At 69.0% G+C, this 57,257-nt stretch carries 54 protein-coding genes (2 of these 54 running past the window's edge); 23 read left to right on the top strand and 31 right to left on the bottom strand.

Features of this window, described 5'->3' with window-relative positions:
• From EV648_RS20405 to paaN, 4 genes are all read right to left on the bottom strand, one after another.
• Positions 1–109, bottom strand: partial view of a zinc-dependent alcohol dehydrogenase family protein gene (locus EV648_RS20405; RefSeq protein ID WP_132293855.1) — the 5' end (the start) only. Its footprint begins 923 nt before the window's first position; the window shows 109 of its 1,032 coding nt (coding positions 1–109); the start codon lies at positions 107–109; the stop codon falls past the left edge of the window.
• A 67-nt stretch (positions 110–176) separates the two neighbouring features.
• On the bottom strand, positions 177–695 hold the full coding sequence (locus tag EV648_RS20400) for a flavin reductase family protein (RefSeq protein WP_132293852.1): 519 nt from the start codon (positions 693–695) through the stop codon (positions 177–179).
• A gap of 75 nt (positions 696–770) precedes the next feature.
• Positions 771–2,141, bottom strand: coding sequence for a serine hydrolase (locus EV648_RS20395; RefSeq protein WP_241995402.1), 1,371 nt, complete (start codon positions 2,139–2,141; stop codon positions 771–773).
• Positions 2,142–2,250: 109 nt separating this feature from the next.
• Positions 2,251–3,936 (bottom strand): phenylacetic acid degradation protein PaaN, encoded by a 1,686-nt coding sequence (gene paaN / locus EV648_RS20390; protein ID WP_132293846.1) that lies wholly within the window; start codon positions 3,934–3,936, stop codon positions 2,251–2,253.
• A 125-nt stretch (positions 3,937–4,061) separates the two neighbouring features.
• Here paaN and paaI point away from each other — a divergent pair, with 125 nt between their 5' ends.
• Genes paaI through paaK form a run of 3 tightly spaced genes read left to right on the top strand, consistent with a single transcriptional unit; the run spans position 4,062 to position 7,029 of the window.
• Complete coding sequence (gene paaI, locus EV648_RS20385; RefSeq protein ID WP_132293843.1) at positions 4,062–4,487, top strand: hydroxyphenylacetyl-CoA thioesterase PaaI; 426 nt, start codon at positions 4,062–4,064, stop codon at positions 4,485–4,487.
• Entirely contained in the window at positions 4,484–5,689 is a 1,206-nt protein-coding gene (pcaF, locus tag EV648_RS20380) for a 3-oxoadipyl-CoA thiolase (RefSeq protein WP_132293840.1), read from the top strand. Before paaI ends, pcaF begins: the two co-directional genes overlap by 4 nt.
• A gap of 20 nt (positions 5,690–5,709) precedes the next feature.
• The gene (gene paaK / locus EV648_RS20375; RefSeq protein WP_132293837.1) at positions 5,710–7,029 is read left to right on the top strand and encodes a phenylacetate--CoA ligase PaaK; all 1,320 of its coding nucleotides are present in this window, start codon (positions 5,710–5,712) and stop codon (positions 7,027–7,029) included.
• A gap of 8 nt (positions 7,030–7,037) precedes the next feature.
• Here the strand turns inward: paaK and EV648_RS20370 are convergent, their stop codons facing one another.
• On the bottom strand, positions 7,038–7,658 hold the full coding sequence (locus EV648_RS20370; RefSeq protein ID WP_132293834.1) for a TetR/AcrR family transcriptional regulator: 621 nt from the start codon (positions 7,656–7,658) through the stop codon (positions 7,038–7,040).
• 186 nt (positions 7,659–7,844) lie between these two features.
• Between EV648_RS20370 and EV648_RS20365 the strand changes: the two genes are divergently transcribed.
• The 5 genes from EV648_RS20365 to EV648_RS20345 all read left to right on the top strand — a co-directional run bounded on the left by EV648_RS20365 (position 7,845) and on the right by EV648_RS20345 (position 12,551).
• Positions 7,845–8,648 (top strand): SDR family NAD(P)-dependent oxidoreductase, encoded by an 804-nt coding sequence (locus tag EV648_RS20365; RefSeq protein ID WP_132293831.1) that lies wholly within the window; start codon positions 7,845–7,847, stop codon positions 8,646–8,648.
• A gap of 1 nt (position 8,649) precedes the next feature.
• The gene (locus tag EV648_RS20360) at positions 8,650–9,765 is read left to right on the top strand and encodes a DUF5938 domain-containing protein (RefSeq protein WP_132293827.1); all 1,116 of its coding nucleotides are present in this window, start codon (positions 8,650–8,652) and stop codon (positions 9,763–9,765) included.
• A 66-nt stretch (positions 9,766–9,831) separates the two neighbouring features.
• Entirely contained in the window at positions 9,832–11,364 is a 1,533-nt protein-coding gene (locus EV648_RS20355) for a long-chain fatty acid--CoA ligase (RefSeq protein ID WP_132293824.1), read from the top strand.
• Positions 11,365–11,499: 135 nt separating this feature from the next.
• Positions 11,500–12,042, top strand: coding sequence for a DinB family protein (locus EV648_RS20350; protein WP_132293821.1), 543 nt, complete (start codon positions 11,500–11,502; stop codon positions 12,040–12,042).
• Entirely contained in the window at positions 12,039–12,551 is a 513-nt protein-coding gene (locus EV648_RS20345) for a DinB family protein (RefSeq protein ID WP_132293818.1), read from the top strand. The genes EV648_RS20350 and EV648_RS20345 overlap by 4 nt, the downstream gene beginning before the upstream one ends.
• A 35-nt stretch (positions 12,552–12,586) precedes the next feature.
• On the opposite strand, the gene EV648_RS20340 is transcribed toward EV648_RS20345, so the two are convergent.
• On the bottom strand, positions 12,587–13,231 hold the full coding sequence (locus EV648_RS20340; RefSeq protein ID WP_158294028.1) for an NYN domain-containing protein: 645 nt from the start codon (positions 13,229–13,231) through the stop codon (positions 12,587–12,589).
• Between the two features lie 253 nt (positions 13,232–13,484).
• The gene (locus EV648_RS20335; protein WP_132293812.1) at positions 13,485–14,831 is read right to left on the bottom strand and encodes a serine hydrolase; all 1,347 of its coding nucleotides are present in this window, start codon (positions 14,829–14,831) and stop codon (positions 13,485–13,487) included.
• A 95-nt stretch (positions 14,832–14,926) separates the two neighbouring features.
• Here EV648_RS20335 and EV648_RS20330 point away from each other — a divergent pair, with 95 nt between their 5' ends.
• Positions 14,927–18,256, top strand: coding sequence for a BTAD domain-containing putative transcriptional regulator (locus tag EV648_RS20330; protein ID WP_132293809.1), 3,330 nt, complete (start codon positions 14,927–14,929; stop codon positions 18,254–18,256).
• Here EV648_RS20330 and EV648_RS20325 read toward each other — a convergent pair.
• Positions 18,253–18,879, bottom strand: a complete 627-nt coding sequence (locus EV648_RS20325) for a TetR/AcrR family transcriptional regulator (RefSeq protein WP_132293806.1) — start codon at positions 18,877–18,879, stop codon at positions 18,253–18,255. The genes EV648_RS20330 and EV648_RS20325 overlap by 4 nt on opposite strands.
• Before the next feature lie 166 nt (positions 18,880–19,045).
• Between EV648_RS20325 and EV648_RS20320 the strand changes: the two genes are divergently transcribed.
• Positions 19,046–19,258: a lipase family protein gene (locus EV648_RS20320; RefSeq protein WP_132293803.1), complete on the top strand. Its 213-nt coding sequence runs from the start codon at positions 19,046–19,048 to the stop codon at positions 19,256–19,258.
• 41 nt (positions 19,259–19,299) lie between these two features.
• Here the strand turns inward: EV648_RS20320 and EV648_RS20315 are convergent, their stop codons facing one another.
• From EV648_RS20315 to EV648_RS20300, 4 genes are all read right to left on the bottom strand, one after another.
• Positions 19,300–20,118: an ABC transporter permease gene (locus EV648_RS20315; protein ID WP_132293800.1), complete on the bottom strand. Its 819-nt coding sequence runs from the start codon at positions 20,116–20,118 to the stop codon at positions 19,300–19,302.
• Positions 20,115–21,101 carry an ATP-binding cassette domain-containing protein gene (locus EV648_RS20310; RefSeq protein WP_132293797.1) on the bottom strand — a complete coding sequence of 329 codons (987 nt, stop codon included), beginning with the start codon at positions 21,099–21,101 and terminating at the stop codon, positions 20,115–20,117. The genes EV648_RS20315 and EV648_RS20310 overlap by 4 nt, the downstream gene beginning before the upstream one ends.
• A 102-nt stretch (positions 21,102–21,203) precedes the next feature.
• A complete protein-coding gene (locus tag EV648_RS20305; protein WP_132293794.1) occupies positions 21,204–22,547 on the bottom strand; it encodes a nitrate/nitrite transporter in 1,344 nt (447 codons plus the stop codon).
• Entirely contained in the window at positions 22,544–23,320 is a 777-nt protein-coding gene (locus tag EV648_RS20300; protein WP_241995400.1) for a GntR family transcriptional regulator, read from the bottom strand. The genes EV648_RS20305 and EV648_RS20300 overlap by 4 nt, the downstream gene beginning before the upstream one ends.
• 191 nt (positions 23,321–23,511) lie before the next feature.
• Between EV648_RS20300 and EV648_RS20295 the strand changes: the two genes are divergently transcribed.
• Positions 23,512–24,408, top strand: a complete 897-nt coding sequence (locus EV648_RS20295; RefSeq protein ID WP_132293791.1) for an SDR family oxidoreductase — start codon at positions 23,512–23,514, stop codon at positions 24,406–24,408.
• A gap of 200 nt (positions 24,409–24,608) precedes the next feature.
• On the top strand, positions 24,609–26,066 hold the full coding sequence (locus EV648_RS20290) for a S8 family serine peptidase (RefSeq protein WP_132293788.1): 1,458 nt from the start codon (positions 24,609–24,611) through the stop codon (positions 26,064–26,066).
• 75 nt (positions 26,067–26,141) lie between these two features.
• On the opposite strand, the gene EV648_RS20285 is transcribed toward EV648_RS20290, so the two are convergent.
• From EV648_RS20285 to EV648_RS20265, 5 genes are all read right to left on the bottom strand, one after another.
• Positions 26,142–26,975: a DMT family transporter gene (locus EV648_RS20285; RefSeq protein WP_199234710.1), complete on the bottom strand. Its 834-nt coding sequence runs from the start codon at positions 26,973–26,975 to the stop codon at positions 26,142–26,144.
• A 124-nt stretch (positions 26,976–27,099) separates the two neighbouring features.
• Positions 27,100–28,578, bottom strand: coding sequence for a dihydrolipoamide acetyltransferase family protein (locus EV648_RS20280; protein WP_132293785.1), 1,479 nt, complete (start codon positions 28,576–28,578; stop codon positions 27,100–27,102).
• Positions 28,578–29,555 (bottom strand): alpha-ketoacid dehydrogenase subunit beta, encoded by a 978-nt coding sequence (locus tag EV648_RS20275; RefSeq protein WP_132191647.1) that lies wholly within the window; start codon positions 29,553–29,555, stop codon positions 28,578–28,580. The genes EV648_RS20280 and EV648_RS20275 overlap by 1 nt, the downstream gene beginning before the upstream one ends.
• A gap of 1 nt (position 29,556) precedes the next feature.
• Positions 29,557–30,732 carry a pyruvate dehydrogenase (acetyl-transferring) E1 component subunit alpha gene (gene pdhA / locus EV648_RS20270; RefSeq protein WP_132293782.1) on the bottom strand — a complete coding sequence of 392 codons (1,176 nt, stop codon included), beginning with the start codon at positions 30,730–30,732 and terminating at the stop codon, positions 29,557–29,559.
• Between the two features lie 399 nt (positions 30,733–31,131).
• Positions 31,132–31,416 (bottom strand): phytase, encoded by a 285-nt coding sequence (locus tag EV648_RS20265; RefSeq protein WP_241995398.1) that lies wholly within the window; start codon positions 31,414–31,416, stop codon positions 31,132–31,134.
• A 297-nt stretch (positions 31,417–31,713) separates the two neighbouring features.
• Here EV648_RS20265 and EV648_RS20260 point away from each other — a divergent pair, with 297 nt between their 5' ends.
• Together EV648_RS20260 and EV648_RS20255 are read left to right on the top strand one after the other, a co-directional pair.
• A complete protein-coding gene (locus EV648_RS20260; protein ID WP_132293779.1) occupies positions 31,714–32,655 on the top strand; it encodes an EamA family transporter in 942 nt (313 codons plus the stop codon).
• Positions 32,656–33,145: 490 nt separating this feature from the next.
• On the top strand, positions 33,146–33,736 hold the full coding sequence (locus EV648_RS20255) for a hypothetical protein (protein WP_132191651.1): 591 nt from the start codon (positions 33,146–33,148) through the stop codon (positions 33,734–33,736).
• A gap of 199 nt (positions 33,737–33,935) precedes the next feature.
• Here EV648_RS20255 and EV648_RS20250 read toward each other — a convergent pair whose 3' ends face one another.
• The 3 genes from EV648_RS20250 to EV648_RS20240 form a co-directional block, all read right to left on the bottom strand.
• A complete protein-coding gene (locus EV648_RS20250) occupies positions 33,936–34,670 on the bottom strand; it encodes an SDR family NAD(P)-dependent oxidoreductase (protein WP_158294027.1) in 735 nt (244 codons plus the stop codon).
• Positions 34,671–34,769: 99 nt separating this feature from the next.
• A complete protein-coding gene (gene hisC, locus EV648_RS20245; RefSeq protein WP_132293773.1) occupies positions 34,770–35,864 on the bottom strand; it encodes a histidinol-phosphate transaminase in 1,095 nt (364 codons plus the stop codon).
• A 162-nt stretch (positions 35,865–36,026) separates the two neighbouring features.
• Complete coding sequence (locus tag EV648_RS20240; protein WP_132293770.1) at positions 36,027–36,695, bottom strand: GntR family transcriptional regulator; 669 nt, start codon at positions 36,693–36,695, stop codon at positions 36,027–36,029.
• A 218-nt stretch (positions 36,696–36,913) separates the two neighbouring features.
• Between EV648_RS20240 and EV648_RS20235 the strand changes: the two genes are divergently transcribed.
• The 3 genes from EV648_RS20235 (at position 36,914) to EV648_RS20225 (ending at position 40,103) form a co-directional block, all read left to right on the top strand.
• Positions 36,914–38,485 carry a phage tail tip lysozyme gene (locus EV648_RS20235; protein ID WP_241995396.1) on the top strand — a complete coding sequence of 524 codons (1,572 nt, stop codon included), beginning with the start codon at positions 36,914–36,916 and terminating at the stop codon, positions 38,483–38,485.
• A gap of 11 nt (positions 38,486–38,496) precedes the next feature.
• Positions 38,497–39,111: a PEGA domain-containing protein gene (locus EV648_RS20230; protein WP_132293767.1), complete on the top strand. Its 615-nt coding sequence runs from the start codon at positions 38,497–38,499 to the stop codon at positions 39,109–39,111.
• Between the two features lie 119 nt (positions 39,112–39,230).
• On the top strand, positions 39,231–40,103 hold the full coding sequence (locus tag EV648_RS20225; RefSeq protein WP_132293763.1) for a dimethylarginine dimethylaminohydrolase family protein: 873 nt from the start codon (positions 39,231–39,233) through the stop codon (positions 40,101–40,103).
• Between the two features lie 53 nt (positions 40,104–40,156).
• Here EV648_RS20225 and EV648_RS20220 read toward each other — a convergent pair whose 3' ends face one another.
• The 8 genes from EV648_RS20220 to EV648_RS20185 are packed head-to-tail and all read right to left on the bottom strand — an operon-like array spanning position 40,157 to position 49,255.
• Complete coding sequence (locus EV648_RS20220; protein WP_132293760.1) at positions 40,157–42,220, bottom strand: hypothetical protein; 2,064 nt, start codon at positions 42,218–42,220, stop codon at positions 40,157–40,159.
• Positions 42,217–43,443, bottom strand: a complete 1,227-nt coding sequence (locus EV648_RS20215; RefSeq protein WP_132293757.1) for an enolase C-terminal domain-like protein — start codon at positions 43,441–43,443, stop codon at positions 42,217–42,219. Before EV648_RS20215 ends, EV648_RS20220 begins: the two co-directional genes overlap by 4 nt.
• Positions 43,440–44,207, bottom strand: a complete 768-nt coding sequence (locus tag EV648_RS20210) for an SDR family NAD(P)-dependent oxidoreductase (RefSeq protein WP_132293754.1) — start codon at positions 44,205–44,207, stop codon at positions 43,440–43,442. Before EV648_RS20210 ends, EV648_RS20215 begins: the two co-directional genes overlap by 4 nt.
• Positions 44,208–44,217: 10 nt before the next feature.
• Positions 44,218–45,042: a carbohydrate ABC transporter permease gene (locus tag EV648_RS20205; RefSeq protein WP_132293751.1), complete on the bottom strand. Its 825-nt coding sequence runs from the start codon at positions 45,040–45,042 to the stop codon at positions 44,218–44,220.
• A complete protein-coding gene (locus EV648_RS20200) occupies positions 45,039–45,968 on the bottom strand; it encodes a carbohydrate ABC transporter permease (protein WP_241995394.1) in 930 nt (309 codons plus the stop codon). The genes EV648_RS20205 and EV648_RS20200 overlap by 4 nt, the downstream gene beginning before the upstream one ends.
• Positions 45,965–47,266, bottom strand: a complete 1,302-nt coding sequence (locus tag EV648_RS20195) for an ABC transporter substrate-binding protein (protein ID WP_132293748.1) — start codon at positions 47,264–47,266, stop codon at positions 45,965–45,967. The genes EV648_RS20200 and EV648_RS20195 overlap by 4 nt, the downstream gene beginning before the upstream one ends.
• Positions 47,267–47,318: 52 nt before the next feature.
• Positions 47,319–48,023: a FadR/GntR family transcriptional regulator gene (locus EV648_RS20190; RefSeq protein ID WP_132293745.1), complete on the bottom strand. Its 705-nt coding sequence runs from the start codon at positions 48,021–48,023 to the stop codon at positions 47,319–47,321.
• Positions 48,020–49,255, bottom strand: coding sequence for a DUF4185 domain-containing protein (locus tag EV648_RS20185; RefSeq protein ID WP_132293742.1), 1,236 nt, complete (start codon positions 49,253–49,255; stop codon positions 48,020–48,022). The genes EV648_RS20190 and EV648_RS20185 overlap by 4 nt, the downstream gene beginning before the upstream one ends.
• A gap of 123 nt (positions 49,256–49,378) precedes the next feature.
• On the opposite strand from EV648_RS20185, the gene EV648_RS20180 reads away from it, so the two are divergent.
• Both EV648_RS20180 and EV648_RS20175 read left to right on the top strand, forming a co-directional pair.
• On the top strand, positions 49,379–49,765 hold the full coding sequence (locus tag EV648_RS20180) for a phage holin family protein (RefSeq protein WP_132293739.1): 387 nt from the start codon (positions 49,379–49,381) through the stop codon (positions 49,763–49,765).
• A gap of 19 nt (positions 49,766–49,784) precedes the next feature.
• Complete coding sequence (locus tag EV648_RS20175; protein ID WP_132293736.1) at positions 49,785–50,225, top strand: low molecular weight protein-tyrosine-phosphatase; 441 nt, start codon at positions 49,785–49,787, stop codon at positions 50,223–50,225.
• Positions 50,226–50,282: 57 nt separating this feature from the next.
• Here EV648_RS20175 and EV648_RS20170 read toward each other — a convergent pair whose 3' ends face one another.
• Both EV648_RS20170 and EV648_RS20165 read right to left on the bottom strand, forming a co-directional pair.
• Positions 50,283–51,494 carry a pyrophosphate--fructose-6-phosphate 1-phosphotransferase gene (locus tag EV648_RS20170; RefSeq protein ID WP_132293733.1) on the bottom strand — a complete coding sequence of 404 codons (1,212 nt, stop codon included), beginning with the start codon at positions 51,492–51,494 and terminating at the stop codon, positions 50,283–50,285.
• Between the two features lie 78 nt (positions 51,495–51,572).
• Positions 51,573–52,073: an Lrp/AsnC family transcriptional regulator gene (locus EV648_RS20165; RefSeq protein ID WP_132293730.1), complete on the bottom strand. Its 501-nt coding sequence runs from the start codon at positions 52,071–52,073 to the stop codon at positions 51,573–51,575.
• Between the two features lie 75 nt (positions 52,074–52,148).
• Here EV648_RS20165 and EV648_RS20160 point away from each other — a divergent pair, with 75 nt between their 5' ends.
• A complete protein-coding gene (locus tag EV648_RS20160) occupies positions 52,149–53,111 on the top strand; it encodes a DMT family transporter (protein WP_241995393.1) in 963 nt (320 codons plus the stop codon).
• Complete coding sequence (locus EV648_RS20155) at positions 53,108–54,079, top strand: LLM class F420-dependent oxidoreductase (protein WP_132293727.1); 972 nt, start codon at positions 53,108–53,110, stop codon at positions 54,077–54,079. The genes EV648_RS20160 and EV648_RS20155 overlap by 4 nt, the downstream gene beginning before the upstream one ends.
• A 9-nt stretch (positions 54,080–54,088) precedes the next feature.
• Here EV648_RS20155 and EV648_RS20150 read toward each other — a convergent pair whose 3' ends face one another.
• On the bottom strand, positions 54,089–55,087 hold the full coding sequence (locus tag EV648_RS20150; RefSeq protein ID WP_132293724.1) for an acetamidase/formamidase family protein: 999 nt from the start codon (positions 55,085–55,087) through the stop codon (positions 54,089–54,091).
• 139 nt (positions 55,088–55,226) lie between these two features.
• On the opposite strand from EV648_RS20150, the gene EV648_RS20145 reads away from it, so the two are divergent.
• Together EV648_RS20145 and EV648_RS20140 are read left to right on the top strand one after the other, a co-directional pair.
• Positions 55,227–55,919 (top strand): response regulator transcription factor, encoded by a 693-nt coding sequence (locus EV648_RS20145; RefSeq protein ID WP_132191664.1) that lies wholly within the window; start codon positions 55,227–55,229, stop codon positions 55,917–55,919.
• A protein-coding gene (locus tag EV648_RS20140) for a cell wall metabolism sensor histidine kinase WalK (protein WP_241995392.1) crosses the window boundary here: on the top strand, positions 55,916–57,257 show its 5' portion. It continues 437 nt past the right edge of the window; only the first 1,342 of its 1,779 coding nucleotides appear in the window; it begins with the start codon at positions 55,916–55,918; its stop codon lies off the right edge, out of view. Before EV648_RS20145 ends, EV648_RS20140 begins: the two co-directional genes overlap by 4 nt.

Below are 57,257 nucleotides of genomic sequence, written 5' to 3'. Positions count from 1 at the left end.
TGCAGCCCGCGACGATCTTGACGATCGCATCGGTGGGCTTGCTGATCACCGGGTCGGGGACCTCGCTCAGCCGGACGTCGAACGGAGCGTGGATCGTCGTGGCTCGCATGGGCTCACCCTAAGCACGAGGATCTCCGAGCGAACCGGAGGGTCCTCCACACTCAGCCGGCCCGCGGTCAGAGAGCTGTGTAGCGGCCGCGGCGGTGGACGAGGGGCGAAAGCTCCTCGGGAGCCAGTTCCACGTGGGCGATCTCCAACTGGACCTGCAGGGCCCAGCCGACCTGCAGAGGATCCGCGTCAACCAGCCGGCAGCCGGCCCAGGTGCTGACCCCGACGGGCGCCGGACCCCACTCGGTGTCGTCCCACTCGATCATCCGGAACGGACCACCCGGCGCCGGCGCGACGTACCCGAAGGCGTCCGCGAGTTGTTGATGCGGCGCACCGAGCAGGCTGACCACCGCGGTCCTTGCCGCCTGCAACATTTCCCACAGGTCCGAGTCCGGGTCGATCAGCCCGATCACGAAACCGGGATCACCATCGGCCACCAGCATCGACGACACCGTCAGCCCGGCCCGCTTCCCGTCGTACGCGGTGGTCCAGAGGCTGACCGGGGACGGCAGCCGGCCGCGGAGCCGGCGGACCGGGCTGCGCTCCGACTCCGGCGGCAGGAACGGATGCTCACCATGGATGGTCATGCCCCGAACGCTACGCCGCCCCGGGAAATTCGTCCCGGCCCCGTGGGGCGGGGCCGGGACAGGTGCCTCAGGCAATCACTTCTGGACCGTCACCCGTGCCGGCAGGGTGAAGGTGTCGAGCGGGTGGCTGATCAGACCGCTCGAGCCGCGCACCGACTCGACCTTCCCGTCAGCGTCGAAGGTGAACCGGTACGACTCGCCGTACGAGCCGTAGCCGTTGCCGCCCGTGACGCGCAGGGTGTCGCCATCGGCCTCCAGCGTCGTCGGCTCCGCGGCCGGGTCCGGCGAGGTCGGGTCGATCACGTAGAGGCGACCGCCGAGCAGGGCGATGTCGCTCACGCTCCACAGGTTCGCGTAGCGGCCGGTGAAGCGGGCCAGGTCGGCAGCCTCGCCACGATCCTCCGACTCGGCCAGGTCGACCAGCTTGAGCACCGCCTCGGCGAGCTGGGCCGCCGGACCGTCGATCGCGTTCGTCAGCACCGACACCGCGATCCGCCGCTCGCCGTCGACCAGGGACCGGGTGATGTGACCCGGGTAGCCGCCACCGTGCCCGAACACCTCCCGCTTGCCGACCTTCGACAGCTGCAGCCCGAGCCCGTACCGCGGCCCGTCCTCCTCGCCGGTCTTCCACAGCGGGTGCTGCATCTGCCGCTTCGACGCATCCGTCAGCAACCGCCCGTCGGCGGACAGATGCGCAGAGAAGTAGGTGACGAGATCGCGCGCGTTGCCGTAGAAGCCGGTCGCCGCGGCGAGCGCTCGGGTGTCCACGTGCTCGATCGGCACCCGCTCGGTGGAGTAGGCGAAGGAGCTGTACCCGGCGGCGTACTCCGCGCTCCGGTTCGGGTCGAGCTCCGGACCGAGCGCGGTCAGCCCGAGCTTGTCGACGATCTCCTTCTGCACGTAGGCGTTGTACGACGTACCGGTGGCCGCCTCGATGATGAGGCCGAGCAGGCCGTAGCCGATGTTCGAGTATTTGAAGCGGTCGTTCTCCGGGATCACCGCGGAGTCCGGCTGCAACAGTACGTCGAGCAGGTGCCCCCGGTCCGGGAAGCTGGTCGCGAGCTGCCAGAAGTCGGCCTCCGGGCTGTCCCGGGTGACTCCGCCGGCGTGGCTGAGCAGATCCCGCACGGTCCGCTCGCCCACCGGCGTCCCGACGATCTCGGTGACGTGCGTGCCGGCCTTGTCGTCGAGCCGGACCTTGCCCTGCTCGACGAGTTGCAGCACGGCCGTCGCGGTGAACGTCTTGGAGTGCGAGGCGATCCGGAACAGGTGCTGCTCGGTCAGCGCGACCCCCTGCTCGACGTCGGCCAGCCCGTACGCCGAGGAGTAGGCGATCCCGTCATCGGCGAACAATGCGGCCTGGACCCCGGGGATCCGCTGATACCGCTGGTTGAACGCCAGCCAGCTGTCGTAGTACGCGAGAACCTCGGTCAACGTCTGTGCCACGGTTGCTCCCTGCAGGGTTGGCAGAAGAGGCAGTGATCCCTACCTCCCGGACAGACTCCGCTCACCGACGGGCAGCCAGCAACTTCAACCCCGCGAGTCCGCGCGACAGTCACGCAACGTGGCGACGCGACTGGATCACCCGGAAGCGGCTGGCCACGTATGCGCCGTCGGTGTAGGTGGCGTTCGCGGCCGGGTTGGCGCCAGTGCCGTGGAAGTCGCTGAAGGCGGCCGACTGGTTCACGAAGACCTGGCCGGTCAGGTTCTCCGACAGCGCGACACCGACGTCGAGCGCCGCGTCCCGGACCCGCTCCAGGGTCTGCTCGTCGGTCGAGTAGACCCCGGCCGTCATCGCACCACCCTCGTCCACCGTCTGACGGAACAGGTCGATCGACTCCGCTGTACCGGCCGTGCGGACCAGGAACGAGACCGGGCCGAAGCACTCCTGGCCGTAGACCTCCTCGTCCTTGGCGTCGATGGCGACCAGCAGCGGGGTGCGGACCACCGCGTCCTCGTACGCCGGGTGCTTGATCGCACGCGACTCCAGCACCACGTCGCCGTACTCCGGGGCGAGCTCGAGGCGGGTGATCACGCCCGGGTTGACGATGCCGCCGAGCAGTTCGACCGCCCGGGCGTCGTCGCCGAGCAGCTTGCCGATCGAGCTCGCGATCCCGGCGCCGACCTCGTCGAAGGACTTGTGGCCCTCGTCCGTCTCGATCCCGTCCGCCGGGACGAAGAGGTTCTGTGTGGTGGTGCACATCTGGCCGGAGTACAGGGAGAGGGTGAAGGCGAGGTTGTTGCAGAGCGCCTTGAAGGAATCGGTCGAGTCGATGATGACCGCGTTGACGCCGGCCTTCTCGGTGAACACCTCGGCCTGGGTCGCGTTCTGCTCCAGCCACTGGCCGAACTCGCTGCCGCCGGTGAAGTCGATGATCTTCACCTCCGGGCGCAGCGCGAGCGGCTTGGCCAGGCCGTCGCCCGGGCGCTCGGCGGCGAGCGTCACCAGGTTCGGGTCGAAGCCGGCCTCGGCCAGGACCTCGCGGCACACCTCGACGGTCAGGGCCAGCGGCAGTACGGCGAGCGGGTGCGGCTTCACCACGACGGCGTTGCCGGTGACGAGCGAGGCGAACAGGCCGGGCCAGGAGTTCCAGGTCGGGAAGGTGTTGCAGCCGATTACCAGCGCGACCCCACGACCGACGACGGTGAAGTTCTTCTGGAGCCGGATCGAGTCGCCCTTGGCCGGCTTCTCCCAGACCGCGGTGGTGGGGTAGCGGTTCATCTCCTCGGACGCGTAGGCGATCGCCTCGAGCGCCCGGTCGAGCGCGTGCGCGCCACCCGCCTGGAACGCCATCACGAAGGCCTGGCCGCTGGTGTGCTGAACCGCGTTGGCGAGCTCGAAGATGCGCTTGTGCAGCCGGTCCAGGATCTCCAGGGTGACGCCGACGCGGCCATCCACGCCCGCGTTGCGCCAGTCCGTCATACCCTTCCGGGCCGCATCGAGGAGCTCGTCCAGGCCGCTCTCGGTAGTGCGCGGGTACTGCACGTCCAGCGGCACCCCGTACGGCGACTGCTCGGTGGTGACCGTGCCGTTCGCGCCCGGCGTCTCGACCGGGTACGTCGTACCGCGGTGCGCCTCGAAGGCGGCCTTCCCGTCCGCGGCGGCGGTCTCGCCGTACAGGCGCGGGCTCGGGGACTCGGGGTAGGCGGAGTAGTAGCCGCGGCTGCGGATCGCCTCGAGCGCTCCGTCCAGTCGTTCGCGGTGGGTCTCCAGCCAGCCGGCTGCGGTGGTCGACGTCATCGGGCGCGCTCCTGGATCTCGGGGTGTACTCAGCCTAGGGACTTCGGGCGACGTGGGCGATGTTACAGTCTCTGTCCATATCGCGACTACAGTGTCATATCTGGGTCATCACTAGGGTGGGCCTCATGGCTGACGAACTGGCATCGAAGGTGGCTGCCGCCATGTGGGCGGACGACACCGCCAGCGCGGGCCTGGGGATGCGGCTGGTCTCGGTCGGTACCGGTACGGCGGTACTGGAGATGCCGGTTCGCGACGACATGGTGAACGGCCACGGGATGGCCCACGGCGGCTTCGTCTTCACCCTGGCCGACTCCGCGTTCGCCTTCGCCTGCAACTCCCGCAACCAGGTCACCGTCGCCCAGGCCTGCGACATCGTCTTCATCGCTCCCGCCCAGCGCGGCGACCTGCTGGTCGCCGAGGCCCGCGAGCGGACGTCGTACGGGCGGAACGCGATCTACGACGTGACGGTGCGGCGCGGCGACGACGTGATCGCCGAGTTCCGCGGCCGTAGCCGTCAGTTGTCCGGCAGCATCGTCAAGGAGGAGTCATGACCCGCGCGGCTTACCTGGTGGACGGCATCCGCACCCCGATCGGCCGGTACGGCGGCGCGCTCGCCGCGGTCCGCCCGGACGACCTCGCGGCGCACGCCGTCTCGGCTCTGCTGGCGCGGCACGCTTCGCTCGATCCGGCGACCATCGACGACGTGATCCTCGGCTGCGCGAACCAGGCCGGCGAGGACAACCGCAACGTCGCCCGGATGGCCCTGCTGCTGGCCGGGTTGCCGGACAGCGTTCCGGGCACGACGATCAACCGGCTCTGCGGCTCCGGCCTGGACGCGGTGGCCTCGGCCGCTCGCTCGATCATTGCCGGGGACAACGAGATCGTCCTGGCCGGTGGCGTCGAGTCGATGTCGCGGGCACCCTTCGTGATGCCCAAGGCGACTACTGCCTATTCGAGGCAGGCGGAGATCTTCGACACCACCATCGGCTGGCGGTTCGTCAACCCGGTGCTGAAGAAGCAGTACGGGATCGACTCGATGCCGGAGACCGCGGAGAACGTCGCTGCCGACTACAACGTGTCCCGCGAGGACCAGGACCTGTTCGCTCTGCGCAGTCAGCAGCGCGCGGCCAAGGCGATCGCGAACGGTCGGCTCGCCGAGGAGATCGTGCCGGTCTCCGTCCCCGGCAAGCGCGGCGCCGTGACGGTGGTCGACGTCGATGAGCACCCGCGCGAGACCTCGCTCGAGGCCCTGGCCGGCCTGAAGACTCCCTTCCGCGACCCGGGCACCGTCACCGCCGGCAACGCGTCCGGGGTGAACGACGGCGCGGCCGCCTTGCTCGTGATGAGCGGCGAGGCCGTCGAACGCCTCGGCGTCACTCCGCTGGCCCGCATCGTCGGCACCGCGGCCGCCGGAGTGCCTCCGCGCATCATGGGCATCGGCCCGGTCCCGGCGACCCGCAAGGTGCTGGCCCGGACGGGGGTCGACCTGGCCGACGTCGGGGTGATCGAACTGAACGAGGCCTTCGCGGCTCAGTCCCTCGCAGTACTGCGTGAGCTTGGCCTCGCCGACGACGCCGAGCACGTCAATCCGAACGGCGGCGCCATCGCTCTGGGTCACCCCCTGGGCATGTCCGGCGCCCGTCTGGCTCTCACTGCCGCCCTGGAGCTTCGCCACCGCGACGCCGGGTACGCGCTGTCCACCATGTGCATCGGGGTAGGCCAGGGCATCGCGACCCTGCTGGCCCGCCCCTGACCCTTCCCCCGGAGGTCCCCATGACGGATCGATTCCTCGGTGACGCGTGCCCTGACGACCTGCTCGACGCCGGCGAACGGCTGTCGGTCGACGAGCTCAGGGCGCGGCAACTGGCCGGTCTGCAGACCACGGTGCGCGCGGCGTACGAGAACGTGCCGCACTATCGCGCGGCGCTCGACAAGGTGGGTTTCGCGCCCGGCGACCTGCGGGACTTCTCGGACCTGAGCCGGTTGCCGTTCACCACCAAGCAGGACCTGCGCGACAACTACCCCTTCGGCATGTTCGCCGTCCCCCGTGAGCAGGTCGTCCGCGTGCACGCCTCCTCCGGTACGACGGGACGCCCGACGGTGGTCGGCTACACCCGCCGGGACATCGACAACTGGGCCGACCTGATCGCCCGTTCGATCCGCGCCGCCGGTGGTCGCGCGGGCGACGTGTGCCACGTGGCGTACGGGTACGGGCTGTTCACCGGCGGGCTCGGCGCGCACTACGGCGCGGAACGCCTCGGCTGCACGGTGGTTCCGGTGTCGGGCGGGATGACGGAGCGCCAGGTCGACCTGATCCGCGACTTCGGCGCCCGGATCATCATGGTGACGCCGTCCTACTTCCTCTCCATCGTCGACGAGATGGTTGCCCGGGACATGGATCCGCGGGAGACCTCGCTGCGGGTCGGCATCTTCGGCGCCGAGCCGTGGACCGAGCAGATGCGCGCGGAGGTGGAGAGCAAGACGGGGATGCACGCCGTCGACATCTACGGACTGTCCGAGGTCATGGGTCCCGGCGTCGCGCAGGAGTGTGTCGAGACCAAGGACGGCCTGCACATCTGGGAGGACCACTTCTACCCGGAGATCATCGACCCGGTCACCGGCGAGGTGCTGCCGGACGGCGAGGCCGGCGAACTCGTCTTCACCACCCTCACCAAGGAAGCCTTCCCGGTACTGCGCTATCGCACCCGCGACCTGACCCGGTTGCTGCCGGGCACCGCCCGCCCGGGGATGCGCCGGATGGAGAAGATCACCGGCCGCACCGACGACATGATGATCGTCCGCGGTGTGAACGTCTTCCCCACCCAGATCGAGGAACAACTCCTGCTGGTCGAAGGCCTCACCCCGCACTACCTCTGCGTCCTGAGCCGCCCCAACCGCCTCGACGAACTCACCGTCCAGGTCGAAGCCGCCCCCGACCTCCCCACCTCTTCTTACGCCACCGCCGCGTCAGCCCTGTCTCGCCGCGTCAAAAACCGCGTAGGCGTCACCGCCACCGTCGAGGTCCTCCCCCCACACGCCCTCGAACGCTCCCTGGGCAAGGCCAAACGAATCCGCGACGACCGCCGCCGCTAGCCGGGGCTTCAGCGGATCAGGAGTTTGGGGAGGGTTTGTTCTACGCCGGTGCGGAGGTCGGTGAGGGCGTTGGGCTGGTGGGCCAGGTTGCGGAGGAGGGCCTGCTGGAAGAGACCGTCGAAGAGGCCGTACGCCGTTGAGGGGGAGACGGTGATCGGGGTGCCGCTGAGCTCGCCGTAGGTGCTGACGATGCGCCAGATCATCAGTTCGAGGGTCTGGTCGATCTCCAGCACGTCCTCGCGGAAGTTCTCCTCGAAGAGGGCCTGGTTGCGCAGGTCGTACCAGAGGCGGTGCATCGTGCCGTCCTCGTCACAGGTGGTGGCCAGCGCCTGCGCGAAGTCGGTGCGCAGCTGGTCGGCCGACCGGGCCGTCGCCACGATCTGGTCGTAGCGGGTGACGCACTCGGCCTTGTAGAGCTTCACGCAGTACGTGATCAGCTCGACCTTGTCGCGGAAGTAGTAGTGCAGCACGCCGTGCGAGAACTCGGAGTTCTGCGCGATCTCCCGCAGGCTCGTCCGGGCATAGCCGAGCTCGGACAGGGTGCGCAGCGCGGAGGTGGCGAGCTGGGCGCGACGCTCACCGAACTTGTCCACCTGCCGGCGCGAGATCCGGTCCGTCACCTCGGTCACGGTCAGCCTCCAGGGATAGCTCCCGGGCAGTTTAACCCGGCCGGCAGAATTTCTTGACAGTTGTCCAAGAAACTCTTGACGAGTGTCAAGAACTTCGTAACGCTGAGCTCATCGCCCGGTCACCGCACCTCACCGGTGATCGGGCGGTCAGCGTAGGTCCAGCAGCCGGCCGAAAGGGGAGAGTTCATGAGCGGGTACGACCTGACCGGACGAAAAGCCTTGGTGACAGGGGGTGCGCGCGGGCTCGGGGCCGGGATGGCGGAAGCTCTGGCCAAGGCCGGCGCCTCGGTGGTCATCGCCGACATCCAGGAGAACCTCGGCAAGGAGACCGCCGACTCGCTCAAGGACACCGGTGCGACCGCGGCCTTCGTACCCCTCGACGTGACCGACGACGCCGGCTGGGAAGCGGCGATCACCGCGACCATCTCCGAGCTCGGCGGCCTGGACATCCTGGTGAACAACGCCGGCGTCGAACTGTCCGGCCTGGTGGTCGACCTCGACCCGGCCGACGTCCGCAGGATGCTGGAGGTCAACGTCCTCGGTACCGCGCTGGGGCTGAAGCACGCGTTCCGCGCGATGCGGCCGGAGGGACCCGCCGGGACTGGTGGCTCGGTGGTCAACATCTCCAGCGTCGCCGCGACGATCCCCTTCCCCGGTATCTCCGGGTACTCCGCGACCAAGTCCGCGGTGGACCGGCTGACCCGGGTGGCCGCGATGGAGTCCGGCAAGCTCGGCTACGGCGTACGGGTGAACTGTGTGTACCCCGGTCTGGTGCCGACCGAGATGGGCATGCAGCTCGCCGCGGACATGGTCACCCTCGGGCTCTGGCCGTCCGCCGAGGCAGCCGTCGGGGACGTCATCGGGCTGACCCCGCTCGGCCGGCTCGGCGAGGTGTCCGACATCGCCGACGCGGTGGTCTTCCTCGCCTCGGACGCGTCCCGCTTCATCACCGGCGCGGGTCTGCCGGTCGACGGCGGAATGGGGATGTGAGATGAGCAAACCCGTCGTCGTGTACGGCGCCTCCGGGTACACCGGGCGGCTCGTCTGCGAGTACCTGCGCGAGTTCAACGTCCCGTTCATCGCCGCCGGGCGGGACAAGAAGCGGGTCCAGGAGGTGCTCGACCGGGTGCCCGGGATCGACACCGTGGACCACGAGGTGGTCGAGGTCGAGCACGACGTGAGTGCGCTGACCGACCTCTTCCGCGGCGCGAAGGTGGTCAGCAACATGGTCGGGCCGTTCATCAAGTACGGCCCCGAGGTGGTCGAGGCGAGTCTCGCGGCAGGGTGCCACTACCTGGACACCACCGGCGAGCAGGACTGGATCCTGGACGCGCAGGCGAGGTGGGGCGACAAGTTCACCGCCGAAGGGCTGTTGCTCTCCCCCGGCGTCGCGCAGATGTACACCACCGGCGAGATCGCCGCGAACATCTGCCTGGAGACTCCTGGCCTCGACACCCTCGACATCCTGGTGCTCTGGAAGGGGTTCCCGACGTACGCGTCGACCCAGACGATCTTCACCATCCTGAAGGCCGACTGGCACTACCTGGAGCAGAACGAACTGGTGAAGTGGGACCCGCTCACCACCTTCGAGGTGAACGTACCCGGCCAGCACGCGAGTGCCCTCGCGCTGCCGTGGGGCGGGACGAGTCATCCGGTCTGGTTCAAGAACGACCCACGGGTGGCCAACGTGAAGGTGGCCGGCGGGGTGTTCGACCGGGCCGTGATGCAGGGCGTCGTCGACGCCGTGAAGATGGTGGAGACGCAGATCAAGACGCTCCCGGCCGAGCAGCAGGATGCAGCGCTCGGCGAGGTGGCCGCCTCGGTCCAGGCGAGCATGCCCCCGCGGGAGAACCCGCGGATCAACACCTCGCTCGACTCGGTGCACGCCTCCGGGCCGCTCGGCCGGGCGCACTGCGTGATCTACGGCAACAGCAACTACAAGCAGACCGGCGCCCTGCAGGCGTACGCGGCGTACTCCTTGCTGCAGCAGCCACCGAGGCGCGCGGGGCTCGCCTCGGCGTGCCAGGCCTTCGGACACCGCGAACTGCTCGGCGTACTGCGGAGCTTCGGGCTGGTGCTCGAGCCGGTCCTGACCGTTCACCACTAGACCAGGTGCGGGGGCGCCGCCACCACCCCCCAGGCTCCCCCGCACCTGTACCACCTGGAGTTCCGCGTGCGGCTGTTCGACTATCTCGACAAGGGTGCCTCGCTGGGCAGCGACGCCCCCTGCCTGACGATGAACGGTACGTCGCTCAGCTACGGCGAGGTCCAAGAGTTCTCCTGGCAGGTGGCGCGGGCGCTCGACCGGTCGGGGATCGCGCCGGGTGCCAAGGTGGCGATCCTGTCCGCGAACAACCCGATCTCGTTCGCGTGCGTGTTCGGGATCGCCCGGGCCGGCGCGATCTGGTGCCCGGTGAACCCGCGCAACGAGGCGGCCGAGAACCGCGAACTGCTCGACGCCTTCGACTGCTCCTGCCTGATCTTCCAGCGGGCCTTCCTTCCGCTGGTGGAGAAGATCCTCCCGGACCTGCCGAAGCTGACCACCGTGATCTGCCTGGACGATTCCTTGCCTGAGGCAATCAGCCTCGCGGAGTGGCTGGACGCAGTACCGGCTGAGCATTTCGAGCGGGAGCCTTTGGACGACACCGCGTTGCTGGTCGGCACGGGTGGTACCACCGGGCGGCCGAAGGGCGTGATGCTGACCGGGCGGAACCTGGAGACGATGTCGGCGATCACGCTGATGAGCTACCCGTTCTCCGGCCGGCCGGTGTACCTGGCGCTGGCTCCGTTGACCCACGCGGCCGGGGTGCTGTGCTTCCCTGTGCTGACGCTCGGCGGGGAGATCGTGATCATGCCGGCGCCGGACCTGGCCGACTTCCTGACGCTGGTGGAGCGGCATCGCGTCACCCACACGTTCCTGCCGCCGACGCTGATCTACATGCTGCTCGCGCATTCCTCGTTGCCCACGACGGATCTGAGCTCCCTGCAGTGCTTCTGGTACGGCGCCGCTCCGATGTCCGCGGCCCGGCTGGAAGAGGCGCTGACCCGGATCGGACCGGTGATGGCGCAACTGTTCGGCCAGAGCGAGGCGCCGATGATGATCTCGACGATGGCGCCGGCCGACCACTTCCACGCCGACGGCTCGCCCGCGGTCGAGCGGTTCGCCTCGGCCGGACGGCCGTCGCCGCTGACGCAGGTGGCGATCATGGCCGACGACGGGCAGTTGCTGCCGCGCGGGGAACGCGGCGAGATCGTCGTCCGCGGCTCGCTGGTGATGGCCGGCTACTACCAGAATCCCGAGGCCACGGCGGCTGCGGCGCAGTACGGGTGGCACCACACCGGTGACATCGGCTTCCTCGACGACGACAACTACCTCTACATAGTGGATCGGGCGAAAGACATGATCATCACCGGCGGCTTCAACGTGTACTCGGCCGAGGTCGAGCAGGCGCTGATGACGTACCCGGCGATCCGCGACTGCGCGGTCGTCGGGCTCCCCGACGAGAAGTGGGGCGAGCGGGTGACCGCTGTACTGCAACTCCACCCCGGGCTGACCGTGACCGAGTCGGAGGTCCGCAACTACGTGAAGAGCCGGCTCGGCAGCGTCAAGGCGCCGAAGCAGGTGGAGGTCTGGGACGACCTGCCCCGCTCGAAGGTCGGCAAGGTGCTGAAGACCGAGGTGAAGACTCGCCTGTTAAATCAGTAGGCGTTGCTCCGGTCGGGCGCTAGGGTTCTGGTCGAGCGAGAGGAGGTGAGCGCGATGTCGAGTTCTTCCGTCGTGCCGCCTGCCCGCCGCGCCCGCGGCTGACCAGGTGGCGTCCGTACCACCTCTGGAGCTGTGATGACCGTAGTGAACCGTCCGCCGCTGACCTCTGACGAGCGGACCCAACTGACCGGCTGGCTGGACCTGCAGAGGTCCTTCGTCCGGATGAAGTGCGAAGGCCTCAGCGAGGCCGACGCGCACCGCAAGACGCTGTCCACCTCACCGCTGATGACGATGGCGGGCCTGGTGGCGCACCTGCGCTGGAACGAGTACTCCTGGTTCCACCTCAACATGCTCGGCACCCCCGACACGGGCCAGACCCCGTGGACCGAGGGCGGCCACCCCGACGCCGAGATGTTCGTCGACGACGTCCCCCTCGCCCAACTCCTGGACGAGTACGACGAGGAGTGCGCGAGGTCGAACGCGATCATCGCCTCCCACTCCCTGGACGCCGTCGAGCAGGGCCCCTACGCCACCAAGGGCGAAGCCGCCTCCCTCCGCTACGTCCTCTGCCACATGATCGAAGAAACCGCCCGCCACCTAGGCCACCTGGACATCATCCGAGAACTCCTGGACGGCCACACCAGCTACGACCGCCTGCCCGAACCGGAGGGCTCGTGACGGGCCGACCGCCACTCACCGGCGACGAGAGGACCCAGCTGACCGGCTGGCTCGACCTCCAGAGGTCCTTCGTCCGGATGAAGTGCGAAGGCCTCAGCGAGACCGACGCCCACCGCGAGGTGCTGCCGACCTCCCCGCTGATGACAGTGGCGGGGCTGGTCTCCCACCTGCGCTGGGTGGAGTACTCCTGGTTCACCCAGAACCTGCTCGGTACTCCGGACCACGGCGAAACCCCGTGGACCGAAGGCGGCCACCCCGACGCCGAGATGTTCGTCGACGACGTCCCGCTCGCCCAACTCCTCGACGAGTACGACGCCGAATGTGCCCGCTCGAACGAGATCATCGCCACCGTCTCCCTCGACGACGTCGAGAAGGCGGTCTTCCGCGACACAGGCGCAGCCTCAACCCGCTACATCCTCTGCCACCTGATCGAAGAGACCGCCCGCCACGTAGGCCACCTAGACATCATCCGAGAACTCCTGGACGGCCAAACCAGTTACGACAAGTAGTACTAGCGGGGCGGCCTCTCCACGGAGGGGCCGCCTCACCTCCACTTGTCCGGCCGCTCCCGCACCTTGCTGTTGAGCGGGTCATAGATCCGCTCCGGAAGCTGAGACTGCCGAAGAGCCGTCTCGTTGATGCTGAAGAACCCGACATCCGAGAACCGCTTGTGCGGCTGCAGACTGCCGGAGGGCATCGCCAAGATGACCGGGTGCTCGGGCCGGATCCGCTTGATCGCGGCCACCGCTGGAGCGAAGTCCGAATCAGCGCTGATCAACAGAGTCAGGTCGGCCAGCCCTGCGGCAGCGTCCTCGACCATGGCGACTGCCAGCGCCACATCGGTCTCCTTCTCCTCAAAGGTCCGCGGCCTTCGCGGGCAGGTGCAGTGCCAGTGAGCACCGCAGAGCTTGCAAGGCGACAGAGTGCGCTTCTTGAACCATCCGATCTGTACGTCCAGCAGATCACCGGAGTACGCTCGCAGCGCGTCGACATAGTTGATCTGATTCGCCGACGCCGCCGGCTCGCCGCGGACGATGGTGGTGAAGTACCGGACCCTGACCACATCGTCTTCCGGCCTGAGGTGCCGGACGAGCTTGATCAGGTCGAGCCACAGGTATTTGCGCTCGTACTTGCTCTTCATTCCGTAGTAGAGGTTGAAACCGTCGATATACGCGGCGACCGTGCCCACGCCGTGCTCTCCTGTTCGCGAATGCGCGTACGAGCGGCGTGGTACCGTAGTTGTCCCATGCCGGTACGCCCGGCTAGAACGACCCCCTCGCGGGGGTCGTTTTTTTGTGCGTACCGGTTTGGGCGTTCGCGAACGCCTCATCTCCCGACACCGTGGAAAGGGAGAGGCCCCACCGGAGTGGGGCCTCGCGCTCAATCGCCTGGGCGACCGACGGTTGTGCTCAACGTAGCGACCGGTCTACGCCCTCAGCAAGTCAGAGCCATTCGCCGAAGGCGAGGGGGGCTCGGGTGCAGAGGTAGGTGGCCCAGTGGAGGGTGGTGGGGGTGTTGGTGGCGTCTCGGGTGATGCGGAGGAGTTCGCCGGTTTCCCGGCCGGAGATCGTGCGGTAGACGTCTTCGGAGACCTTCTCGAAGACGGCGGGCGGCTTCCAGTCGGGGGCGCCTTGGGCGGTGGCCTGGAGGGTGCCGTTCTTGACCGAGAAGGTGAACGGGCTGCCTTCGGAGAACCAGGTGCCCAGGACGCCGGCCAGGTCGGCGGGGACCTCGGTGCCGGGGGTCCAGGCGGTCGGCGGTTCGGGGTCGTCCTCGAGGACCTTGATCAGCAGGTCGGTGGCGATCGCGGCGGGGTCGGGCGCCGAGGTGGTGTTCATCAGCGTGATGCCGGCGGTGCCGGAGGGGCGGTGCACGAAGCTGCCGGTGATGTGGCCGGGCATGCCGCCGGTGTGGCCGACGAAGACCCGCTCGCCGCGGCGGAACAGCATGAACCCGAGGCCGATGCCGAGTTGCCAGCGGTCCACGTCGGCCATGATCTGCGGCTGGCACATCTCCTCGACGGTGTCCTTGGAGAGCACCTCCGCGACCGGGTCGGCGATGAACATCATCCATTTGGCGAGGTCGTTCGCAGTACTGGCCAGCCCGCCGCAGGCGTCCATCGCGCCGATGTCGATCAGCGGCTCGTCGACCGGTACGTCGGAGAACGGCGGCACGTAGTACCCCTTGGCGGCGGGACCGCCGTCCATGCCGACCGTGGTCCGGGTCAGCTCGAGCGGTTGGAGGATCCGGGCCTGGATCGACTCGTACCACGACCGTCCGTCGAGCCGGGCGACGATCTCGCCGAGCATCGAGTAGACCAGGTTCGAGTAGTGGAACCGGTGGTGCGGCTTGCCGATCCGCTCGGCCCCGTTCCAGCCGCTGACGAGTTCGCGGCGGTCCGGGAACGTCATCTGGTCCCAGACGTCGCCGACGGGTTCGCGCTGCATGCCGCTGATGTGACTGAGCATCTGCCGGAGGGTGATGCCCTCGTGTTTGCTCTCCGGGATGAACTGCTCGATCGTGTCGTCCAGGCTGAGCTTGCCCTCGTCGCGCAGCGCCATGATCGCGACCGCGGTGAAGGTCTTGCTGTGCGAGGCGATCAGGTACTGGGTATCGGCGGTCGGCGCCATCCCGGGGGCGGCCAGGTCGGCCGATCCCACCCCGTCGGACCAGGCCAGCGCACCGGCCCGGGCGACGGCGCCCACGATGCCGGGCACCCGCCCCTTGGTCTGTCGTTCGGCGAGGATCCGGCTGAGCGCGGAACTGGTCTGAGCGGAGATCTCGGTCACCAGCCGACAGTAAGCCATGCCGAGGACCACCGCAGGTGACAAACGACAGGGGTTTGAGCGGGGTCGTGTGGGAGGCTGGAGGAGTGCGCATAGCGGTGCTCGGTCCACTCGCGATGTGGGCGGCCGACGGTTCTCCGCTGGACGTCCGCGGAGTCCGGCTGCGTGGACTGCTGGCGCGCCTGGCGCTCAGCGCGGGCCGGCCGGTCGGGCTCGAGACCCTGATCGACGGTCTGTGGGGCACCGAGGCGCCGAGCGCGAACGCGCTGCAGTCGCTGGTCTCACGCCTGCGGGCCGGTCTCCCCGCCACTGAGTCGAGCATCTCCGTCCAGTCCGGCCCGGCCGGCTACACGCTGACCATCTCGCCGGAGTCCGTCGACGCCCTGCAGTTCGAAGACCTGGTACGCCGTGGCCGGCAGCTCCTCGTCACGGATCCGGCGCAGGCGCGGGCACTCCTGACCCAGGCTGAGCGGCTCTGGCGCGGCGACGCCCTGACCGATCTGCGGGACCTCCCGTTCGCCGCGATCGAGGCGGATCGGCTGAGCGAGCTGCGTCTCGGCGCCGGCGAGGACCTCGCCGAGGCGGCCGTGGCGAGCGGCCACTCGCGCGACGTGATCGCCGAGCTCGAGCGGCTCAGCGTCGCCCATCCCCTCCGCGAACGCTTGCACGAACTCCTGATCAGAGCCCTGTATGCCGATGGCCGCCAGGCGGAGGCCCTCGCGGCGTACGAGCGGGTGCGGGCCACCCTGGCTGACGAGCTCGGCGCGGATCCCGGGACCAGGCTGCGCGAGCTCCATGTGGCGGTACTGCGCGGCGACTCGATCGATCCGGCCGCCACGGCGTCCGTAGTACCGGCTGCTCCTGAGCCCGTACCGCGGAGCAACCTGCGCGCGCCGATGACCAGTTTCGTGGGCCGGGCGGACGACGTGACCGAGCTGACCCGGCTGCTCGGCAACGGCACCCGGCTCGTCACCATGGTCGGCCCGGGTGGCGCCGGCAAGACGAGACTCGCGACCGAGACCGGGCGGACGCTGGTGGACCAGACCGGCGACGGGATCTGGTTCATCGAGCTGGCCCCACTCGGTGACGCGGCCGATGTCGCCCCGACCCTGCTGACCGCCCTGGGCGCCAGCGAGTACGTCGAGAGCCTGCAGACCACCCTGGCGCCGAAGCTGCCGACCCGGCGAGCGGCGACCGAGCGGCTGGTCGAGGTGATCGCCGACCGGCGCATGCTGCTCATGCTCGACAACTGCGAGCACCTGGTCCAGGAGGTCGCCGACCTCGTCGACTCGTTGCTGGCTGCTTGCCCGCGGCTCCGAGTGCTGACCACCAGCCGTGAACCACTGAGCATCCCGGGCGAACACCTGCACCAGGTCGGTCCCCTCGGGCTGCCGCCGGTGGACAGCCTCGACGACGCGTATCCCTCGGTGCAGTTGTTCGTGGACCGAGCCCGCGCCGTACGGCCGGACTTCGCGATCACCGACAACAACCGCCAGGCGATCGCCGAGATCTGCCGCCGGCTCGACGGCATGCCGCTGGCGATCGAGCTGGCCGCGGCCCGTCTGCGGGCCCTCACAGCGCAGCAGATCGTCGAACGGCTGACAGACCGTTTCCGCTTGCTGACCAGCGGTTCCCGGACCGCCCTGCCGCGACACCAGACACTGCGAGCGGTCGTGGAGTGGAGCTGGGAGCTCCTCGATCCCGACGAGCAGGCCGTCGCCCGCCGGCTCTCGCTCTTCTCCGGCGGTGCGACTCTCGAAGCTGCCGAACGCATCTGCAGCGGTCCGGGACTGCCACCCGAGGCCGTGCTCGGCGTGCTGGCCTCCCTGGTGGACAAGTCGCTCGTCGAGGCAGCGGCCGACGACCGGTCGGTCCGTTACCGCATGCTCGAGACCGTGAAGGCGTACAGCGCCGAACAGCTTGCCGCCTCCGGGGAGTACGACCAGGTCCGCGAGGCCCACACCGAGTACTTCGGCGGGCTGCTCCAGCAGGCACGCCCCAAGCTGCGGACCGGCGAGCAGTTGCAGTGGATCGCCAGGCTCGACGCGGACAACGAGAACCTGCTGGACGCGTTGCGGTCGTCGGTCGACCTCGGCGACGCCGCGACCGCGCTGAAGCTCGTGTCGGTGCTCGGCGAGTACTGGAACATGCGCGGCCGGCCGGCGGAGGCGGTCAGCTGGTTCGAAGCGGCACTGGCCGTGCCCGGGCAGTCCGATCCGCTGCAGCGCGCGACCACGCTGATGTTGTACTCGCTCGGTACCTTGTCAAACGGCGAGGACCCGTCGGCGTCGTTCGCCCAGGCCGTCCGCGGGCTCGCCTCGGTCCGGATGCTCAGCCGGCGGCACCGCCGGGTCGCCGAGTCCGGTGTCGGCCGGTTCACCAACGCCGTCTGGGCCGCGGTCCGCCGGGACCGGGCCGGTTCGTTTCGTGAGCTGGACGAGGCTCGCGAGCATCCCGACCCGTGGACCCGGTACATGGCCGTGATGATGTCGGCGATGTTCCGCGAGAACGAGGGCGACGTCGAGCAGATGGCCGCAGACCTGGCCGTCGCGCTGGACGGGTTCCGCACCATCGGCGACCGCTGGGGGATCTCGCTGGCGCTGCGCGGCCTCGCCAGCTACCAGAGCAGCAGGGGCGACCACGATGGCGCGCTGGCGTCGCTGACCGAGGCGTTGCGGCTGATCGGCGAGCTCGGCACCACCGAAGGGGTGTCCCAGCTGCTGGCCCAGTGCGCTCTGAGCCGCGCCGAGCTCGGTGACCTCGACGGCGCGCGGCACGACCTGCACCGCTCGCTGCGACTGGCCGAGGAGACCGGAAGCCGTGGTGGGCAAGGGATCGCGATGATCGGGCTGAGTGCGGTCGCCCGGCGGAGCGGCCGGCTGGACGAGGCGATGGAGCTCGCCGAGAAGTCCTACGCGATGCTCGACCTGCAGGCCGAGCGGGTCGCGCCGCACGGGCAGGCGATGGTGCTCTCCCAGCTCAGCCGGGTCAGCGTGACTCGCGGCGACCAGGAGCGGGCGCGCGACTACAGCAGGCAGGCGGTCGAGCTCGCGCTGAGCACCGAGGACATGCCGCTTGCCTCGGGCATCGTCGAGGCGGTGGCCGACGTCGAGCCGCTGACCGGAGGCGACGAGGTCGCCGCGCGCATCCTCGGACTGGCCGCCGCGATGCGGGGCATGCGGACCGTGCCCGACTCCGACGTCCGGCGCACGGTCGAGCGGTTGCGGGCGAGCCTCGGCACTGAACGGTACGAGACCCTGTATGGCGAGGGCGCGGCGATGATCCGCGACGAGGCGACGGCCGAGCTCCGCAAACGCCTGGATCTGCCTGACCCGCGGGCCGCGGCGGGGATGACCCAGCCCGGTGGTTCGGTCCGAGTCGGCTCCGGTCCGAGCGGGACGTTGCGGACGCCACCGGGCAAGGCCTAGTTCACCATCAGCGAGACGGCCAGGTTGCGGAGTGCGGTCTGGACCTCCTTCTCCGGCGGCCGCGGGTCGGCCAGCATCCAGTCGTAGACGACGGTGTTGACCGCACCGATGAAGCAGAGCCCGAGGAAGCGGAAGTCCTTCGGCGCGATCTCGTTCCGCGCGACCGCGGCCTCGCCGATCCTGCCCACGCTGGAGATGATCAGCTCGCGGAAGGCGATCCGCTGCTCCTCGACCGCGGGACTGGCGCCGACCACCTCGACGAACGAGATCCGGGCCCGGCGCAGGTCCGTCATGATGGTCCGCAGGTAGCCCTCGACGGCCGCGCCGATCCGCTCTCCGACGTGCGCGTCAGCAGTCTGTCTGAGCGCCTCGCCGGTACTGCGGACCGCGAGCTCGATCACCTGGGCATGCACGGCGAGCAGCACGGCTTCCTTGTTCTGGAACTCGTGGTAGAAGTGCCGGGTCGACACTTTCGCCTGTGCACACAGGCGTTCCACCGAGGTCGCGGGGTAGCCCTCGGTCCCGAAGAGCTCCAGCGCGGCGTCCAGCAGACGTTCCCGTCGCGCCGCCTTCCACTCGTCGACCGAGCGTCCTGAATAGCGGCGTGCGGAGGGTTCGCTCATTGCACCTCTTGTCGATACCCCGTGCCTGAACTCTTGTCATCTTAGCCATGCCGACTCGCCATGACGGACGTGTTTTCCGCGAAAAGAACGGTTTTCACTCGTTGCCCGGGGCATCCCGGGTGATCGTTCGTTCGGCATAACCAGACCGGACCGGGAGCAGTACTGGATGGCATCCGCGCGACGCTCGCCACGCCTGGGGCTGGGGTGTCCGCGCGCACGAAGGTCGGGATCTGGGGGTACTCCGGCCGACCTGGCGGCGGCCGGGCGGCAGATGGACGGTCGCCCGTTCTCCGGCTTGTTCCTCGCGGCCGCGATCGGCGTGACCCGCGAGTACCCCGAGCTGCTCACCATCTTCAATGCCAAGGGCAACCAACAGTGAGGGCCGAGGATGATTCCTCGGCCCCCACTGTCTTGCGTAGCTCAGGTGCGCTGCCGGTAGGCGCGGATCGCCAGCGGCGCGAACACCGCCACCAGTCCGACCATCCAGGCCAGCGTGATCAGCAGCGGCTTCTGCACGTCGCCGCCGAGCATCAGACCGCGCATCGTGTCGACCAGGTACTTCACCGGGTTCACGTTCACGAACGCCTGCAGGAAACCGGGCAGGGTGTCCGTCTGGACGAACACGTTGCTGCCGAAGGTCAGCGGGAACATCACCAGGAAGGCGATGCCCTGCACCCCCTGCGCGGTCCGCAGCTTCAGGCCGAGCCAGACCCAGATCCAGCACAGGGACAGCGCGAAGGCGAGCACGATCAGGCAGGCCAGCAGGCCGTTCCCGACGCCGTTGCCGAACCGGAAGCCGAGCGCGAAGCCCGTGCCCATCAGGATCACGATCGACAGCGTGTACCGGACCGCGTCCCCGAGCACGGCGCCGACCAGCGGCGCGATCCGCGAGATCGGCAGACTCCGGAAGCGGTCGAACACTCCCTTCGCGAAGTCGTCGTTCAGCGCGACGCCGGTGCCCATCGTGGAGAAGACCACCGTCTGCACGAGCAGGCCCGGCAGCAGATAAGGCAGGTAGTCGTGCCAGGTGCCGCCGTTGGCGACGGCGCCACCGAAGACGAAGAGGAACAGCACCAGGAAGATGATCGGCTGGAACGTCACGTCCGCCAGCGCTTCCGGGTTCTGCCGGATCCGCACGATGTTGCGCCAGGCCAGGGTCAGGCTCTGCTGCGCCCAGGCGAACGGCCGGCTCCGGTGGGCCGCGTGCGCGGGTGCTGCTTCAAGCGTTGCGGTGCTCATCGGCCCGCTCCTTCCAGTACTGCGGTGCTCTCTTCTTCGGCCGCGTGTCCGGTCAGGGCGAGGAAGACCTCGTCCAGGCTCGGCAGCCGCAGGGACAGTTCGGTGACGGCGATCCCGGCCTCGTCGAGCCGGCGGACCACCACCGGCATCGAGGATCCGTCGGAGACCGGCACGCTGACGAGTGCGTTGACGACGTCGACGGTCGGCCGCACGCCGACGGACTCGGAGACGATCGCGGCGACCCGCTCGAGGTGCCCCGGCTCGGCCGGACGGACGTCGAGCGACTGCTTGCCGGCCTGGGCCTTCAGCTCGGCTGGACGCCCGGAGGCGACGACCTTGCCCTTGTCGAAGACCATGATCGAGTCGGCCAGCGCGTCGGCCTCCTCCAGGTACTGCGTGGTCAGCAGCACGGTGGTGCCGTCGAGGACCAGGTTGCGCACGGTGTCCCAGACCCCGTTGCGGGCATGGGGATCGAGCCCGGTGGTCGGCTCGTCGAGGTACAGGATGCTCGGGTTGCCGACCAGGCTGGCGGCGAGGTCGAGCCGCCGGCGCATGCCGCCGGAGTACGTCTTGGCGATCCGGTCGCCGGCGTCGGACAGTTCGAACCGCTCGAGCAGTTCGTCCGCCCGGGCCCGGGCCTGCTCGCGGTTGTTGCCGAGCAGGCGGCCGATCATGACCAGGTTGCGGCGGCCGGACATGTCCTCGTCGACGGACGCGTACTGCCCCGTCAGGCCGATGATCTCGCGGACCCGCGGCGCCTCGCGGACCACGTCGTACCCGCCGACGGTCGCGTGGCCGGCATCCGGACGCAGCAGCGTGCCGAGGATGCGGACGGCGGTGGTCTTGCCGGCGCCGTTCGGTCCGAGCACGCCGAGCACGGTGCCGGTCGGCACGCTCAGGTCGACGCCGTCGAGTGCGGTGGTGCTGCCATATTTCTTGACCAGACCCTCGGCCCGGATGGCGAGGTGGTTCGTTGTGGACATCGGTTCCTCCCAGCTGACTGTTACTGGGACTACCGTGCGCCTCACCGCTGACACCGGCCTGGCACTGGACTGAGAGCCCGTGCCAGGCGCTGTCAGCCTGTCTCAGCTCACCTTTGCGAACTCTGCGGTGTCGGCCTTGAGCGGCACGATCTGGTTGGCGCGGAGGGCTTCGTAGATCTCCGGGTTGTAGCGGGCCAGCGTCGCCCGGGCCCGGCGGCGGTACCGCAGGATCTGGACGGTGCCGATCGCCCACAGCACGTACTGGAAGGTCAGCGCCCACTTGAAGTCGGTGAGGGTCTGCGCCGCGCCGCCGGAGGAGACGTCCAGCAGCACGCCGACCATGCCGATACAGATCAGCATGGCGATGAAGCCACCGGTGTTGACCATCCCGTTCGCCGCCCCGAACCGGGTGGTCGGGTTGAAGGTCCGCGCGTAGTCCAGGCCGAGCATCGACCCGGGACCACCGGCGGCCTGGACGACGATCAGCAGGAGCAGGACCGGCATCGGAGCCCGGCCGGGCCAGAGCAGCACGACGGTCCACATGAACGCGGATCCGCCGATCACGGCCAGCACGATCCACGAGCGGTAGAACGGGAAGCGCGCCGCGTACCGGCCGACCAGCGGGCCGTAGAACAGTCCGGCGAGCACTGGCAGGATCAGCATCGCCGCCGCGGTCGTCGGTGCCACGCCCTGCCCCTTTACGAGGAACGGGTAGCCCCAGAGCAGGCCGAACGTGCCGCCGGCGAAGCTGGTGGTGAAGTGCGTCCACAACCCGAGCCGGGTGCCCGGCTCCTTCCACGCCCGCCGCAGGTTCCGCCGTACGTGGGTGAGCGAGTGCTTCGCCCGGTGCAGCGGTTCGTCGTACGGGCTGTCCTTGAGCAGGAAGATCACGGCGAGACCGGTCAGCAGGCTGAGCACGCTCGCGCCGGCGAAGGTGCCGGTCCAGCCGAACGAGTGGAACGCCGCCGCCATCGGCACGGTCGACACGATCGCTCCGACACCGCCGAGCATGCCGGTGGTCTGCGACATCACCGGCTGCCGGAGGGCCGGGAACCAGGACATCACCACCCGGAGCACGCTGATGAACACGAGGGCGTCGCCGACGCCGAGGACCGCCCGGGCCGCGAGGGCTGCCGGGTAGGAGTCGACCAGGCTGAAGGCGGACTGCGCTGCGAAGAGCAGCACCGAGGCAGCGATCAACAGCCGCTTCGAGCCGTACCGGTCCAGCAGGATGCCGACGGGCACCTGCATCGCGGCGTACACGGTCAACTGCACGACGGTGAAGCTCGCCAGCGCCGAGGCGGAGATGTCGAACCGCTCGGCCGCCTGCAGACCGGCGACGCTCATGGAGCCGCGGTGCAGCACGGTGACCAGGTAGGTGAAGACAGCAGTCGCCCACACCGCCCAGGCTCGACGACCGCCCAGGGGGAAGAGGAGTTCGGTCACTGCATGCCCCGCAGATCCGTCGCGGCGACATGGATGTGGTCGATGACGAGGTCGCGGAACCGCTTGGCGCTGTTCCCGCCGAGAGCGTCGATCATCTCCTGGTGCGCGCCGATCGAGCGCTCCATCCGGGCCGGCTGTACTTCGATGCCGGGGACGCCCATCCGGACCTGCCGGTCGCGCAGACTGTTGTAGAGCTTGGCGAGGATCTCGTTGCCGGCGGCACCCACGATCGCCTCGTGGAAGGCCCGGTCGGCCTCCAGGAAGCTCTTGGCGTCGCCCGCCCGGCGGTGCTTGCGCATCTCCTGCACGAGCGGCTCGAGGGTGGCGGCCAGTTGCTTGCGGCGCGGCCACACCTTCGCGGCGGCATGCGTCTCGATCAGCTCGCGCGCCTCCAGGACGTCGTTGACCTCCTGGGCCAGCACCGGCAGGACCAGCGCGCCCTTCTTCGGGTAGAGCTTGACCAGCCCGGACTCTTCCAGCCGCAGCAGCGCCTCGCGGACCGGAGTACGGGAGACACCTACCGCTGTAGCGAGCTCACCTTCGGTGAGCAGTTCGCCGCCGGGGTAGACCCGGTCCAGGATCGCTGCCTTCACATAGGCGTAGACGCGCTCCGCCGCGGGGATCTTCTCGACCCCCGGCTCGGCCGCCGCGACAATCCGAGCGATCTCGGTCGTCTCATCCCCCAGCTCGAACCCCGCCGGCCCCACGTCCTCCGGCGCTGTTTCCGCCGTCCCCACACTCGCCGATTCACCATCGGCCGCCCCGCTATCCACCGCACTCCTCACCTATACCGCACGTATCTTTGTTGTATTTATCCTAGCCACAACAGTTCGAGCGCTCGTTTGTTCCCAGCTCAGAGAAGTTGTCCACAGGCCGGTCCACAGATGTGGGCCGCTGTGGACAGCCGGGTGCGTTGACGGGCTGGTGGGGCGGGATCATTCTGAAGCTGCCGGGGGTGGGCAGCATGGCGATTCTGGTGGTGGGTGGGACCGGGCAGCTGGGCGGGCGCGTGGTCGCGCTGCTGCGGGGGCGGGGCGAGGTCGTGCGGTGTCTGGTCCGCGCCGGGACCGATGACAGCGGGTTGCGGGCAGCCGGCGTGGAGATCGTGCGGGGCGACCTCACCGATCCGATCAGTCTGCCGGGTGCCTGCGCGGGTGTGACTGTGGTGGTCGCGACCGCGACGGTGATCGCCCGCCGGCTCGCCGGAGCGCGTCATCCGACCATGCGCGAGGTCGACGAAGACGGGATGACGGCACTGGTCGATGCCGCCGAGCGGGCCGGGGTCGAGCGGTTCGTCTACGTCTCGTACGCCGGAGCCGGCAAGGGACAAGGGTCTCCGCTGGAGCACGCGAAAGTCGCGGTCGAGCGACGGCTGGCCACCTCGACCATGCGGACGGTGATCGTCCGGCCGGACGCCTTCCAGGAGGTGCACCTCGGTCCCCTGGGGCGCTTCGACCTGGCTGCGCGGAAGGTGTCGATCATCGGCAAGGGCACGAACCCGGTGAGGTGGGTGAGTACGGACGACGTGGCCGCCCTGCTCGCGGCCGTCGCGGTCGAGGCGGACCCGCCGGCGCTGATCGAGTTCGGCGGCCCGGAGGCCCTCAGCCGCAACGAGGCGGCCGACGTCGCCGAGCGAGCCCTCGGCCGGACGATCAAGCGACAGCATCTGGCTCGCGGGGTGGCACGGATCGGACTGGTGGTTTTCAGGCGGTCCAACGACGCGGTGTCCGCGGTGTTCGGCGCCGGGCTCGCCCAGGATCTGATCCGGGTCACCTGGGATGACTCGCCGCTGCGACAGCGTGGCATCACCCCACGCTCTGCCAGCGATTTCATCAAGGCCCAGGCCGCCGCCTTGCGGTGACAGATCAAGTCCCAGGCCCCGCCGCCCTGCGTAGACAGCCGCGCACTCCGGTCGCCGAGGGTGACGGTAGGGACCGTGGGTAGTGACGGCTGCAGGGTTTCCCGTGTGTTGGGGGTTGAACGGCTCCGGGAGGGGCGCGGGGTCCTAGAGTCACGGGCAGCGTTCCCGTCCAGCTCGCGATTCGCCCCCGAGGAGAGAACTTGTCCCGAAGCTCCCGTACCCGCCGGCTCAGTGCCGGCCTCGCCGTGGCGGCTCTAGCCTTCACCGCGACCGGTACCGTCACGGCCGCCCAGGCCGTACCCGTCTCTCCGGCTGGTTCGTCCGCAAGCGCGGCCGAGCCCGGCCCGCTGATGAACTACGTCGTCAACACCCGCGCCGACCACGGCCACGTGAAGAAGGCCGAGAAGGCGATCGCGGCGGCCGGCGGCACCGTCGTGCAGTCCTACGACCAGCTCGGCGTCGTGATCGCCCAGTCGACCAACCCGGACTTCCGCGCCGACGTCCGGGCCGAGAAGAACGGCCGCGACATCCAATCGGTCGGCGCCACCCGGACCGCGCCCGTCAGCGAAGGCCCGGTCGGCACCGCCAAGAAGGCCGCCGCGGCCAAGGGGCTCAACGCGGGCGAGGCCACCCCGGCGCCGGATCCGCGTGAGGTCGACCAGTGGGACATGGTCCAGATCAAGGCGGACCAGGCGCACAAGGTGACCGACGGCTCGCGCCGGATCCTCGTCGGCGTCAACGACAGCGGCGTGGACGACACGCACCCGGACCTGGCGCCGAACTTCGACGCCGAGGACTCGGTGAACTGCGTCAACAACGGCGTGCCGGACACCACCGCCGGCGCCTGGCGGCCGACCACCAGCTCGCACGGCACCCACGTGGCCGGCACGATCGCCGCCGCCCGCAACGGCATCGGCATCGTCGGCGTCGCCCCGGGCGTCCGGATCGCCTCGGTGAAGGTCGTGAACGACGACGGCTTCATCTACCCGGAGTACTCGATCTGCGGGTTCGTCTGGGCCGCCGAGCACCACATGGACGTGACCAACCACAGCTACTTCATCGACCCGTTCGAGTTCTGGTGCAAGGACAACGGCGACCAGGGCGCGGTCCAGGAAGCGGTCCGCCGGGCGGTCGCCTTCGCCACCAAGCGCGGCGTGCTCTCGGTCGCGGCGGCCGGCAACTCGAACTACGACCTGGCCAACAAGACCACGGACAACGGCAGCCCGAACGACACCACCCCGGTGCCGCGGCAGATCAACAACGACTGCCTCGACATGCCGACCGAGCTCCCCGGCGTGATCACGGTGGCCAGCACCACCCAGGCTCGGCTGCGGAGCAGCTTCTCCAACTTCGGCCTGAACAAGATCGACGTCGCGGCCCCGGGCAGCAGCATCCTGTCCACGCTGCCGGGCGGCGGCTACGGCAACATGAGCGGTACGTCGATGGCGTCGCCGCACGTCACAGGGATCGCCGCGCTGATGAAGTCGACCCACCCGTGGTGGGGCCCGCGCGACCTGGAGTCCGCGCTGCGCCGCCAGGCCGACGACACCGCGTGCCCGACCACTCCGGACGCGCGGTGCACCGGCACCACGGCGAACAACGCGTTCTTCGGTGAAGGCATCGCCGACTCCCTCGACGCGGTCAAGCGCTTCTGGTGAGCTAGGCCCTGCGTCGCAGGACTGAGAGAGGGGGTCCCCCGCCCGGGGCCCCCTTTCTCCTATTTACCCAGGGCCCTACTGCGTGCTGATCAGCACGATGCCTGCGACCACGATGGCCGCGGCGATGGCGCGTTTCGGGCCGAACCGCTCGCCGAAGAACAGCGCGCCGATGATCGCCCCGAAGATGATGCTCGTCTCCCGCAGGGCCGCGATCGACGCGAGCGTCCCGCGCTGCTGCGCCCACAGGACCAGCCCGTACGCGACCATCGAGACCAGCCCGCCGCCGAGTCCGGCGTACACGTGGCGTCGCTCCTGGGTCAGGAAGCCCGGCCCGCGCCAGCAGAACACCGCGAGCGGCACGACCAGCCCCTGCAGCATGAAGACCCAGCCCATGTACGTCGCCAGGGGGAGCTTGTGGACGGCGACTCCGTCGACCACCGTGTACGCCGCGATGGTGAGCCCGGTCGCGAAGGCGGCCAGCAGTGCGGGTGTCTGCCGCCGCGAGGGTCGTCCGCCGATGAACACGAGCGCGATCAGCCCGGCCGAGATCAGCAGCACTCCGGCGAGCTCCAGCGGTACGGGCGCCTGGTGCAGCACGACGATCGCGATGACGGCGACCACCCAGGGCGACGTACCGCGGGCCAGTGGGTAGACCTGGCTGAACTGCCCGAGCTGGTACGACGCGAGCAGGCCGCCGTAGTACGCGAGGTGGATCAGCACCGAGGCGACGATGTACGGCCAGGTGTTAGCCGGCGGCAGCCCGGTCACGGAGACGGCGACCAGTCCGCACAGCCCCGACGACAAGCCGAGCAGCGCGAACCCGGCCAGCCGGTCGGGCACCCCGTGGGCCATCGCGTTCCACACGGCGTGCAGAACGGCCGCCCCGAGCACCGCTATCAAGACCGCCACCCCACCACCCTCTCCCGGCAGAGTCCCTCATCACCACTGAGTTAGCCGGCGCCGGACGTGACGAGACCCCGGGTGGATGGATCCGCCCGGGGTCTCGGAGTACAGCTCAGAGCATCGGTACAGCTCAGAACATCAGGGCACGGGCCGGGTCCTCGAGGATCGCGGCGACGTCGGCGAGGAAGGTGGAGCCCTTCTCGCCGTCGATCAGGCGGTGGTCGAAGGACAGCGCGAGCGTGGTGATCCAGCGCGGGACGATCTCGTCATCCACCACCCACGGCTGCTTGCGGACCGCCCCGAAGGCCAGGATCGCGGCCTCGCCCGGGTTGATGATCGGCGTCCCGGCGTCGACCCCGAACACGCCCACATTGGTGATCGTGAACGAACCGCCCGCCTGGTCGGCCGGCTGGGTCTTGCCCTCCCGCGCCACCGCGACCAGGTCGTTCAGGGCGGCGCACAGCTCGGGCAGCGTCATCGCGTCGGCGCCCTTGATGTTCGGCACGATCAGCCCGCGCGGGGTGGCCGCGGCGATGCCGAGGTTCACCGAGTGCTTGAGCACGATCTCCTGGGCCGCCTCGTCCCACGCCGCGTTGATGATCGGCGTACGGCGGGCCGCCAGCGTGACCGCCTTCGCCACGATCAGCAGGGGCGAGACGCGCAGGTCGCGGAACGCCTTGTCGCTCTTCAGCCGCTCGACGAGTTCCATCGTGGCGCTGACGTCGACGGTGATCCACTCGGTGACGTGCGGCGCGGTGAACGCACTGTTCACCATCGCCTGGGCCATCACCTTCTGCACACCCTTGACCGGGATCCGGGTCTCCAGCTGCCCCGCCACCGGAGCGGCAACCGGCGCCGCAACAGCTGCGGGAGCCGCGGCCGGCGCCGAGCCTGCCGCACCCGCCGCGTGCCCTTCGACGTCGGCCCGGGTGATGATCCCGCCCGGCCCGGTCGCGGTCACCGACGCCAGGTCGATGCCCAGATCCTTGGCCAGCTTCCGCACCGGCGGCTTCGCCAGCACGTGCAGCGATCCCCCAGCCTCGTTGCCTTCAGCAACGAGAGCTTGCCGGGCGAGTTGCGCATCGTCTGCCGTCGAGGGCGAGTGGGCGGGCGCACTCTGTGCGGGAGCGACCGGCGCGGGAGCAGCCTCCACGGGAGCCGGTGTGCCCGCGCCCTTGCGGGGGCGGCGCTTGGCTTCGGTGGTCTTCGGGCCGTAGCCGACCAGGACCGCCGTACGGCCGCCGGGGGCGGCGCCCCCGATCTTGCCGGCCTCGATCTCCTCGCCGTCGGAGTCGGGGATCACGGGGATCATGTCCTCGTTGACGGTGCCCTCGCCGACCGGCGGGGCCAGGTCGCCCGGTGCGGCCTCACCCGTCTGCACGGAGATGATCGGCGTACCGACCGGGACCGTCTCGCCCTCGGGCACCAGAAGCTCGGTGACCACGCCGGCGAACGGCACCGGCAGCTCGACCAGCGACTTGGCGGTCTCGATCTCGACGATCGTGTCGTTCAGCTTGACCGTGTCACCGGCCTTGACCTTCCAGCTGACGATCTCTGCCTCGACCAGGCCCTCTCCCACGTCGGGGAGGCGGAACTGCTGGATGCCCATCAGTACTCCATCACGCGGTCGACACCCTCGAGCACCCGGTCCAGGTCGGGCAGGTACTCCTCCTCCATCCGCGAGGGCGGGTAGGGGGTGTCGAACCCGGCGACCCGCAGTACGGGCGCTTCCAGGTGGTAGAAGCACTCCTCGGTGACCCGGGCGGCGAGCTCGGAGCCGGTGCCGAGGGACAGCGGCGCCTCGTGCACGACAACCGCCCGGCGCGTCTTCTTCACCGACTCGAAGATCGTCGCCAGGTCCAGCGGCGCGATCGTGCGCAGGTCGACGACCTCCAGGTTGCGGCCGTCCTCGAGCGCGGCCTCGGCCGCCTGCAGGCAGGTCTTCACCATGGGGCCGTAGCAGAACAGCGTGGCGTCGGTGCCCTCGCGGACCACCTTCGCCTTGTACAGCGGGTACGTCGCGCCCGCGCTCTCGTCCAGCTCCGCCTTCTCGTGGTACCGGCGCTTCGGCTCGAAGAACACCACCGGGTCATCGGAGGCGATCGCCTGCTGGATCATCCAGTACGCGTCGACCGGGTCGCCACAGGCGACCACCTTGAGGCCGGCCACGTGCGCGAACAGCGTCTCCGGGGACTCCGAGTGGTGCTCGACCGCGCCGATGCCGCCGCCGAACGGGATCCGGATCACGATCGGCATCTTCAGCTTGCCCATCGACCGGTAGTGCATCTTGGCGACCTGGTTGATGATCTGGTCGTACGCCGGGAAGACGAACCCGTCGAACTGGATCTCGCAGACCGGGCGGTAGCCGCGCAGCGCGAGGCCGACGGCGGTGCCGATGATGCCGGACTCGGCCAGCGGGGTGTCGATCACCCGGTCCTCGCCGAAGTCCTTCTGCAGACCCTCGGTGACCCGGAAGACGCCGCCGAGCTTGCCGATGTCCTCACCCATGATCAGGACCTTGGGGTCGTTCTCCATCGCTGCGCGCAGGCCCATGTTGATGCCCTTGCCGAGGCTGATCTTCGCCATCTCAGTTTTCCCCTTCGAACGAGGCGGCGTAGGCGGCGTACTGCGCCTTCTGCTCCGCCAGCTGCGGGGTCTGCTCGACGTACGCGTGGTCGAAGAAGTCGGTCAGCGTCGGGTCGGGCATGGACAGGCAGCCCTCCCGCAGCCGGGCCGCGATCCCGTCCGCCTCCGCCTCGATCGCGTCGAAGAAGTCGGAGTCGACACCGGCGGAGCGGGTCAGGTACGCCTTCACCCGCTCGATCGGGTCCTTGAGCTTCCAGTACTCCAGGTCCTCGGACAGCCGGTACTTCGTCGGGTCGTCGGAGGTGGTGTGGGCGCCCATCCGGTAGGTGTAGGCCTCGACCAGCGTCGGGCCGCTGCCCTCGCGGGCCCGCTTCAGCGCCTGCTGGGTGACCGCGTAGGTCGCCAGTACGTCGTTGCCGTCGACGCGGACGCCGGGGAAGCCGAAGCCGGCGGCGCGCTGGTACAGCGGGATCCGGGTCTGCCGGTCGATCGGCTCCGAGATGGCCCACTGGTTGTTCTGGCAGAAGAAGACCACCGGCGCGTTGAAGACGGAGGCGTAGATGAAGGCCTCGTTCACGTCACCCTGGCTGCTGGCGCCGTCGCCGAAGTACGCGATCGTCGCCTCGCCGTCCGTGTCATTGTCAGGGTCGCCGCCGACTGCGCCATCTCGTTGCTGGCCCATCGCGTACCCGGTCGCGTGCAGCGTCTGGGCGCCGATCACGATCGTGTAGAGGTGGAAGTTGTTGTCGCGCGGGTCCCAGGCGCCCTGGTCGACGCCGCGGAACAGGCCGAGCAGGTTGAGCGGGTCGACGCCCTGGCACCAGGCGACGCCGTGCTCGCGGTAGGTCGGGAAGACCATGTCCTTCTTGTTCAGCGCGCGGCCGGAGCCGATCTGCGCGGCCTCCTGGCCGAGCAGGGAGGCCCAGATGCCGAGCTCGCCCTGGCGCTGCAGGGCGGTCGCCTCGGTGTCGATCCGGCGGACCAGGGTCATGTCCCGGTAGAACCCCTTGACCGCCTCGTCGTCGAGGTCGAACGAGTAGTCCGGGTGCTCGACGCGCTCACCTTCGGGCGTCAGCAACTGGACGAACTCGACCTCCTCGGAGGCCTGGGTGGGACTGACGGGCGCCTTCACGGGCGCGAACACTTCCGGGGCAATGCCCGGCACCGACTCACTCACATGCACTCCTCGGGTTCGAGCGCGGGATCGCCGCGACCGCAACGTTGCACGGGTCCCGGCCCAGCCAGCCGGGTGAGGCTTCGCAGGCAGGACCGCGTGGATCCAGGTTGATGCACACCGCTCGGCAGTGAACCTCCTCACTGGTATCACTGCCCATCTTGCCGGACACCGTACCCAGCCGGTTGGTTGATCCGCTAACTGTCTGGACGCGGACTTGTACGCCGGTACCGGGTGGCGTCTCGCGCTGAGACACCAGTCCACTCAGTGGTCAGGTCGAGGCCTGTCCGCACGCCTGAATCCCGCCGATGTGACGCCATCGACGGGATCCGTGCGAGATGTGTCACAGCTGCGTACCGATCAGGGCACCTCCTCGAGCCGTACCAGTTTGAAGTTGGTCCCCTATCGGTCGCCGTCACCGAGCGTGTTCTCACCGTCATGCACAGCGAGCAGGCCGTGCGGGAAGCGAGAACCTAGCGACTGCGTGGTCACCGCCGCGCCGTCACTGTGCTGTACGCCGTCCGCCGCCTTGCCGTCCACGACCTGGAACCCGGCCCGGTACTCCAGGCCCTTCGGCGCGATTCGGTAGGCCGCGAAGGTGGAGTCGCCCTGGCTCGACGCGTACAGAGTCTTGGCGCCGCCGCGGTAGGCGATGGTGAGACCTTCCGCGTCCGCGCTGAGGTGCACCGCCGGGCTCGGTGTGCGGGGTCGGCGCGGGCGGGGTCGCGATGTGCTGCAGTTCCTTGCCGCTGAGGTCGAAGGCGGTCAGGCCGCCGTTCTTCAGCGTGCCGAGGACGTCGCTCGACTCCGATGGCCGGAGGTTGACGTTCAGATGAACCGAGCGGGCCCGGTGGCGGGATCTGCGGGACCCGGTGGCGGGATCTGATCGCCCGGGTGGCCGGAAACCGCTTGTGGGCGCGACCCGGCCGGAGTTAGTGTCAGCATCGTCTGTGCATTACACCCATGACGCAGAGGGGATGATCGATGGCGGCCGCGCCGGTAGCAGTGGTGCCCGAGGCCGGGAGCCGTCCCGCGTCGAGCGCGATGATCTGGTCCGCCCTCGCGGTCGTCTACGTCGTGTGGGGTTCGACCTACCTGGCCATCCGGGTGGTGGTCGAGGCCGAGATCCCGCCGATGCTCGGGATGGCCGCCCGCTTCCTGGTCGCCGCGCTGCTGCTCGCCGGGTTCCTGGCGCTGAGGTCGGGCGTCAGCCGGCTGCGGGTCAGCCGGCGCGAACTGCTCGGCGCCGGCGTGGTCGGACTGCTCTTGCTTGCCTTCGGCAACGGAGCGGTGGCGATCGCCGAACAGACCGTGCCGTCGGGACTGGCCGCGCTGCTGATCGCCGCGGTACCGCTGTGGCTGATGCTGCTCCGGGTCGGCGGCGGTGAACGTCCGCGCCCGCTGACCTGGCTCGGAGTACTGATCGGGTTCGGCGGGGCGGCTCTGCTCGCGCTGTCCGGCGGCGATACCAGCGCGAAGCCGTGGTCGGTCGCGATCCTGGTGCTCGGCACGATCAGCTGGGCGGTCGGCTCGCGCTTCTCGCCGCGCCTCGGTCTGCCGAAGGACCCGCTGGTGGCCACCCTGTACGAGATGGCGATCGGGGGTACCGCGATGGTCCTGATCGGCGTACTGCGGGGCGAGCCCGGGCGGCTCCACCTCGGCGCGATCGACACGAAGGGCTGGATCGCGCTGGCCTACCTGGTCGCCTTCGGCTCGCTGCTCGCGTACTCCGCCTACTCCTACCTGCTGGCGAACGCCCCGATCTCGCTGATCGGCACCTACGCCTACGTGAACCCGGTGGTCGCCGTCTTCCTCGGCTGGCTGATCCTCGACGAGCGGGTCACCGCCGAGATCCTCCTCGGCGGCGCGGTCGTCGTCCTCGGCGTGGCCCTGGTGGTCAGCGCCGAACGCCGCCGTACGTCGTAGTCGCGCGGGCCTGGAAAAGGAAGAACCCCGGGCTCCCATGGGGCGCCCGGGGCTCCCACCGCTGCCGATGCGCGCGGCAGCGGGTCTGTGTGCCGGGCCGGCGCCGCGACCCGAAAAGCACGGCGCGCGAAACTACGGCAATGATGCGTGACAATCCGTTTCATCATGGTAATGCCATTCCGGCGGCCACCGAGCCCGCCGAAATGTGACCACCGAATCAGCAGCCGTGCGTCACCCGCGATCAGACAACGACGAAGTCGCGGATCGGTTACGGGCCATTAGCAATGAACTCCACAGGCCCGATCGGCGGCAAGTTGCCTGGTCAGGAACAGAAACCTGTCGCGGAAGCGAACCCATCACCTGATCATTATGGCCGGCCACGGGATTCCTGCCTGAACGAAAAAAGTGCCGAAGAAATTTGTAACCCACCCCAGTAGGCGTCGTTACCCACTAAGACGAATCCGTCAAACCCGAAAGGAAACCTCGCATAATGCAGGTAACACGCAAGATCGCCGCTGCAGCGGCTGTGGCGACCGTTGCCACGCTGGGCCTGGCCACCGTCGTCAGCGCGAACATGGTCGACGACACCAAGGCCACCAGCGGCCTTGCTGACGCCGCCTCGCTGGCCAGCAAGGGCTACGGCCAGGGTGGCAAGCACTGGTCCTGGGTCAAGGACGACGGCAGCCTCGTTGCCATCGACGGCAACAACGTCGGTCCGTTCCAGGCCTGCCACAACTTCGTCCCGGTGAACGGCGTCGGCGGCAACGTGCCCGTCACGGACATCGTCGGCATCGTTGGGCTGTTCAACGACGGCAACAGCGCGACTGCCGTCAAGACCTGCGAGCAGGACTCGAAGCAGGCCAACGGCTCGAAGTGGTACCGCGTCGGCGACGACGGCCTGGTGTCGGTCAGCCGCAACAACGTGGGCCCGTTCCAGGTCTGCCACAACGAGGTCCCGGTGAACGGTGTCGGCGGCAACGTGCCGATCAGCGACCTGTCCGGCATCCTGGGCATCGGCAACGACGGCAACAGCACCGACCTGCTGAAGACCTGCGAGCAGGACTCCTCGCAGAACAACTGACCCCTCCCTGGTCAGTGATGCAGGACACCGGACTGATCGCCTCGGTGGGGCGATTGAACCGGTAGCACCACCTTGAAGCGGCATCGGGACGTAAGCCTCACTCCTTCCCGGTGCCGCTTCTCTTGCAGCCGGTTCGCCCGGCCCCTGTCCCAGCACGGGCCGGGCGAACTCATGTCCGGGTCCGCTCACGCACTAGGGCTCAGGCGGGGAGATCGCGGAGGTCCAGGACTGCGCCGTTGTCGAGGGGGCGGTCGAGGAGGGACCAGATGCCTCGGGCTGCTTGCTCGGGGGTGACGAGAGTGCCGGTGCGCTTGAGCTCGCGGAAGCGTTCGACGGCCGGGAACGCCTGCTCGTCCACTGCGCGGATGTCGTCCTGCATCGCCGTGTCGACCACCCCGGGCGCCACCGCGATCACCCGGCAAACTCGCTCGCCGGACTCGGACTTGAGGGCCTGCTCGGCGCCGGCCGTGCGGACCCAGTGTTCGAGCGCGGCCTTGCCGGCGTTGTAGTGGGACCAGCCCGGGTACGCCGTCTTCGCGGCGCCGGACGACAGCATCACCAGATGCCGCTCGCAGTCGAGCCCGGCGGTCGCTCGGAGGAAGGCCCGGCCGAGGACTTGCGGCGCCGCGGAGTTCAGGAGCACTGCCCGCGTGTAAGCCTCGCTGTCCGCTGACTCGGCCGGCCCGATCGGCACGATCGTCCCGGCGTTGTGCACAAAGACGATCCGCTCGCCGTGGAAGCCCGCCGCCTCAGCCGCGAAGTGCTCCTCCACTCGCGCCCACTCACCGGGGTCAGCAAGATCCACCTTGAAGTGCTCGACCGTCCCACCCCGCCGCGACAGATCGATCACCCGAGCCCCGGCAAACGGCATCCCCGCCGCCAACGCAGCCCCGATCCCACCCGAAGCCCCCGAGATCCACACCAGATCACTCACAAGCCACTCCCTCCATCCACCCCACCCTCGCACGCACCGACCTCGGCGCGCGGACGGGCGGGCTGTGCAGGCGGGTGCTCTGGGTGCGCTTGAGGTGGGTTACTCGGGGTTGCGGCCCTGGTGCCAGGCGCAGGCTACTTCGAGGAAGAGGTTGTTGGCTTCGGGTTCGCCGATGGTTACCCGGGCACCGTCGCCGGGGAAGGGGCGGACGGAGACTCCTTCGGCCTGGACCGCTTCGGCGAACGCGACTGTGTCCTCGCCGAGTGGCATCCAGACGAAGTTGGCGTGGGTCTCGGGGACGTCCCAGCCGGCCCCGCGGAGTTCGCCGAGGACACGGGTGCGCTCGGTCACCAGGTCGTCGACCCGCGCGAGCAGCTCGTCCTCGGCCTGCAGCGAGGCGATCGCCGCCGCCTGGGCGACCTCGCTGACGCCGAACGGCAACGCGCACTTGCGGATCGCGACGATCACCGGCGGATGCCCGATCGCGTAGCCGACCCGGAAGCCCGCCAGGCCGTACGCCTTCGAGAAGGTCCGCAGCACCACCACGTTCGGCCGGTCCCGGTAGATCTCCGTACCGTCGATCGCCTCCGGCTCGCGGATGAACTCGCGGTACGCCTCATCCACGACGACGAGAACGTTGCGCGGTACGACGTCGAGGAACGCCAGCAGCTCGTCCCGGCGTACCACCGGGCCAGTCGGGTTGTTCGGCGTACAGACGAGGACTACGCGGGTCCGGTCGGTCAGTGCGGCTTCCATCGCCTTGAAGTCGTGCCGGGCGTCCTCGGTCAGCGGCACCTGCACCGAGGTCGCGCCGGTCAGCTGGACCGCGATCGGGTAGGCCTCGAAGGAGCGCCACGCGTAGACGACCTCGTCACCTTCGGCGCAGGCGGCCTGCAGCAGGTGGTAGAGCACGGCCACCGAACCGGTGCCGAGTGCGAGGTGGTCCACCGGCACGTCGAACCGCTCGGACAGCGCCTCGAGCAGGTCGAGCGCGCCCATGTCCGGGTAGCGGTTCATGTTCCCCGCGGCCTCGGTCGCGGCAGCCAGTACCCCGGGCAGCGGCGGGTACGGGTTCTCGTTGCTGGACAACTTGTACGTCGGCCGGCCGTCGGTGCGCTCCGGGGGCTTGCCCGGCTTGTAGGCCGCGACATCATCCAGCACGGAACGGAAGCGGACCTCATCGTCAGGGGTCATGCCCGCAGGCTAGCCCCTCCCCCGCCACCGTAGAACCCCGCCGAACAGCGGTGGACAATTTGTCCATCAGGCCCTACCCGAGCGGGTTACCCAGCCACCAAATCAGCCAGATACCCGTCCATTCGTCCACCCTTCCCAGCCCACGCTGACCACACGCGTGGATCAGGACGGTGGGGTGGCGATCGCTTCGAGGAGGGACTCCTCGGCGCCTGCGAGGTGGCGGCGGAGTTCCTCGACGCATTCGTCCAGGTCGCCCTTCTCGAGCAGGCGGACGAGCTTGCGGTGGGAGGCGACCTGCTGCTTGGCATCCTGGCGGAGCGCGTCGACCCGGGCGAGCGCGAGCCTGGCCTCGCCGGTGATCGAGTCGGCGGTCGCGGTCAGCCGCTCGCTGCCGGTCAGGGCGACGAAGCTGCGGTGGATCGCCAGATGCGTCTCCGTCATCGCCTCTGGGTCGGCGCCTTCCTTGGCGGTGGCGGCGAAGGTGCGCATCGCCGCGCGGACCCGCTCCCGGGCGACCTCGTCGGCGTCGAACCAGGCCCGGATGCCGGCCGACTCGAGCACGAAGCGCGCGCGGCAGATGTCCGCCACCGCGGCCGGGTGCAGGATCGCGACGCTGACGCCCTTGTTCGGCTCGCGGACGGCGAGTCCCTCGGTGACCAGCATCGTCATCGCCTCGCGGACCGTACTGCGCGCCACGCCGAGCGCCTCGGCCAGCGGCTGCTCGCGCAACGGTGTGCCCGGTTCGAGGTCGCCCGCGAAGAGGGCGGCCCGGAGCGCGTCCACGACCCGGTCCACCGTGGTCGAGCGGTCCACCCGCAGCCGTTCGTACATGGGGAGATTCTCGTTCAGTCGGGGTCCGTTGTCGCGCGTGGCCCGGTTGCCGCGCGGCGTGAGCGGCAACCTGACGCCTCCGCCACCCCACCACCCCGGTCGACCTGTGGATAACCAGCGACATGATGAGCCGGTTTTCCGGCAGTCTGTACCGAGACGTCAGCGGCCGCCCTCTCCCCCCACCGCGGGAGAGCCGCCGACCGAACGAGGAGGAAGCCGTGGGTGAAGGCAAGTCCCTGCCGATCATCGGTGGCGTCGCTTTCTTCCTCATGCTGCCGCTGATCATCGTGATCGCGATGCTGTTCACAGCGATGGGCTCGCTCGGCAACGCCGCGGAGTGCAACTCCGGCGGGACCGAGGGCGCGGCGTTCGGCTGGCCGACGGAGAAGCACGAGGCGGCCCAGGGCTGGGACGACGACGGGCCCGAGAAGCACACCGGCCTCGACTACGAAGTTGCCAAGGGCAGCAAAGTGATGGCCGCCGAGGAGGGCACCGTCGTCTCCACCGAGGGCGACTGGATCAAGATCCGCCACCAGGACGCCGCCGTCGAGACCTGGTACGAGTTCTTCGAGTCCAAGAGCGTGAGCGTCGGCGACAAGGTCACCCGTGGCGAGGAGATCGGCAAGTCGGGCACCGGCACCGAGGGCGCGCCGGGTCTGCGTGGCGACCACCTGCATTTCGAGCTGCGGGTCCGCACCGGCGAGAACGGCACCGGTGCGCTGCAGCCGCAGGACCCGACCGACTCGGTCGGCGCGGATGCGACGACCGGGACGTCGACCTGCTCGTGCGGCGGTGGCCCGCTGGTCGGCGGCAACAACCAGGAGAAGGCGTTCAACTTCTTCGCCTCGAACGGCTACTCCAAGGAGCAGGCGGCCGGCATCGTCGGCAACATGATCCACGAGTCGAGCGTGGAGCCGGCCCGATTGCAGAACACCCCGCCGGGCCAGATCACCCACCCGTCCGAGGCGCGGGGCAGCTCGCTCGGCTGGGGCATCGTCCAGTGGACGCCGGCCGGGAAGATGATCAACCCGTCGATGGAGGCCACCAGCAACGACGAGGCGAAGGTCGAGTCGCTCGAGTGGCAGCTGGAGTTCCTCCGCAAACAGCTCGAGGGTGAGGGCCCACTGGCCGAAGGCCCGGCCGGACAACAGGTCAAGGCGGCCCAGTCGGTCGAGGACGCCGCCGTCGCCTTCGGCCGGTACTTCGAGCGTTTCGCCGGCTCGAACGACCTGAGCAACCCGCGCTACACCGAGCGCAAGAACACCGCTCGCGAGGTGTTCGAGACCTTCGGCGGCGGAGACGCCCCGGCCGGCGGCTGTGGGGCGGGCAACGGCGACATCGTCGCCACCGCGAAGATGCTCGCCTGGGATACCCCTGGGCACGGCAAGGACGAGGGCGACGCCACAGAGAAGTACCAGCGCGCCATGCCGGACTGGAACGGTTCGACCGGCGACGACCCGTTCTCCGACTGCGGCGTCTTCGTTGCCACCGTGATGCGGATGAGCGGCGCCGACCCGGATTACCCGACGCGAACCACGGGCGTCCAGGAGAACTACCTGCGCAACTCGGGCAAGTACGACGTGTTCGACGACATCACCGAGGATCAGCTGAAACCCGGTGACATCCTGATCGGACCGGGGCACACATACCTGTTCGTCGGCGAGTTCAACGGCTACAACGCGGCCTCCGCCTCGCTGCACGGCCACGTGCCCGAGGCCGGCAACACCTACTCGATCGGGCAGCAGTTCGCCGCCGCCCGCCTGAAGAACCCGCCCACCCCGAAGAGCTGAGGAGAGGACAGATGGAAGAGGAGAGCCCCCGGCTCTGGCTGCTCAGCGGGGTCGTGGTCGTCATCCTGGTGGTCGTGATCGGCGGTTACCTGGTCTTCCGTGGCGGGTCTCAGTCGAAGCTGACGATCCAGTCGATCCCGAACGACCTGACCCTGACGCTCGACGGCCAACAGATCGCGGCGAACGGCGAGGTCAAGGTGAAGTCCGGTGAGCACACGCTCACGGCTTCACGGGACGGCTTCCAGAGCTACACCCAGACGGTGACCGCGAAGGGCGGCGACCCGCTCAAGGTCAAGATGTACCTCTACTCCAACGGGCCGGCCGGGCGCACCTGGGTGCAGAACAACCCGGAGCAGGCGCTGGAGGCGGAGGCCGAGGCGGGCCGCCGGTACGACGAGATCCAGAAGCGGCTGCAGGCGAAGTACCCGGTGATGCGGGAGCTTCCGTACATCGGGCCGGGGTTCAAGGCGACGTACCAGGCCTCCAAGTCCGACCCGGACAACCCCGAGGCGATCTCGCTCAAGATCCAGGTGTTCTCGCCCGAGGGAAAGACCAAGGCGCTCCAGTGGATCGAGGGCCACGGCTACGATCCGGACACCCTCGACATCATCTACACGACGAAGTAGCGATCCACCCCACCGAGTAGCGGAGCCGTGTTGACGGCGACCGCGCTGAACTGCACACTGACTGATTGTCGGACAATCAGGGGATCAGTCAATGCTGATCCGAGTCTCAGAGGTGGTTCATGGGTCAGTCGCTGGGGTGGGGTCGCCGTTATCTGATGGTCCGTCCGGACCACTTCCGGATCGACTATGTGATCAATCCGTACATGTCGACCCAGGACCAACCCGACCCCGAGCTGACCTTGAAGCAATGGGAGTCCCTGCGGCAGGCGATCGTCGACGCCGGCGGCGAGGTGGAAGTGCTGGGTCAGCGCCAGGACTCGCCCGACATGGTCTACGCGATGAACCTCGGCCTCGGCGCCGCCGACGGCCGCGCGATGCTCTCGCACATGCGGTTCGAGCCGCGCCGCAAGGAGTCGGTCAGCGCCGCCGCCTGGTTCACCGGGCACGGGTTCCGGCTGAGCCGTACCGGTGGCGAGGGGGTCGGCCCGCACTTCGAGTCCGGCGACGCCTTCGCGTTCGGCGACAGTCTGGTGGTGGGCTACGGCCCGCGCACCGAGGCGGACGCGCTGAAGCACCTCGCGACCGAGTGGAACATCCGCGTCCGCGGCCTGCGGATCGCGCACGAGGGCATGTACCACCTGGACCTGCCGTTCTGCCCGGTCGACAGCACCCACGCGATGGTCTACCCGCCGGCCTTCGACGAGGCGAGCCAGGCCGAACTGTTCGGCATCGTGCCGGAGCCGATCGTGCTCACCGACGAGGAGGCCTTCGCCTTCAGCGGCAACTCGCTGGTGGTGAACGAGACGATCATCATGCCCGCCTGCTCGCCGCGGCTGCGCGAGATCCTGACCGGCCTCGGCCTGCGCGTCGTCGTCCTGGACCTCACCGAGTTCCACAAAGGCGGCGGCTCGGCCCGCTGCCTCACCAACCCCCTCGACTTCGACCTCACCCCCGCCACGGTCGCCGGCGGCGAGGTAGTCCTCCCGGCCTGACCACAACCATCACCTGACCGCCGGGCGCAACGCCCGGCGGTCAGCTCCCTGTATTACGAAAGGCCGGCGGCGGTGACGTCGTACGTGTGTGAGCCCACTCGCAGGCCCCGGAGGCGCGCATCCGGGTCCAGCGCGGCGATCTGCGGATTCGCCTGGACGGTGCCGTCGAGGCCGATCTTCAGCCCGAACACGCCCTCCAGCACCAGGCTGACCCACGCGCCCGACGAGGAGCAGGACCAGTCGATCAGGTACGGGAACTGCGGCGGGGACTTGCGGGCTCCACCGGCCATCGCCGGAACTGCCTCCTCGACGAAGTGCGCCTGACCGCACGGGCCCTGGTTCGCGGTCTTCGCCAACCCCGGCAGCCAGTCCAGCGCGACATCACCGCGACCCAGGGCGAACAGCGCCCGGCCGGCATCGGCAGGCCAGGCCGGGTAGGCGCCGTTCCACTGGTGGTCGGGCCGCAGGCTGAAGGCGGCGTCCGCGTCGTACGGCGACAGGGCTCGCATCCAGGTCGGCGTCTGGAGCTCCCGCTGGAAGAACTCGACCATCTCGGCCCGCTGGGTCTCCGACAGGTCCTCGGCCATCGTTGTACCGATGAGGTTGAAGTCGTAGCAGTGGCGGACCGGGAGCAGGGTGCCGTCGGGCTGACGTGCATGCCAGAAGCCCGTCCCCTCGGCGTACAGCTCGTTGACGTGACCTGCCTGCTCGTCGGCCTCCTTGCGCAGCAGCCCGGCCCGGTCCAGGTCTCCGGCCTGCTCCGCGATCTCGGCCGCCACCCGCAGGCACCACACGTTCGCCGCGTTGAAGCTGGCAACCTCGTGAACGTAGCTGCTGACGCACTCGAGCAGGTTGTCGATGCCGCCGTAGTCGGCCAGCGCGTGGTCCTTCCGCAGCCCGCGCCACGCGGTCGCCCAGTCGTGCAGGTGCTCGGCCACCGGCTTGCGCTTGGCGTCCATGCCGGCCTCCGCGGCCAGGAATTCCTGGTCTCCGGTGAACCTGACGTAGTCCCGCACCAGCCGGGTCATCGCGAAATCGTTGACCGAGTACCACTGGCCGACCGGGCCGCCGGTGAGCCACTCGGTGCCGAAGTGCGCGTGGGTGTCGAGGTCGATCCAGTGCTCGATGTGCCGGCGCATCGGCACCGGGTCGAGCAACGCGTGGGTCAACGAGGAGAGGCTGTAGTCCCAGATGAAGGTGGTGGTCTGCCAGTACCGCGGCATCAGGGTGTCGTACGTCCGGCCGATCACGCTGGCGGGGTTGTCGCGGCGGAACCACACCACGCCGAGCACGCCCCACCAGTAGAGCTTCCGGAGCGCCTCGTTCGAGGTCTCCAGGATCGGCAGCGAGCCGCTGAAGCCGTCGCTGTCCGGATCGAATGCATCCGCCAGCGCCTTGTCCCATGTCTCCTCGGCTGCCGCGATGACCGCGGCCACGTCGGAGAGGCAGGCGTCGTAATGCTTGGTCGCCTCAGCAGGGTCGCCCGCCAGGACGTGGACATAACCGAGCCGAGTCCGGCCGGACTCATCCAGAGTCACCGACGCCTCGACCATCGACTGCCCGCGCACCTCGCCAGCTACGTCGAGACCCTGCAGGCTGACCGCACTGCCCGACTCACCGGTTCCGACCAAGGCGACTCGGCCATCGGAGGCCGTGAGAGTGTTCGGCTCCGACGGCGGCTCCGGCCTCAACCAGCCGCTCGGCGACCGGGTGGCCGTACTGGCCAGTGCCAAGCCGATCCGTACCTCCCGGCCGGGCTCCCCCTCCACCTCGAGCTGTACGACGACCGCGGGGCGACCCGGCGCGCAGGCGGTCGTACTGCGCAGCGACAACCCGTCGATCCGGGTACTGCGGACCACCTGGTCGGGCCGCCAGACGACCTCGACCTGGCCGCCGTACGAGCGGGCCAGTCGTCCGTCGACGTACAGCTGGCCGGTGATGGTGTCGCCGTGCGAGTACGGCGGGAAGTTGATGCTGCGGACGGCGAACACGTCCAGGTCGACCTGCGCGGTGCCGAGGAAGTTGGTCAGCCCGGGCGGGTTGAACATGTCGTCGTAGGTGTGGGTCAGCACGTCACTGGACAGGTCCGTACTGCGGGGGACGGCGGTGCTGGTCATCGGAGTCCTTCGGTGGGGTCGGCCCAGTCGGTGTTCGGCAGCAGCGGGTACCACTCGGGCCGGGCCGGGTCGCGGTCATAGGGGTACGGGCCGAGCTCGCGGAACAGCTCTGCGTACTCGGCGAGCTTGTCGCGGTCCAGCTCGATGCCGAGCCCCGGTCCGTCCGGTACGGCGATCGCGCCGTCGACGTACGGAAGCTTGCCGCCGGCAATGATGTCGTCGCGCAGGTGGTGATAGTGCGCGTCGGCCGCGAAGGACAGGTTCGGTACGACGGCGCCGAGCTGGAGCATGGTGGCCAGCTGGATGCCCAGCTCGCCCGACGAGTGCACCGCGACGCCGAGCTGGAAGGTCTCGCAGACCCCGGCCGCCTTGACGCAGGCCCGGATCCCGCCCCAGAAGGTCGTGTCCAGCAGGATCACATCGACGGCGGGATCGCGGACGTTCGCGGCCAGCTGCTCGAAGTTCACCACCACGGTGTTGGTGGCCAGCGGGATCGAGGTGTTCTCCCGCACCCGGCGCATCCCGTTCATCCCCCAGGTGGGGTCCTCGAGATAGTCGTTGTCGAGATCCTCGATGCCCCGGGCGAAGCGGATCGCCTCCTCGACCCCGAAGGCGCCGTTCGGGTCGAACCGGACGCGGTGCCCGGGTAACGCCTCGGCCAGAGCCCGGAAGCAGTCGCGCTCGTAGTCCGGTGGGAAGACCCCGCCCTTCAGCTTGTGCACGCTGAACCCGTGCTCGGCGACCAGTGCCCGAGCATGCTCCACCAACTGGTCCGCATTACGGATCTCGCCGGTACCGTCGTCGGCCGGATGCCGGAAGAACAGGTAGCTGGCGAACGGCACGTTGTCCCGGACCTTCCCGCCGAGCAGTTCGTGCACCGGTACTCCGAGGTCGCGGCCCTGCAGGTCAAGGCATGCGAACTCCACCGCCGCCAGCAGTTGGGTGCGGTTGTTGTAGAGGCTCGCGGTCGGGTTCGCGAGCATCCAGCGCAAGGCCTCGGTACGGGCCGGGTCATGGCCGAGCAAATACGGCTTCAGGCCGGCGACGGCGTCCTCGGCGCTCTGACCGCCACCACCCATCTCACCCAGGCCGATCAGCCCGTTGTCGGCCTCGATCTCGACCACCGTCCGCACGAACCGTCCCCAGTGCGCGCCGTTGCTGTGCCGCAGGGGCGCCTCCAACGGCATCGTCACCGTCGTCGCCCGGACATCCACGATCTTCATCGCCCGTCCTCCGGCAGAACGACGGCCAACTGAGCGGTCAACCCGCCGTCGACCTTCACGTCGGCACCGGTGACGAAGGCCGCCGCCGGGGAGGCCAGGAAGTGGATGACCTCGGCCACCTCGCCCGGTGTCGCCACCCGGCCGAGCGGATGCGAGCGACCCCACTCCGCGACCACGTCATCAGTCGACCGGCCGCCGCTGAACTGCGCCGCGGACGTCCGAAGCATCGGGGTGTCCACCGACCCCGGACAGACCGCGTTGACCCGGATGCCCTCGGCGGCATGGTCGACGGCCATGGCCCGGACGAGGGAGAGCAGAGCCCCCTTGCCCATCGAGTACGCCGCGACGTCGTGCTGCGCGGCGTACGCCTGGACCGACGCGACGACCACCACGCTGCCGCCGCGCGGGATCAGTGGCAGGAACGACTGGCAGGCGAAGAACACGCCGCCGACGTTGACCGCGATCACCTCGTCGAAGACCGAGGGAGGTGTGTCGACCACCGTTCCGTAGCGCTGGATGCCCGCGGCACACACCAGTGCGTCGACGCTTTCGACCTGCTGGGCAGCCGCGGCCAGCGCTACCCGATCGCCGACATCGACGGTGATGCCACGGACGCCAAGCTCGCCCTCGAGGGCGGCCAGTGCGTCGGCGTCCCGGTCGAGTACGACGACCTGGTCGCCACCGGCGACGAAGCGTTCCACCGCGCCGCGGCCGATGCCGGCGGCGCCACCGGTGACGACCACCGTGCGTGGTCCCTCTGACATGGATGTCCTTTCAGAACTGGCCGAGGGCGAGGCCTCGGGAGAAGAACCGCTGGGCGGCCAGGAACAGCACGACGGTCGGCAGCGACACCAGTAGCCCGCCGGCCAGGACGGTCGGCAGGGCAGCGCCGCCGTACGTGCTCTGCAGCCCGGTGAGCGCGGGCATGATCGGCCGCACCGACTCGGACTGGCTCAGCGTCAGACCGAGCAGCAGGTCGTTCCAGACGAAGGTGGCCTGCAGGATGAAGATGGCTGCCAGCGCACTGCCCGCCATCGGCAGGTAGATGCTGCGGAAGATCCGGAACATCCCGCCGCCGTCGACGATCGCGGCCTCGAACACGCTCCGGGCGATCCCGGTGAAGAAGTTGCGCATCACGAACGCCGAGAACGGCACGCTGATCGCCGTGTAGACGATGATCATGCCGACCCGGGTGTCGTACAGCCCCGAGTCGGCGAAGCCGGAGAACAAGGGCATCAGGATCATCTGCAGCGGGAAGATGGTGCCGCCGAAGATGAAGACGAACCAGAGGAACCCGCGCCGCAGCCGCAGGACCACGATCGCGTACCCGGCGGCCGCGCCGATCAGTACCGCGAGCACCGGCGCGACCACACTGTAGAGCGTCGTCGCCACCAGGGTGTCTCCCAGCGCCGCCTTCTCCCAGGCGTCCCCGAAGTTCGCGAACAGCGAGAACCCGGACGGCTTCCACACCGAGGCCGCGTCGTACCCGTCGACTGCCTTGGACGCGTTCACGATCAGCAGGTACACCGGTGCAAGCCAGATCAACCCGAGGACGACGAGGATCGCCGTCCGGACCGGACCGGACGAGGTCTTGTTCATCGCGAGTCACCGTCCGAGAGCTGGTAGCGCAGGTACAGGATCGACGCGGCGAACGTGACGAGGCTGAGGAACAACGCGATCGCCGCGCCCTGGCCGTAGTCGTTCAGCACGAAGGTCTCCTTGTACATGGACAGGGCGAGCGTCTCCGACGAGGTCCCGGGACCGCCCTGCGTCATCACCCACACCACGTCGAACGTCTTGAGGCTGCCCACGATCGACAGACCGATGACGACCGTGGTGATCGGTCGCAGCTGCGGCCAGAGGTGATGCAGGAACAACCTGAACCCGTCCGCGCCGTCCAGCCGAGCGGCCTCCAGCGGCTCGGCCGGGATGGACTGCAGCCCGATCACGAACAGCAGGGCGTTCACGCCGGCCGCCTGCCAGGTGACGGCCACGACCATCATCAGCGTGTTGCCCGGACCGGCCTGCAGCCAGCCGGTGTGCGCGCCGGGCAGCCCGAAGTACCCGAGTGCCTGCCCGAGCGCGCCGTCCGGCTGCAGCACGAATCCCCAGATGACCCCGACGGCCACACCGGAGATCGCGTACGGCAGCAGGAACGGCAGCCGCAGCCAGGTCCCCCACCGATGCCCATAGGTCAGTACTGCGATCAGCAGCCCGAGCACCACGGGGAGAGTCACCATGCCGACGACCCACAGCAGCGTGTTGACCAGCGCCCCGATCAGATCCGGGTCACTGAACATCGCCTTGTAGTTCGCCAGCCCGGACCAGACCGGCGAGGCCAGCCCGTCGTAGTCGGTGAAGCTGACATAGGTAGTCCAAAGGAACGGCAGGTACAGCAGCAGAGCCACCACGGCCGCGGCCGGCAGCCCGAACAGCGGAGCCGACCCGGCCCCCGTCCGCGCCGACCGCTGCTTGGACGCGCGGTTCTTGACCGGCGCCGGCCGCTCGATGGTCGAGGAGGTCACTTCTGCTTGGCCCAGTAGGCGTCCGCCTCGGCCTGGATCTTCTGCAGGCCCGGCATCGGGTCGCCCGGCTTGGTGACGAACGCGCCGAACACCTCGAGCGCCTTGTTCGCGACCGGTACCGGCGTGGCCTCGAACCAGCGGTTGATCAACCGGTAGCCCTCACCGCCGACATCCTTGTTCAGCGCGGCCAGCCCCGGGTCCTTGACCTCGGCCTTCGGGTTGAACGACAGGTCGCCACGGGAGTTCGCCCAGGCGGTCTGCGCCTGCGGAGTGACCCACCAGTCGGTCCACTTCTTCACCGTGGAGGCGTGGTCGCTCTGCGCGGCGGAGCAGACCGGGCCGGTCTCGAAGATCATCGAGGTCTTCGGCAGCGCGGGGTTCACATTCGGGATGACGAAGAAGTCGTAGTCGGTGCCGGCCTTCATCTTCAGCGTGTTCAGGTTGCCGCTGAACCAGGTGCCGAAGTTGATCATCGCCACGTCGCCGCTCTTCAGCTGCGCCTGCGGCTCGGTCTTCGAGCCCGGGTCGCTGAAGTAGCCGGCGTCGATCATCTTCTTCCACTCGTTCATCACCTCGACCACGCCCGGGTCGGTGTACTTCGCCTTGCCCGCGGCCAGGGCGTCGTACAGGTCCGGGTCCTTGCCGGCCAGCAGCGTCTCGAACCAGACGAAGCTGAACAGGATGTTGGTCTGGTAGAACGGCTTCACCCCGGCCGCCTTCACCTTGTCGGCGACGGCGAGCAGGTCCTGCCAGGTCTTCGGGTTCTGGGTGATGCCGGCCTTCTTGAAGACAGCCTTGTTGTAGTACATCACCCAGTAGCCGGCGTTCAGCGGCACGCAGTACTGCTTGTCTGCGTAGGTGAAGTACTGCTTCAGCTGCTCAGGTACGTTGCCGTCGGCAATCGCCTTGGTCCACTGGTCGGTGGTCTCGGCGACCAGCTTCTGGTCGACCAGGTCCTGCAGCTCCTTGCCGGTGTGCCAGGTGAACAGGTCCGCCTTCTCCTTGGTCCGGAACGAGGACCGGATGAACGCGGTGTAGGCGTTGGAGTCGGAGTAGCCGACCGGCTCCATGCCGACTCCGATGTCCTTCTTGCCGGCCGCGCCGACCTGGACGAAGGCGTCCTTCCAGCCGCCCTTGTCGTTGTAGAACTTCAGCGAGTCCACCGGCTTGTCCTCACCCTTGCCGGCGGCGGAGTCACCAGCTCCACCACCACCACAGGCGGTCAGGGCGAGCGCGGCGGCCACGACCAGTGCGGTCAGCGCCTTCGTTTTATGGTTGTGCGACGTACTGCGTGACATGGTGCGTCCCTCTCAGCTCAGTGTCATTTCTGCCCCCACCCCACCGCCCCGGTCAGGGGTGGGCGGCACGTTCGATGACGGCGAGGACGCCGTCCAGGTGTTCGCGGGTGAGGCGTTCGGCGAGCTCGGCATCGCCGGCCCGGACCGCCTCGAGGATGGCCCGGTGCTCCTGCAGATCGGTCTGCCGATCACCGTGGATGTGGAGTATCTCCAGCTGTTCGCGGACGTTGACGACGGTGACGGACTCGACCACCTCGGCCAGCGTCGCGTTCCCGGACGCCTGGGCGAGCGACCGATGGAACGCCATGTTGACCTCGGCGAGGCCGGCGTGATCGCCGGATGCGATCAGCTCCTCGGCCGCGGCCAGGTGGCCGTCCATCCGCTCCAGCGCGTCCTCGCTGCGGAGCCGGGCAGCCAGGGCGGCGACCGGCGGTTCGATCAGGGCCCGGGCCTGGAGGAGTTCCACCAGGCGGTCGCCGGACGGCGTCGGAGCCAGCGGATTGGCCAGGATGAGCCGCCCGATGTGCTGGCCGACGTAAACCCCGGAGCCGTGCCGCAACTCGACCGCGCCGGTGGCCTCCAGCCGGCGCAGCGCCTCCCGGATCGTCGGTACGGCGACCTTGAACCGGTCGGCCAGCGAGCGGACCGACTCGAACTGGTCGCCGGACGACAACCGCCGGTCGGCGATCAGGGCCAGCATCGACGTGGCCAGGTCGTCGAGCAGGCTGCGCCGTACGACGCCACCGGACGTGCTCATCGGGTGCCGCTCTGAGTCAGGGCGACCTCGACGAATCTGGGCCGGTAGATGCTCACGTCGGCGTACAGGTCGTTGTTGGCGTCCAGGCTGTTGACGTTGTAGCTGACCAGCAGCCGGTTGCCCCGCCGCAGGTCGGGATGGTCGTGCGAGTTGTAGGTGATGATGTCCGCATCCCCGTAGCTGCCGGTGGCACCGGTCTCGGGCGTCTGGTAGAGCTCGACCGGATTCACGAACGGCCCGGTCGGCGAGCAGGAGAAGTAGCCGAGCACCCGCTTGCTGAACAGCTCGGTGGTGTCGTGCGTGACGAGCAGGTAGCCGTCACCCCAGCGGGTCACGCTGTGCTCGTTGGCAACACCCTCGAGCACGCGAGCCGACGCCGTCTCGTCTGCCGACCAGCCATTACCGGTCCAGTACTGCCAGGGCTTCGCCGCCAGATCGTCACCACGGACCCGGGCGACATGCTCGTACTTCGAGGCGCCGAGGTCCTCCACGCCGTACACGTAGGTGTAGCCGCCGTCGCGGAGCAACCACGCGGACCATTGGATGTTGGCGGCGGAGGGAAGCGGGATCAGCTTCTGCAGCTTCAGCGTCTCGCTGTCGAACCGCGCGAGGTAGTTGCTGGCCCAGTGCCAGTCCCATTGGCCAGTGCCGGTCCGCTCGAACCGCAGGGCGGTGACGTCGAGATTCTGGCCCGCCTTGCTGGTGCCGGCGGCTCCGAACCAGTACCAGCCGTTCGAGGGCGGCGGGACCAGTGCGGTCGGCTCGGTCACCGTGCCGCCGGTGACCGTCTTGACCGAGTTGCCGCGCTGGACCACGAAGGAGTTGTTGATGAACGGCGTGGTGGTGGGCCGGCTGCCGTCGGGGTTGACCGAGCCGAGGAAGGTGTCGGAGAAGATCCAGGCCGTGCGACCGCCGGGGAGTTTCACCGAGTAGGTGCTGTCCCCGCCGGTCCAGCCCTGGCCCGAGTCGCTGTAGGCATTCAGCAGAGCCTCCGGGTCCGCCTGCGGCCGAGCTTCCGCCGACCATTGCGTTCGCACCGTGGCGCAGTCCTGCCGACCGGAGCTCCCGACCGGACCTCCTTGCGCTTGGGCGGCCGAGGTGACAGGCCGGGGGATAGCGCCGACCCGGGGCACACCCGGAGCCGGACCTGACTCGGCCGCGGCGAGCCCCGGTGCCACGGTCGCAGTGGTGAGCAGTGCGGCGCCCAGCGCAAAGCTCCAGCGGTTTCTCATCCTCACGCCCTCCTCAGGGAAATGAAAATGATCAGATCACTTGGTCATTATCGTGTCAAGGTGTTATTCGCCGGGCGCGGCTATCCCGGGGTGGTTGAACCCCGGGGTGGCAGGATCGACGGCATGAAGAACTTGATCATCAAGCTGCTGGCCAACGCGGTCGCGCTGGCCGTCGCGAGCTGGGTCGTCGGCGGGATCACGCTGCAAGGCGCGACCACCGGCCGCCGGGTGCTGACGCTGCTCATCGTCGCCGCGATCTTCGGCGTCGTGAACGCGGTGGTGAAGCCGATCGCCAAGCTGCTGTCGCTGCCGTTCATCATCCTGACGCTGGGGCTGCTGATCTTCGTGATCAACGCCCTGATGCTGCTGCTGACCTCGTGGATCACCGGGAAGCTCGACGTGCAGTTCCACGTCGACGGGTTCGTCGCGGCGCTGCTCGGCTCGCTGGTGATCACGCTCGTCGGCATGCTGCTGAACCTGGTGCTGCCGGACAAGGCCGAGATCGGGTGAGCCCGTGGTGAGGCCAGTGGTGAGGCACGTCGAGGTGGTCTGCACGGGCAACATCTGCCGGTCACCGATCGGCGAGGTGGTACTGCGCGCGAAGCTCGCCGACGCGGGGATCGACGACCTCGTGGTGACGAGTTCGGGGACCGGCGGCTGGCACGTCGGCGACCCGATGGATCACCGGGCGTCGGCCGCGCTGGCCAGGCGTGGGTACGACGGGAGCGCGCACCGGGCGCAGGAGTTCCACAGCGGCTGGTTCGCGGCGCGCGATCTCGTGCTGGCGATGGACTCCGGACACCTCTCCGCGCTGCGGCGGCGCGGCGGAGCCGACCTCGCGGTACCGGTGGAACTGTTCGCGGAGACCGACGTACCGGATCCGTACTACGGGGACGATCGCGGGTTCGACGACGTGCTCGACCAGATCGAGAAGGCCGCCGATGTGTGGGTCGGGCGGCTGAAGGATTGATCGTGCAGGAGCCCCGAGCCTTTGGTGGGCTCGGGGCTTCTTGTTTGTCCGGTGAGGTCAGGCCTGGCCGATCTCCGCGAGGAGGGCGGTGAACCAGTCGACGGCGGGGTCGAACTCCTTGCCGCCGGCGATTCTCGGGAACTCGATGGCGCGGAGCTCGTCGCCTCGCTCCTCGTCGTGACCGACGACGCCGCTCTCGCCGCGCAGGGCCGCGTCCACCGCGAAGTCGGCGCACTCCTTGATCAGCGCCAGGTCGCGGTCGTTCGCGGCGGCCGAGCGGCTGAAGTACCCGCTCTTCTGCACCATCGTCTTCTCCGCGCCGATCCGCTCGGCGAACTGCTTGGCGAACCACGCGCCCGGGTTGATCGTGTCCAGCTTGACGTGACCGAACGGGTCCCGGCCGACCTCCTCGCCGCGGGCCTCCATCTCGGCCACGATCGACGGCACGCCCGCGCCCTCGGACAGGAAGATGTTGACGCAGTCGTTCTCGTCCATCACGGCCTTCAGCCGCTCGGCCTCGGCGTCCAGGTCGATCGTTGCCTCAGGCACGTACACCGCGTGCACGTCCCAACGCTTCTGGTCCAGCCCGATGGCCGGGCTCCACTCCTGCTCCGTCAGCCAGCCGCGGTACTCCCGGGCCGTTGCCGCGGTCAACCATCCGCAGTTGCGGCCCATCACCTCGTGGACGACGAGCATCCGGGGGTTCGAGCTGTGCTCGGCGATGATGTTGCGGGCGAAGACCGCGCCCTGCTCGGCCGCCGTCCACGCACCCAGGCTCTGCCGGATCGGGATCACGTCGTTGTCGATCGTCTTCGGCAGCCCGACCACGGTCAGGTCGTAGTCGTGCTCGTGCAGGTACGCCGCGAGGTCGGCGGCCGTGGTGTTGGTGTCGTCGCCGCCGATGGTGTGCAGCACGTCGACGCCGTCCGCGACGAGGCGCTCGGCCGCGACCTGGAGGGCGTTCTGCCCGTCCGCGATCAGGCCGCGCTTGACCAGGTCGGCGGTGTTCGTCAGCTTCACCCGGCTGTTGCCGATCGGGCTGCCGCCGAACTTGTGCAGCAGCCCGGCCTTCGCCCGCACCTCAGGCGTGACGTCGAGGTGCCGGCCGCTGAGCAGACCGTGGTACCCGTTCAGGTAGGCGATGATCTCCACGTCGGGCGCCACTTCGGTGTAGCGCTCGATCAGCCCGCCGACGGCGGACGACAGGCAGGGCGCGAGCCCGCCGGCGGTGAGCAGGGCAACTCTGCGGACAGGCTTGTCGGCAGCCATGGGTCAGGGTCCTTCCGGAGGTCGCTGAAGTCGCCTCCAGCGTAGTGATGCAGACCACTCCCGACGCTGGTCGGGGGTTCACCCCGCGGTCTGGCTATTGGGTGGGAGCGGGCCCGGCCGGGGTTCGATGGGAGTGGAGACGATGAAGGAGCTGGTGGTCTGGCCGTGGACCAGGAACTTGTCGAGGACGTCCTCGAGGCCGGAGATGGCGTGGACCTGGACGCGCATCAGGAAGCAGTCCTCGCCGGAGATGCGGTGGCACTCGACCACCTCCGGAGTACGGCCGGCCAACTCGATGATCCGGGGGATCTGACCAGGACCGGGGCGTAGGCGCACCCATGCGGCGACCGGTAGCCCGAGTGCGGCGGGGTCGATGTCCAGGCGGTAGCCGCGGATCACGCCGGACTCCTCCAGCCGCGTGACGCGCTCGCGAACAGTCGGCGCGGAGACCCCGAGTCGCCTGGCCAGCTCGGTCGTCCGCAGCCGGGGGTCGTCCGTCAGTTCCCTCAGCAGCCGGACGTTGAGCTCGTCCAGTAGCGGTTTCTCACTCTGAAGGCCGGCAGCTGATTCTGCGTTCATTCCGGAAAGCATGAGGCGCCCATCCAAGTCATTTCGCCATGGGAAACAAGTGAGCCCATTTCTAGGCTAACCAGAGTGACGACTCCAATGGAACCCAAGAGCCTGCTCGCGACCGGGGCAGCCGCGGTGACGGTGGTTCTCTGGGCCTCCGCCTTCGTGGCGATCCGGCACGTCGGCAGCGACTTCTCCGCCGGCGCCTTGTCGCTGGCTCGCCTCCTGGTCGGCAGCGTGCTCCTCGGAGCTTTCCTTCTCCTCGGACGCCGTCCACAGCAGGCAGGACAGCAACCCGGTCAGCGGCAGTGGCCGGGCCGTCGCGACTGGGTTCCTCTGCTGGCCTGCGGTCTGCTCTGGTTCGGCGTCTACAACCTCGCCCTCAACGAAGCCGAGCGTCGCCTCGACGCCGGGACCGCGGCGATGCTCGTGCACATCGCGCCGGTGCTGATCGCCTTGCTCGCCGGCCTGACCCTCGGCGAAGGCTTCCCCAAGCAGTTGGTGATCGGCAGCCTCGTCGCCTTCGGCGGCGTCATCCTGATCGGTACGTCGACCTCGACCGGCCGCGCGGAGACCTGGGGTGTCGTGCTCTGCGTGACAGCAGCCATCTCGTACGCCGTCGGCGTGGTGACCCAGAAGCCCTTGCTGAGCAGACTCCCCGCCGCCCAGGTGACCTGGCTCGCCTGCACGATCGGCGCGGTCGTCTGCCTGCCGTTCGCCCCCGCGCTGATCGACGAACTCCGCACGGCCGACGCCTCGGCGATCTGGTGGGTCGTCTACCTGGGCGCCTTCCCGACCGCGCTCGGCTTCACCACCTGGGCCTTCGCCCTCCGGCGGACCAGTGCCGGCCGGATGGGCGCCACGACGTACCTGGTGCCGGTGGTCGCGATCGGGCTCGCCTGGCTGTTCCTCGGTGAGACCCCGGCCGGGCTGGCGATCGCCGGTGGCGCGTTGTGCCTGACCGGCGTGGCGATCTCCCGGCGCCGCGGACGGAGTACGGAAGAACTGCAGAGCCAAGAGACCAAGGAAGCGAGCGCAGCGCGATGAGGTTCGGAGTGTTCGTACCGCAGGGCTGGCGGATGGATCTGGTCGAGATCGCGGATCCCGTCGAGCAGTGGGAGGCGATGACGGCGGTTGCCAGCGCGGCCGATGCCGGGCCGTGGGACTCGATCTGGCTGTTCGACCACTTCCACACGGTGCCGGAACCGGTGCGCGAGACGGTGTTCGAGGCCTGGACCGCGACCGCCGCGCTGGCCCGCGACACCCGCCGGGTGAACATCGGCCAGATGGTCGGCTGCAACGGCTACCGCAACCCCGCCCTCTACGCGAAGATCGCCGCCACCGTGGATGTCGCCAGCCACGGACGCCTGTACGCCGGACTCGGCGCGGGCTGGTCGGATCACGAGTGGAAGGCGTACGGCTATCCCTGGACCGACCTCAAGGACCGGATGGGGTCGTTCAAGGAGTCCGTCGAACTGATCCACCGGCTCTGGACCGAGGAGGACGTGATCTTCGAAGGCAAGTACCACTCGGTCGACAAGCCGTTCGTGGAACCGCGCCGCAAGCCACCCCTGTGGATCGGCGGTGGCGGCGAGAAGGTGACCCTCCGCCTCGTCGCGCAGTACGGCGACGCCTGCAACTTCGGCACCGGGAACGTCGAGACGATCAGGCACAAGCTGTCCGTACTACGGGAGCACTGCGAGGTGGTCGGCCGCGACTACGACGAGATCGTGAAGTCGACCAGCATCAACGTCTTCCCGATCGAGGCCGGGGCCGATCCAATCACCGCGACGGAGAAGGCGCGCGGCCGCTACAGCCTCGACGAGTTCACCGAGATCGGCGCCGGCGGTGGATTGCCGGGCGGCCGGGCGTCGATCGCGACCGCGAAGCAGATCAGCGCACACCTCGAGCAGTTGGAGGAAGCGGGCATCGAGTACGTGATCGCCTACATCCCCGGCGTCGCCTACGACCACGAACCGCTGCAGCGTTTCGCCGAGGACGTCACCTCTGCGTGACGATGAGGTTCAGAGCGTCGCGGCGATCTCGCGGAGGTGGCGGTGGATGCCGCTGTAAACCTCCGAGGCGGGGACCAGGCGCTTGGGGACCTTGGTGACCACGCTGTAGTTGACGTCCACGACGTTCGCCAGTGGGACCTCGCTGATCTGGCTGAGCAGCTGGTACGCGTCGAGCTTGTCGAGGCCGTGCAGCTGACCGAGCCAGCCGACCATGTCGACCTGGCCGGCCCGCCAGGCGTCCTCCAGCGGCCGGCTCGACCCGACCACGGCCAGGTAGTCGTCGTTCTCGATCCGCGGCCAGGCGGGACCCGGGGTCTTCAGCAGCTCGACGATGAGGACGACGTTCATGGAGCCCTCGACCGCGGTACCGCAGGACTCGCCCTCGCCCTGGCGGTAGTGCCCGTCGCCGACCGAGAAGAGCGCGCCCTCGACGTTGACCCGGAGGAAGCAGGTCGCGCCCGCCCTCATCTCGGGGGTGTCCATGTTGCCGCCGAAGGTGTCCGGCACCAGCGATGACCGGACCTCCCCGGCCGCCGGGGCGACCCCGACCGTGCCGAGCATCGTCTCGATCGGCAGCGCGAGCTCCAGGTCGCTCCCCTGGGCGCGGAACCCGACGGTCTGCTTGTCGGTGTCCACCTCGTAGATCCAGGTCCGCTCCGGCAACGGGTCCTGCAGGGTCGCAGTACGGTCGGTGCTGGTCAGGCCGCCGAAGAACGGGATCGTGGCGGACGCGCCCCAGCCGCGGGCCGGGGTGAGCTCGACGAGGTGCAGCACCAGGGTGTCTCCCGGCTCGGCGCCCTCGACATAGAACGGGCCGGTCTGCGGGTTGACGAAGGGCATGTTCAGCGAGGCGCTGGCGAGGTCCTCGGTACTGCGGAGCCGGCCGCAGAAGGCGTCCTCGGTCCACAGCCGCATCACCGAGCCGGGTTTCACCCGGCGGATCGGGGCGGCGCCGCCGAAGGTCCAGGTGAGCTGCTCTGTCTCAGGCGTGAATTCGACGATGTCCACGCGGGAAACCTACGCCGTCGCGACCCCGCCGGGCGAGTGATCAGTGAGTTCTCAGCCGATTCTCAAACAGACGGCATAACCTCGACACGCGGCACTTCATGGTTTGGTTCGGACGACTCAGGCGGAGCGGGAGCGCGAGATGCGGGTACTGGTGGTGGACGACGACCGGGCGGTCCGGGATTCGCTGCGCCGTTCGCTGGAGTTCAACGACTTCGAGGTCGTGACGGCCTCCGACGGCGCCGAGGCACTCGCGGTGATCGGCAACGTCGACCCCGACGTGGTCGTGATGGACGTGATGATGCCGCGCCTGGACGGTCTGGAGACCACCAAAGCCTTGCGGGCCGCGGGCAACAACGTGCCGATCCTGGTGCTCACCGCCCGCGACGCCGTGGCGGACCGGGTCGACGGCTTGGACGCGGGCGGCGATGACTACCTGACGAAGCCGTTCGCGCTGGAGGAGTTGCTGGCCCGGCTGCGCGCGCTGCTCCGCCGCAGTACGACGCCTGGCGAGGGCGGACAGCGCGGCGAGGTCCTGCAGTACGCCGACCTGGTGGTGGACGTGGACGCGCACGAGGTGCACCGCGGCCAGACCCCGATCCCGCTGACCCGGACCGAGTTCTCCCTGCTCGAACTGCTGATCCGCAACCCGCGCCGGGTGCTCGAGCGCGCGGTGATCCTGGACGCGGTCTGGGGCTACGACTTCCCGACCACGGCGAACTCCCTCGAGGTCTACATCGGCTACCTGCGCCGCAAGACCGAGGTCGACGGCCTGCCCCGGCTGATCCACACCGTCCGCGGCATCGGCTACGTCCTGCGAGACACGCCACCGTGAGCAATCAGCCCCCCTCGGACGACTTCCCGCGGTACAGCACCAAGTCAGACGAAGAAACCCTCGAGATCGGCCCGGACACCCGCAACCGGTACGCCGGCGAGCCACGCGCGGAGGCTCCCTTCCCAGGTCCGGGCTATGCCCAACCCGACGGAGCGGGAAGTCCGCAGGCACCCGTCGGGCTGCCGGACGCTGCGGGTTGGCGAAGGCCCGACGGGACCGAAGGCAGTGCCGAGGCGGATCAGCCTGGACCTGAGCCCGGCGAGAACGGGAACGGGACGAGCCGGGTCGCCGCGACGGCGGCGCGGACGCAGGACTGGTGGCAGGAGAAGCTGCACAAGCTGAGCCTGCACGCCCGCGTCACGCTGCTCGCGGCGGTGGCCGTCGGCCTGGCCGTCGCCTTCGTCAGCATCTCGGCCTATGTGACGGTACGGCAGCAGATGTACCGCAACCTCGACGCCAGCCTCGTCGACCGCGCCAGCCAGGCCGCGAGCAGCGGCGTCCTCACCAGGCTCTCCAACCTGGAGGAGATCCCGCCGGAAGCCCTCGGCCTGAGCGACATCCTGCTCGGGGTCTACCTGGCCAACGGCCAGCAGATCGGGGCCGCCGACAGCACACTGCCGCCGATGGGGCCGACCGAGCTCCAGGTCGCGCGGGACCAGAGTGACGAGGCAAGCATCCGGACCGTCGGCGTGCGGAACGGCCCGCACTACCGCGTGGTCGCCGTACGGGCGCAGTTCTGCCCGTTGGGCCAGGAGCGGAGGAACTGCGCACCCGAGGAGCTCCAGCCCGCCGCGCTGGTGGTCGCGCAGTCCTTGAAGCCGATCGACCGGACCTTGCACAACCTGGGCATCGTGTTGTGGGCCGTGGGCCTGCTCGGTGTCATCGGTGCCGCGCTGGCCGGTAATGCGATCGCGCAGAACGGGCTCCGGCCCCTGGCGAGGCTGACGAGCGCGGCGGAGCGGATCGCGCGGACCGAGGAGCTGAAGCCGATTCCGGTGACGGGGTCGGACGAGATCTCCCGGCTGGCAGTGGCATTCAACGCGATGCTGGCTGCCCTGGCCCGGTCGCAGGATCGGCAGCGAAGACTTGTCGGCGACGCCGGGCACGAGTTGCGGACGCCGCTGACGAGTATCCGGACCAACCTGGACCTGCTCGCCCAGGCGGACAAGCGCGGCGGCCTGCGGCCGGAGGACCGGGAGCAACTGCTCGACGACGTCCGCGCCCAGATGGACGAGCTGACCACTTTGATCGGCGACCTGACCGAGCTCGCCCGCGACACCCCGCAGGTGCGCAACGCGGAGCTGATCGAGCTGTCGAACGTGGTCGAGGACGCCGTGA

The sequence above is a fragment of the Kribbella sp. VKM Ac-2568 genome, assembly GCF_004345365.1.
Lineage (GTDB): Bacteria > Actinomycetota > Actinomycetes > Propionibacteriales > Kribbellaceae > Kribbella > Kribbella orskensis.
This window is presented reverse-complemented; position numbering and strand designations above follow the sequence as displayed.

Coding starts and splice junctions, on each gene's coding strand:
- EV648_RS20230 (WP_132293767.1), top strand. CDS start 38,497: ATGGAAGAGGAGAGCCCCCGGCTCTGGCTGCTCAGCGGGGTCGTGGTC.
- EV648_RS20280 (WP_132293785.1), bottom strand. CDS start 28,578: ATGGGCATCCAGCAGTTCCGCCTCCCCGACGTGGGAGAGGGCCTGGTC.
- EV648_RS20220 (WP_132293760.1), bottom strand. CDS start 42,220: ATGACCAGCACCGCCGTCCCCCGCAGTACGGACCTGTCCAGTGACGTG.
- EV648_RS20310 (WP_132293797.1), bottom strand. CDS start 21,101: ATGTCCACAACGAACCACCTCGCCATCCGGGCCGAGGGTCTGGTCAAG.
- EV648_RS20180 (WP_132293739.1), top strand. CDS start 49,379: ATGAAGAACTTGATCATCAAGCTGCTGGCCAACGCGGTCGCGCTGGCC.
- EV648_RS20315 (WP_132293800.1), bottom strand. CDS start 20,118: ATGAGCACCGCAACGCTTGAAGCAGCACCCGCGCACGCGGCCCACCGG.
- paaK (WP_132293837.1), top strand. CDS start 5,710: ATGACGGATCGATTCCTCGGTGACGCGTGCCCTGACGACCTGCTCGAC.
- EV648_RS20170 (WP_132293733.1), bottom strand. CDS start 51,494: ATGGCTGCCGACAAGCCTGTCCGCAGAGTTGCCCTGCTCACCGCCGGC.
- EV648_RS20260 (WP_132293779.1), top strand. CDS start 31,714: ATGGCGGCCGCGCCGGTAGCAGTGGTGCCCGAGGCCGGGAGCCGTCCC.
- EV648_RS20360 (WP_132293827.1), top strand. CDS start 8,650: ATGAGCAAACCCGTCGTCGTGTACGGCGCCTCCGGGTACACCGGGCGG.
- EV648_RS20155 (WP_132293727.1), top strand. CDS start 53,108: ATGAGGTTCGGAGTGTTCGTACCGCAGGGCTGGCGGATGGATCTGGTC.
- paaN (WP_132293846.1), bottom strand. CDS start 3,936: ATGACGTCGACCACCGCAGCCGGCTGGCTGGAGACCCACCGCGAACGA.
- EV648_RS20205 (WP_132293751.1), bottom strand. CDS start 45,042: ATGAACAAGACCTCGTCCGGTCCGGTCCGGACGGCGATCCTCGTCGTC.
- EV648_RS20365 (WP_132293831.1), top strand. CDS start 7,845: ATGAGCGGGTACGACCTGACCGGACGAAAAGCCTTGGTGACAGGGGGT.
- paaI (WP_132293843.1), top strand. CDS start 4,062: ATGGCTGACGAACTGGCATCGAAGGTGGCTGCCGCCATGTGGGCGGAC.
- pcaF (WP_132293840.1), top strand. CDS start 4,484: ATGACCCGCGCGGCTTACCTGGTGGACGGCATCCGCACCCCGATCGGC.
- EV648_RS20240 (WP_132293770.1), bottom strand. CDS start 36,695: ATGTACGAACGGCTGCGGGTGGACCGCTCGACCACGGTGGACCGGGTC.
- EV648_RS20215 (WP_132293757.1), bottom strand. CDS start 43,443: ATGAAGATCGTGGATGTCCGGGCGACGACGGTGACGATGCCGTTGGAG.
- EV648_RS20255 (WP_132191651.1), top strand. CDS start 33,146: ATGCAGGTAACACGCAAGATCGCCGCTGCAGCGGCTGTGGCGACCGTT.
- EV648_RS20350 (WP_132293821.1), top strand. CDS start 11,500: ATGACCGTAGTGAACCGTCCGCCGCTGACCTCTGACGAGCGGACCCAA.
- EV648_RS20275 (WP_132191647.1), bottom strand. CDS start 29,555: ATGGCGAAGATCAGCCTCGGCAAGGGCATCAACATGGGCCTGCGCGCA.
- EV648_RS20145 (WP_132191664.1), top strand. CDS start 55,227: ATGCGGGTACTGGTGGTGGACGACGACCGGGCGGTCCGGGATTCGCTG.
- EV648_RS20165 (WP_132293730.1), bottom strand. CDS start 52,073: ATGAACGCAGAATCAGCTGCCGGCCTTCAGAGTGAGAAACCGCTACTG.
- EV648_RS20210 (WP_132293754.1), bottom strand. CDS start 44,207: ATGTCAGAGGGACCACGCACGGTGGTCGTCACCGGTGGCGCCGCCGGC.
- EV648_RS20325 (WP_132293806.1), bottom strand. CDS start 18,879: ATGAGCGAACCCTCCGCACGCCGCTATTCAGGACGCTCGGTCGACGAG.
- hisC (WP_132293773.1), bottom strand. CDS start 35,864: ATGACCCCTGACGATGAGGTCCGCTTCCGTTCCGTGCTGGATGATGTC.
- EV648_RS20295 (WP_132293791.1), top strand. CDS start 23,512: ATGGCGATTCTGGTGGTGGGTGGGACCGGGCAGCTGGGCGGGCGCGTG.
- EV648_RS20185 (WP_132293742.1), bottom strand. CDS start 49,255: ATGAGAAACCGCTGGAGCTTTGCGCTGGGCGCCGCACTGCTCACCACT.
- EV648_RS20225 (WP_132293763.1), top strand. CDS start 39,231: ATGGGTCAGTCGCTGGGGTGGGGTCGCCGTTATCTGATGGTCCGTCCG.
- EV648_RS20400 (WP_132293852.1), bottom strand. CDS start 695: ATGACCATCCATGGTGAGCATCCGTTCCTGCCGCCGGAGTCGGAGCGC.
- EV648_RS20320 (WP_132293803.1), top strand. CDS start 19,046: ATGGCATCCGCGCGACGCTCGCCACGCCTGGGGCTGGGGTGTCCGCGC.
- EV648_RS20195 (WP_132293748.1), bottom strand. CDS start 47,266: ATGTCACGCAGTACGTCGCACAACCATAAAACGAAGGCGCTGACCGCA.
- EV648_RS20190 (WP_132293745.1), bottom strand. CDS start 48,023: ATGAGCACGTCCGGTGGCGTCGTACGGCGCAGCCTGCTCGACGACCTG.